At 43.6% G+C, this 43,517-nt stretch carries 46 protein-coding genes and 2 pseudogenes (1 of these 48 running past the window's edge); 13 read left to right on the top strand and 35 right to left on the bottom strand.

What is annotated here, in order from left to right; genetic code table 11:
* Positions 1-1,091 precede the first annotated feature (1,091 nt).
* The 9 genes from FKV70_RS26420 to FKV70_RS03935 form a co-directional block, all read right to left on the bottom strand.
* A complete protein-coding gene (locus tag FKV70_RS26420) occupies positions 1,092-1,238 on the bottom strand; it encodes a hypothetical protein (RefSeq protein ID WP_244310632.1) in 147 nt (48 codons plus the stop codon).
* Positions 1,239-1,376: 138 nt separating this feature from the next.
* Positions 1,377-2,750 (bottom strand): transcriptional regulator, encoded by a 1,374-nt coding sequence (locus FKV70_RS03970; protein ID WP_142611870.1) that lies wholly within the window; start codon positions 2,748-2,750, stop codon positions 1,377-1,379.
* A 434-nt stretch (positions 2,751-3,184) separates the two neighbouring features.
* On the bottom strand, positions 3,185-4,516 hold the full coding sequence (locus tag FKV70_RS03965; protein ID WP_142611896.1) for a helix-turn-helix domain-containing protein: 1,332 nt from the start codon (positions 4,514-4,516) through the stop codon (positions 3,185-3,187).
* A gap of 222 nt (positions 4,517-4,738) precedes the next feature.
* A complete protein-coding gene (locus FKV70_RS03960) occupies positions 4,739-5,194 on the bottom strand; it encodes a GNAT family N-acetyltransferase (RefSeq protein ID WP_064798170.1) in 456 nt (151 codons plus the stop codon).
* A gap of 133 nt (positions 5,195-5,327) precedes the next feature.
* Positions 5,328-5,852, bottom strand: a complete 525-nt coding sequence (locus tag FKV70_RS03955) for a hypothetical protein (RefSeq protein WP_142611869.1) — start codon at positions 5,850-5,852, stop codon at positions 5,328-5,330.
* Positions 5,853-6,086: 234 nt separating this feature from the next.
* Entirely contained in the window at positions 6,087-7,262 is a 1,176-nt protein-coding gene (locus FKV70_RS03950; protein WP_142611868.1) for an MFS transporter, read from the bottom strand.
* A 74-nt stretch (positions 7,263-7,336) separates the two neighbouring features.
* Entirely contained in the window at positions 7,337-7,648 is a 312-nt protein-coding gene (locus tag FKV70_RS03945) for an ArsR/SmtB family transcription factor (RefSeq protein WP_063212961.1), read from the bottom strand.
* Positions 7,649-7,778: 130 nt separating this feature from the next.
* A complete protein-coding gene (locus FKV70_RS03940; RefSeq protein ID WP_142611867.1) occupies positions 7,779-9,827 on the bottom strand; it encodes an iron ABC transporter permease in 2,049 nt (682 codons plus the stop codon).
* On the bottom strand, positions 9,824-10,819 hold the full coding sequence (locus FKV70_RS03935; RefSeq protein ID WP_142611866.1) for an ABC transporter substrate-binding protein: 996 nt from the start codon (positions 10,817-10,819) through the stop codon (positions 9,824-9,826). The genes FKV70_RS03940 and FKV70_RS03935 overlap by 4 nt, the downstream gene beginning before the upstream one ends.
* A 172-nt stretch (positions 10,820-10,991) precedes the next feature.
* Between FKV70_RS03935 and infC the strand changes: the two genes are divergently transcribed.
* On the top strand, positions 10,992-11,507 hold the full coding sequence (gene infC / locus FKV70_RS03930) for a translation initiation factor IF-3 (RefSeq protein ID WP_142611865.1): 516 nt from the start codon (positions 10,992-10,994) through the stop codon (positions 11,505-11,507).
* Between the two features lie 167 nt (positions 11,508-11,674).
* Here the strand turns inward: infC and FKV70_RS03925 are convergent, their stop codons facing one another.
* Entirely contained in the window at positions 11,675-11,977 is a 303-nt protein-coding gene (locus FKV70_RS03925; protein ID WP_142611864.1) for a hypothetical protein, read from the bottom strand.
* 31 nt (positions 11,978-12,008) lie between these two features.
* Here FKV70_RS03925 and FKV70_RS03920 point away from each other — a divergent pair.
* A pseudogene (locus FKV70_RS03920) lies at positions 12,009-12,500 on the top strand (kanamycin nucleotidyltransferase C-terminal domain-containing protein); the annotation flags it as partial.
* 435 nt (positions 12,501-12,935) lie between these two features.
* On the top strand, positions 12,936-13,484 hold the full coding sequence (locus FKV70_RS03915) for a hypothetical protein (protein WP_063212968.1): 549 nt from the start codon (positions 12,936-12,938) through the stop codon (positions 13,482-13,484).
* Positions 13,485-13,589: 105 nt separating this feature from the next.
* Here FKV70_RS03915 and FKV70_RS03910 read toward each other — a convergent pair whose 3' ends face one another.
* A complete protein-coding gene (locus tag FKV70_RS03910) occupies positions 13,590-13,973 on the bottom strand; it encodes a DUF423 domain-containing protein (RefSeq protein WP_142611863.1) in 384 nt (127 codons plus the stop codon).
* A 218-nt stretch (positions 13,974-14,191) separates the two neighbouring features.
* Here FKV70_RS03910 and FKV70_RS03905 point away from each other — a divergent pair, with 218 nt between their 5' ends.
* The 3 genes from FKV70_RS03905 to FKV70_RS03895 all read left to right on the top strand — a co-directional run bounded on the left by FKV70_RS03905 (position 14,192) and on the right by FKV70_RS03895 (position 17,333).
* Complete coding sequence (locus tag FKV70_RS03905; RefSeq protein WP_064795207.1) at positions 14,192-14,665, top strand: hypothetical protein; 474 nt, start codon at positions 14,192-14,194, stop codon at positions 14,663-14,665.
* A 32-nt stretch (positions 14,666-14,697) separates the two neighbouring features.
* On the top strand, positions 14,698-15,549 hold the full coding sequence (locus FKV70_RS03900; protein ID WP_063212971.1) for a DegV family protein: 852 nt from the start codon (positions 14,698-14,700) through the stop codon (positions 15,547-15,549).
* A 155-nt stretch (positions 15,550-15,704) separates the two neighbouring features.
* Complete coding sequence (locus tag FKV70_RS03895; protein ID WP_142611862.1) at positions 15,705-17,333, top strand: S-layer homology domain-containing protein; 1,629 nt, start codon at positions 15,705-15,707, stop codon at positions 17,331-17,333.
* Between the two features lie 69 nt (positions 17,334-17,402).
* Here FKV70_RS03895 and FKV70_RS03890 read toward each other — a convergent pair whose 3' ends face one another.
* Together FKV70_RS03890 and FKV70_RS03885 are read right to left on the bottom strand one after the other, a co-directional pair.
* Positions 17,403-18,992: an amidohydrolase gene (locus tag FKV70_RS03890; protein ID WP_142611861.1), complete on the bottom strand. Its 1,590-nt coding sequence runs from the start codon at positions 18,990-18,992 to the stop codon at positions 17,403-17,405.
* 48 nt (positions 18,993-19,040) lie between these two features.
* A complete protein-coding gene (locus FKV70_RS03885) occupies positions 19,041-19,739 on the bottom strand; it encodes a 4'-phosphopantetheinyl transferase family protein (protein WP_063212974.1) in 699 nt (232 codons plus the stop codon).
* 228 nt (positions 19,740-19,967) lie between these two features.
* Here FKV70_RS03885 and FKV70_RS03880 point away from each other — a divergent pair, with 228 nt between their 5' ends.
* Positions 19,968-21,434, top strand: a complete 1,467-nt coding sequence (locus FKV70_RS03880; protein ID WP_142611860.1) for an RICIN domain-containing protein — start codon at positions 19,968-19,970, stop codon at positions 21,432-21,434.
* 110 nt (positions 21,435-21,544) lie between these two features.
* Here the strand turns inward: FKV70_RS03880 and FKV70_RS03875 are convergent, their stop codons facing one another.
* Positions 21,545-22,060, bottom strand: coding sequence for an acyl-CoA thioesterase (locus FKV70_RS03875; RefSeq protein ID WP_063212976.1), 516 nt, complete (start codon positions 22,058-22,060; stop codon positions 21,545-21,547).
* Positions 22,061-22,159: 99 nt separating this feature from the next.
* On the bottom strand, positions 22,160-22,708 hold the full coding sequence (locus FKV70_RS03870) for a helix-turn-helix domain-containing protein (protein ID WP_063212977.1): 549 nt from the start codon (positions 22,706-22,708) through the stop codon (positions 22,160-22,162).
* 166 nt (positions 22,709-22,874) lie between these two features.
* Between FKV70_RS03870 and FKV70_RS03865 the strand changes: the two genes are divergently transcribed.
* Positions 22,875-23,600 carry an AzlC family ABC transporter permease gene (locus tag FKV70_RS03865; RefSeq protein WP_142611859.1) on the top strand — a complete coding sequence of 242 codons (726 nt, stop codon included), beginning with the start codon at positions 22,875-22,877 and terminating at the stop codon, positions 23,598-23,600.
* Positions 23,597-23,929 carry an AzlD domain-containing protein gene (locus FKV70_RS03860; RefSeq protein WP_142611858.1) on the top strand — a complete coding sequence of 111 codons (333 nt, stop codon included), beginning with the start codon at positions 23,597-23,599 and terminating at the stop codon, positions 23,927-23,929. The genes FKV70_RS03865 and FKV70_RS03860 overlap by 4 nt, the downstream gene beginning before the upstream one ends.
* Here FKV70_RS03860 and FKV70_RS03855 read toward each other — a convergent pair whose 3' ends face one another.
* From FKV70_RS03855 to FKV70_RS03835, 5 genes are all read right to left on the bottom strand, one after another.
* Positions 23,930-24,664 (bottom strand): ABC transporter permease, encoded by a 735-nt coding sequence (locus tag FKV70_RS03855; protein ID WP_142611857.1) that lies wholly within the window; start codon positions 24,662-24,664, stop codon positions 23,930-23,932.
* 13 nt (positions 24,665-24,677) lie between these two features.
* Positions 24,678-25,385, bottom strand: a complete 708-nt coding sequence (locus FKV70_RS03850; protein ID WP_064795217.1) for an ABC transporter permease — start codon at positions 25,383-25,385, stop codon at positions 24,678-24,680.
* Positions 25,382-26,305: an ABC transporter ATP-binding protein gene (locus FKV70_RS03845; protein WP_142611856.1), complete on the bottom strand. Its 924-nt coding sequence runs from the start codon at positions 26,303-26,305 to the stop codon at positions 25,382-25,384. The genes FKV70_RS03850 and FKV70_RS03845 overlap by 4 nt, the downstream gene beginning before the upstream one ends.
* 143 nt (positions 26,306-26,448) lie before the next feature.
* Entirely contained in the window at positions 26,449-27,519 is a 1,071-nt protein-coding gene (locus FKV70_RS03840; RefSeq protein ID WP_142611855.1) for a sensor histidine kinase, read from the bottom strand.
* On the bottom strand, positions 27,516-28,235 hold the full coding sequence (locus FKV70_RS03835) for a response regulator transcription factor (RefSeq protein WP_063209874.1): 720 nt from the start codon (positions 28,233-28,235) through the stop codon (positions 27,516-27,518). The genes FKV70_RS03840 and FKV70_RS03835 overlap by 4 nt, the downstream gene beginning before the upstream one ends.
* A 162-nt stretch (positions 28,236-28,397) precedes the next feature.
* Here FKV70_RS03835 and yhbH point away from each other — a divergent pair, with 162 nt between their 5' ends.
* Both yhbH and FKV70_RS03825 read left to right on the top strand, forming a co-directional pair.
* Positions 28,398-29,564: a sporulation protein YhbH gene (gene yhbH, locus FKV70_RS03830; RefSeq protein ID WP_142611854.1), complete on the top strand. Its 1,167-nt coding sequence runs from the start codon at positions 28,398-28,400 to the stop codon at positions 29,562-29,564.
* The gene (locus FKV70_RS03825) at positions 29,561-31,003 is read left to right on the top strand and encodes a SpoVR family protein (protein WP_063209878.1); all 1,443 of its coding nucleotides are present in this window, start codon (positions 29,561-29,563) and stop codon (positions 31,001-31,003) included. Before yhbH ends, FKV70_RS03825 begins: the two co-directional genes overlap by 4 nt.
* 70 nt (positions 31,004-31,073) lie before the next feature.
* On the opposite strand, the gene FKV70_RS03820 is transcribed toward FKV70_RS03825, so the two are convergent.
* The 4 genes from FKV70_RS03820 to FKV70_RS26995 all read right to left on the bottom strand — a co-directional run bounded on the left by FKV70_RS03820 (position 31,074) and on the right by FKV70_RS26995 (position 34,817).
* Complete coding sequence (locus FKV70_RS03820; RefSeq protein ID WP_142611853.1) at positions 31,074-32,252, bottom strand: TolB-like translocation protein; 1,179 nt, start codon at positions 32,250-32,252, stop codon at positions 31,074-31,076.
* A gap of 128 nt (positions 32,253-32,380) precedes the next feature.
* Entirely contained in the window at positions 32,381-33,964 is a 1,584-nt protein-coding gene (locus FKV70_RS03815; RefSeq protein WP_142611852.1) for a sensor histidine kinase, read from the bottom strand.
* Complete coding sequence (locus FKV70_RS03810; RefSeq protein WP_063209884.1) at positions 33,961-34,647, bottom strand: response regulator transcription factor; 687 nt, start codon at positions 34,645-34,647, stop codon at positions 33,961-33,963. The genes FKV70_RS03815 and FKV70_RS03810 overlap by 4 nt, the downstream gene beginning before the upstream one ends.
* Before the next feature lie 32 nt (positions 34,648-34,679).
* The gene (locus FKV70_RS26995; RefSeq protein WP_142611895.1) at positions 34,680-34,817 is read right to left on the bottom strand and encodes a helix-turn-helix domain-containing protein; all 138 of its coding nucleotides are present in this window, start codon (positions 34,815-34,817) and stop codon (positions 34,680-34,682) included.
* A gap of 127 nt (positions 34,818-34,944) precedes the next feature.
* On the opposite strand from FKV70_RS26995, the gene FKV70_RS03800 reads away from it, so the two are divergent.
* Both FKV70_RS03800 and FKV70_RS03795 read left to right on the top strand, forming a co-directional pair.
* Positions 34,945-35,955, top strand: coding sequence for an aminoglycoside phosphotransferase family protein (locus tag FKV70_RS03800; protein WP_142611851.1), 1,011 nt, complete (start codon positions 34,945-34,947; stop codon positions 35,953-35,955).
* A gap of 18 nt (positions 35,956-35,973) precedes the next feature.
* Positions 35,974-36,870: an aminoglycoside phosphotransferase family protein gene (locus tag FKV70_RS03795; protein WP_063209888.1), complete on the top strand. Its 897-nt coding sequence runs from the start codon at positions 35,974-35,976 to the stop codon at positions 36,868-36,870.
* A 61-nt stretch (positions 36,871-36,931) separates the two neighbouring features.
* Here FKV70_RS03795 and FKV70_RS03790 read toward each other — a convergent pair whose 3' ends face one another.
* From FKV70_RS03790 to FKV70_RS03745, 11 genes and pseudogenes are all read right to left on the bottom strand, one after another.
* A complete protein-coding gene (locus tag FKV70_RS03790; RefSeq protein WP_142611850.1) occupies positions 36,932-37,954 on the bottom strand; it encodes a globin-coupled sensor protein in 1,023 nt (340 codons plus the stop codon).
* Positions 37,955-38,210: 256 nt separating this feature from the next.
* Positions 38,211-39,248 (bottom strand): annotated as a pseudogene (locus tag FKV70_RS03785) (protein prkA); the annotation flags it as partial.
* Between the two features lie 88 nt (positions 39,249-39,336).
* Positions 39,337-39,549 carry a hypothetical protein gene (locus FKV70_RS03780; protein WP_142611849.1) on the bottom strand — a complete coding sequence of 71 codons (213 nt, stop codon included), beginning with the start codon at positions 39,547-39,549 and terminating at the stop codon, positions 39,337-39,339.
* 32 nt (positions 39,550-39,581) lie between these two features.
* The gene (locus FKV70_RS03775) at positions 39,582-40,082 is read right to left on the bottom strand and encodes an ArpU family phage packaging/lysis transcriptional regulator (RefSeq protein ID WP_142611848.1); all 501 of its coding nucleotides are present in this window, start codon (positions 40,080-40,082) and stop codon (positions 39,582-39,584) included.
* Positions 40,083-40,084: 2 nt separating this feature from the next.
* On the bottom strand, positions 40,085-40,501 hold the full coding sequence (locus FKV70_RS03770; RefSeq protein ID WP_142611847.1) for a hypothetical protein: 417 nt from the start codon (positions 40,499-40,501) through the stop codon (positions 40,085-40,087).
* Between the two features lie 3 nt (positions 40,502-40,504).
* Positions 40,505-40,777 (bottom strand): hypothetical protein, encoded by a 273-nt coding sequence (locus tag FKV70_RS03765; protein ID WP_142611846.1) that lies wholly within the window; start codon positions 40,775-40,777, stop codon positions 40,505-40,507.
* Positions 40,774-41,325: a DnaA ATPase domain-containing protein gene (locus FKV70_RS26415; RefSeq protein WP_280115056.1), complete on the bottom strand. Its 552-nt coding sequence runs from the start codon at positions 41,323-41,325 to the stop codon at positions 40,774-40,776. Before FKV70_RS26415 ends, FKV70_RS03765 begins: the two co-directional genes overlap by 4 nt.
* A gap of 241 nt (positions 41,326-41,566) precedes the next feature.
* A complete protein-coding gene (locus tag FKV70_RS26410) occupies positions 41,567-42,484 on the bottom strand; it encodes a hypothetical protein (protein WP_244310631.1) in 918 nt (305 codons plus the stop codon).
* Between the two features lie 53 nt (positions 42,485-42,537).
* Positions 42,538-42,930, bottom strand: a complete 393-nt coding sequence (locus FKV70_RS03755; RefSeq protein ID WP_142611844.1) for a DUF6809 family protein — start codon at positions 42,928-42,930, stop codon at positions 42,538-42,540.
* Between the two features lie 94 nt (positions 42,931-43,024).
* On the bottom strand, positions 43,025-43,273 hold the full coding sequence (locus tag FKV70_RS03750) for a hypothetical protein (protein WP_142611843.1): 249 nt from the start codon (positions 43,271-43,273) through the stop codon (positions 43,025-43,027).
* Positions 43,273-43,517 carry the 3' portion of a helix-turn-helix domain-containing protein gene (locus FKV70_RS03745; RefSeq protein WP_142611842.1) on the bottom strand. It continues 1 nt past the right edge of the window, so the window shows 245 of its 246 coding nt (coding positions 2-246); its start codon straddles the right edge of the window (only 2 of its three bases are visible, at positions 43,516-43,517); its stop codon occupies positions 43,273-43,275. The genes FKV70_RS03750 and FKV70_RS03745 overlap by 1 nt, the downstream gene beginning before the upstream one ends.

Raw genomic sequence — 43,517 nt, 5'->3', positions numbered from 1 at the left:
CTGCACGCCCTTTCAGTTGTTCCAAGCTATCGGCTCCTCTGTTCCCTTCTTATCTCGCGCTAAACTAAAGGTGAAATCCTGCGAATTCAAGAGTTTGAGTGAGAAAAATTAATCATTTCGAGGGAGCTTAATAAAAAGGAGCAGCGCCGCTGCCGACTGGCATGACTGCTCCTTTGGTGTTTTGATCTAACGTTTTTGTAGTAATTTATAGCATTGATTTCGATTGGGTATTAAATCCTTCGGAGTGCTAACTTTTAGACACTTCATAGAGAACAATAGCAGGTTTAGCAATACTGAACCAGCATTGCTTGTTTTAATAAATGTTTGTTGTGCTCATTAACTATTCAAACACAAAAACCCCCGATTGACTGTCTGTCTTATTTTCTTATTAAAACTGTCAAATCCCCTTCAAACACTACCTCCTCTTTCTCATTAAAAGTTGTTAGTAAAACAGTTACTAATCCTGATTCATTTCGTTTCTCCTTCAGTTCAGTGACCTTCACAAGTGTATATACTGGTCTATACAATCATTTTTTATGTATAAAAGGAAATAAGTAAGTAGACTTCCCAGAATAATCCTAAAGCAAAAGGAGCCGCTCAATCGCAATAGCTCCTTTTCTTTATTGACGTTTCAAAGCAAATCCGGCGTCACAGATAGCGCCGCTTTAAGCTTACTCCTACTCAAGTTATATTATCCTATCGAGGCACAGCCATTTTATCATCGATGATATTGTTGTTTGCTGTATTCAGAAACTCGTACCCTCTATTTGATTGACTAACTATTTTAAAAAAGCCTGTCCTCATTTTATGTCAAAGGCGCAAGCTTATAAAATATTAATCATACTCAATGAACACATTACCGTTTATATTGATGGCTTTCTGTAACAATATAATTATATTGTCCTTAGGGCCAGGAAGTACAGGTAATATATTAGTTAAACTTTTCGCTTCTTCCTCGGTCAAATTTTAATATTATATGAATCAAACAAATGTAAAGTCTCTCTAATATTTTTCACTTCCCACGGACTTTCCTCATACCAGCCTTCGTGAGCATCATACTCACTTAGTATATTACTTTGTACAGACTCTATTTAAATCAAGCAGTCCAATAATATTTCAAAGTATCCATTCCATATCTTCAATACATAGCTTTCATCTGAATTTGTATAAATCACTCTTATTTCTGGTTCTCCTTCAAATCCAGCATAGTAGGTATCATTTATTTTATCTGTCTTCATACTCTTACTCCTTCTAATGGCTGGTGATTTTGAACTTGATTTGCAGATTCTGTTGATCCGTTATTGGAGTATTCTCTTAATGTTCAGAAGGAGCTTTCACTACTACTAACATAAAAAGACTGGAATGATGCGATCAACTTACTCTTCATCTTCGTTAACCGCTTTAATCAGTTCGCCATAGACTGCCTTTGTGTGAGCAGATGCATGTTCTTTAAAATGTGTAAACAGCCTCATACATCTGATTGCTTGTATTCTATTATTAGCTTCAGCAGACTTTTCCAAACAACTGAACAAAAATGTGAAACCTTCTGAAAACCTCCCCTTACGTAAAAGATAGATCGCCAATTCCCTTGAGAAATGAGTGTATCGCTCTGTTGTGAATCGTTGAGTATACAATCCCTCAACCTTTTTCTGCTCCAGAAAGGATATGATTTCTTCTTCGAATTGATTTAAAATATCATCTACATCAAAATGGTATCGGTTAGCTGCCTCAATCATAATATCAAGAGCGGGAAGAATTTCATCTTTTCTTGAAGAAATATAAGCTACATAATCAGATAGAACGCTCTTATCGCCAGAAAGAAGCTTATTTAAGTACGTATTTACTACTGCCCAGTCTTCGTACTTTTTTTTCCATTTCAGAGCAGTTTCATCTGTAGCATTTACCCAGCTCAAATCGGAATAAGCATAAGTGTGCTGAAGTGCCTTCTCGTAGTCTTTCCTTCCTTCACAAGCTTCTGCCCGAAGCAAATGAGAAAATGCCCAATAAGCAAACAGAGGGAAGCTTGGTTTCTTCGAATTCTCTCTATTCAGCTGATTCCACTGTTGTTCCAGTTTGTATTGAATTTTCGCTTTATCTCCCATAGCTTTAGCGAATTGTTCTACTTTATCCCATTTTCGTAACGAACGGTATGTATTCGCCAAGTCTTTTAATGCCTCTAACTGATCTATCTCATCTAACCGTTCAACGTAAGGTTCAAATTGAACGGCTGCATCATAGTTTTTCTCTTGATCGTCTCCTATACGAATCGTAAACAATCGATATTGGCATATCGCCAATCGTTCTGAATACTGATACCTTTCCCCTTCTGCCACACTTTCATAAAGGAATGCCGCTGCTTCAGTATAGTCTTTTTTAAAAGAATCTTCGGCTACTTCAAAAAGTGAAGGAAGATACACAGGATTATCTAGCAACATACCTACAACTCTTCGCAAGCAGTCAAGTCGTCCTAGCTCCACACATCGGTACAAAAAAGGGCTGATTCTTCGCCAGTTGAGCGGTTCTTCTTCAATACACTCAACAATATAACGCTCATAAAAATAATCTGGTGGTAAATTCATTCCCATAGTGATGCGATCTAGCTGGTGAACAGAAATAGATCGGTTGCCCGTCACGATGCCACTAACTGTACCTACATTCAAATCAATCATGTGACCAAACTCGGTCATGGTTAAACTTTTCCGTATCAGATAGGTTTGAACTTCTGCTCTAATCGTAGGTGTGATCTCCATAGATATACCACCCTTTCCATTCAACATACTCGGAATATGATATATAGTTAAACGATGTAATAGTGAAATGGTTAGTAAAGATTACTTTATCAACCATAATTGTATCGTCTTTAGAACAAATCCATACAACCTTCAGTTGTTTACAACAACACACATAACATTTTTGCACTTTTTACATATATTTCTCAAAAGAAGATTTCCTCATATTGCTTATATAGCAAAACACACAATAAAAAAAGCTAGACGGATCATTCCATCTAACCACTTAATAATGATGATTTTCTAGGTTCTACTATGCCCTATACTGGAGACCTTTTTATTCTCACATATCTCCGTGTTGTCCAGTAGGCTCATAAATAGACCCTTTGTCTTGATACTGAAGAGGGGGAACTACTACTAGTATAATACTAGTAACTAAAAAAGATAGAATTACTTTACTTTTCATTATTATCCACCTCATTAATTAAATTTCTGTATGCTATCTTCGTCTCAGATGCTGCACACTCCTGATAGGACTCATACATCTTTACACACTTAATTATATACGACTTATTTTTGATTAATGTAGATTTTTCCAAACAATTTAACAAAAAAGTAAATCCATCTGCAAAATTATTTTTGTTAAAGTAGTAAACCGCTAATTCATGTGCAAAATGAATATAACGTTCTATAACTAATTGTTGATTGTACGTACCTACACACTCAGGTTTATCCAGCAAAGCTAAAATTTCTGTTTGAAATTGATTTAGAATATGATCAACATTTAGATGATATCGATTAGCAGCTTCAAGTATGTTATCTAATCCGGAAAGTAACTCTTCATTCCTTGAAGAAAAAAATGTTACATAATCAGCCAAAACAGCAATTTCACCAGCATGAAGTTTATTTACATAAGTATTAGCTTTAGACCATTCTTTATACCTCATTTTCCATTCTGAAGTGACATCATCAGTTTCTTTCACCCAACTTAAGTCACCATATTTGTACGTATGTTGAAGTGCTTTCTCATAATCTTTACGAGCTTCACAAACTTCAGCACGAAGCAAATGAGAAAAAGCCCAATAAGCAAACAGAGGAAAGCTTGGTTTCTTAGTACTTTCTCTCTTGGACGGCTGCCGTTGTTGCTCCATGTTATATTGAATTTTAGCTTTCTCTCCCAGAACTTTAGCGAATAATTCTACTTTGTCCCATTTTCGTAACGAACGGTATGTATTCGCCAGATCTTTTAATGCATCTAACTGTTCTATCTCATCTAGCCGATCAACGTATATTTCAAATTGAACCGCTGCTTCATAGTTTTTCTCTTGATTATCTCCTTGCCTTGTATGGAACAAACGGTACTGACACATAGCCAGACGTTCTGAATATTGCTTTTTCTCACTTAAAGCCACATTCTCATATAGAATAGTTGCCGCTTCGTAAAGCCCTTCTCTAAAAAGTTCTTCGGCAAGCTCAAATAAAGATTCTGAATAACCTAGTTTATCCATCAATAAATTAACAACTTCATGAATACAGTCCAATTTATTGAGTCTTGCACAGTTATGTATGAAAGGACTCATTCGACGCCAATTCGGATTCGCCTCTGTTAAATACTCAGACACATAGCGTTCATAGTAATAACCAACGGGATAGCCCATTGCTTGTGTAATTCGATCTAGCTGATCGACTGAAAGTGTGCGATTTCCATTAATAATACTGCTCATGGTGCCCGGATTCATTTCAGCTTCTCTAGCTAGATCGCTTAGGATTAAATCATGATCTTTCATATGTTTTGTTATCTCTGTGAGTATCGTGGTTGTTGTGTTGTACAAAGTAACCACCCCTTATCAGGAACTTATTAGGATATCAACTCATTAAAAAAGGACTATTGCAATCCAATGATTGTATAGCCTTTCCGCAGTTCATTGTACCATCTTTTGGAACAATATCATATACCTTTCAGAACCTTACTTAAGATGTATTGAAAAGGTTTGCACAACAATCAAATTTTATAAATCCTGAGACATACGAATCATATCTCTACACTGTATGCCATTCTCATAAATTTCTTCTGAATAGTTATGTCTGACAAAGAAATCCAGATCAATCCCCACAATTCTGAAACCACATTTTTGGTAAAGAGCCAACTGTCCAATGCTAGAGTTTCCTGTACCGATTTCTAAGGTTTTATAGCCTTGCGTCCGGGCTGTTTCAATGGCATGGGTTACTAATTGTCTGCCTATCCCTTTACCATGCATGACTTCTGCAACTGCTATATTCACTATCTCCATTGTTTCGGGTCTTGTCGGTAAAAGTACATAGACTCCTACCATCTGATGGTCCATTTCTGCTACATAGCACTGTCCTCTTTTCAAATATTCCTCAACAAGTTGGCGCGACGGATCAGCTAGTAACAAGAGCTCTAACGGATAATTTTCATTTGAATCAAGCAGTCTAATATTCATTCTTTTCTCTCCTCTATGTATTGTTATCCCCGAATTTTCCCACTTATTAATTCAATCCAGAAATCCGGGGTAGTGGCTTACGTTGATCTCAAATCGTCCTCGTCAAATGTAAAAGATGAGACCATGACATTCGTTACGGATTATCTTTTAGTTCGCTCAAAAGTTGGGCATTCACATCCAACGCCTTAAATCGAAGCAATATATCCTGTTTATCCAGAGCTTTACTTTTCGCCATTTCGAGATACAGCTTGGGTTGATCCCGAAATGCTCTTGCACTCCCAATCGAGTAGGCCTTCTGGAGATATTCATGAGCTAATGCAGGCTTGCTCTGAAGAAGAAGCGTTTCCGCCATTTGAATGTAAGGCCCCGCATGTATAATCCGATCCCCCGCACTCTCCAAGTCTAAAATTTCCTCATTTAAAAGCTCTATGGATCGCTGCATATGATTGTTATAATTAAGAATTTGAACATACAGATGCAAGGTTACACTTGTAATACCCCATGTATGCTTAGGCTCGGGGATGAGATCCCAAGCCTTCCGTGCTTTTTCCTCAGCTATGCTGCTATCTAATGGGAGTGCAAGAGCAGCTTCCTCTCCAAGAGCCCAAATCGTTTCTTCCAATTGAGCTTCCAGATCGTGATACATTCGAATGTTCACCAGACTCCTCCCCTTAGATAATATAATTTTCAACAATTAGAGATACCTACTTCTTGATTGTGATTAGCGAAAACGCTTAATTAAGGATATCACTCCCCAGATGAGCAACGCGAAGATTCCACTGACTATTAAAAATGTTATTAAAACCGAAGTCCATTCAATATGCAATTAACCTCACCCCATGCATCATTTTATGGTCATCGTGTAGAGTTTCTTTTCATGTCTCTCCATATTTTAACGCACGTTCGCTTCCGTTGCATTTGATTTGAACATTTTTATTTTTATCGTGATAGATAAAAATGCTAGCAGCGCAAACATCAGTCCGCTCCAGATGAGCTGGTGTATACCCAAGTGAGAGATAAACCACCCGCCGATAGCAGAACCTATCGTAATACCCAGATTAGAAAAGGAGACAAACAAGCTGTTACCGAACTCTGGAGCTTCTGTCGCTTCAGTGGTTAACCATGCTTGGCTAATAATAAGTCCTCCTGAATGCACGACTCCCCAAATGAGTACAACCATGATCATTGGTAGGAAAGATGTACCCAGAGCATAAGTGAATACGTAAATGACCATATATAGCAACGGGAACGTGATGACGGTCTTGGTCAGATTTTTATGTAATAACCCTCCAAATAAAAAGTTTCCAAAAATCATAACGACCCCAAAGACCATCAGCATTATGCTGATCCATGATCCGTTCATTAGAGTTACTTTTCCAAGATATTCGGCAAAATAGCTATACACTGAAAACATAGCTGCAAAAATAAAAATAACAGACACAATATTGAACCATAATTGAGGCTTGCGTAATATACCAAGTTGTTTGCCGTAAGACATCTTTTTCTGAACTGGCAGGGAAGGAAGCCATATGAGTATTCCAATAAATGCAATCATGCTCACGACAGCTCCCAACAAGAAAGCAGCTTCTAACGCTATCTTCTCAGCAAGATAAGAAGTCAAGGGCACACCAAAAGCAAAGCCTACCGTAATTCCGGCAAAAACTTTGGTGACGGCTTTACTGCTCTTTTCAGGGGGGACAAGATGAGATGCGGTCACGAGGGCAACCGAAAAGAAAACAGGGTGAAATATAGCAGGGAGAACACGAAAAATGAGCATGACCTCAAAATGAGTAGTATAGGCGTAGACAATATTTGAAATAACAAAACTGAATACAGCGACTAAAAGAATAACTTTACGATTCATGCTAGAAACGAGTAAGGTCAAAAACGGGCCTGAGATGGCAACCACTAAAGAAAATATACTGACGAGCCAACCAGCCTGGGCAGCTGATACATTGAATTTTTGAGTTACTTGGGGAAGAACGCCTATAATCCCCATTTCCGTTGTAATAATACCGAACACGCCTAAAGCTAAAATGAGAATAAGTAACGGGTTAACCTTTTTCATATTAAGTATAAGCCTCCATTTAGTCATATATATAGATTTATGGATATGTTATGTGAAAAAAAACTCCTTTCTGTTTATAGTTCTTTTTGGATGTACTCGGCAAATTCCTGTATTGTTTTTTCATTCCGACGATAGTACGTCCACTTCCCTATCCGCTCAGACTCTAACAAACCGGATTTTTGCATCGTTAATAAATAACTTGAAATTACAGACTGTGCAAGTCCCGATTTGGCCTGAATATCTCCCACACATACACCAATTTGAAAATTAAGCCCTTGCTTTAAATAAGCCTGCTCATCAAAATAATCTTCCGGTTTTTTTAACCACTGCATAATCAGACGACGAGTTTCGTTAGACAAAGCTTTATAAATCAATGATGGTTCCATATATCACATTATATCTATTTTATTAGATTTGTAAATATAAAGCCCCATGATGGCGTAAAAGAATAATTAATAAAGGCTGCTTCCCCACGGAAAATCCGCTGGGAAACAGCCTGTTCGTGAGCATCCTCCGTTACACTGACTTACTCTTATTGGAGCGATACATCAAGTATAGAAAATACGGTGCACCGATCAGTGCAATCAGCAATCCAGAAGGAATTTCGGTCGGCGCAAGCACTGTCCGTCCAATTGTATCCGCCAGCACCAACATGACCGCTCCCAAGATGCTCGACAGAACAATGGAACGACGTACATGGTGTCCGATTAACGTACGCACGATATGCGGGGCAATCAGCCCGATGAAGCCAATGGTGCCCACACAGGCTACTGCTCCGCCCGCCAGCAGCACACCCACTCCCATCGCCAACAGCCGGGTGCGGCGCACCGGAAGTCCCAGACCCATGGCACTGCTATCGTCAAATACCAAGAGGTCGAAACGACGAGCCAGCCACCACGCTACTGGCAACAACATGAGCAGGAAGACCAGGATGGTCGCCACCTGTCCCCAGTTTCGAGCGTAGGTACTACCGGTCAGCCAGATATAGCCGGTGCTACCCCAGAGCGAACCTTGGATGATTAGTACCTGAATACCGGCTGATCCGATGGCAGATACGGCAATACCAAGCAGGATGACCACAGACGGGTTTAATTGCTTGTTCCACGACAAGAAGAAGATTACCGCTGCCGACACCGTCGCCCCGGCAATCGCCGCGATAGGCAGCATATAAATAGGCAGCCCAGGCCAGACAATAATCACTGCAAGCGCGCCGAAACCGGCCCCTGAAGACACCCCGATGATCGAGGCATCTGCCAAGGGATTGCGAACCGCTAGTTGGATCAAGACGCCGCTGACCGCAAGCGCGATACCAGCTCCGGCCGCTACCAACGTGCGTGGTATTCTAAATTGAAGCAAAGCCGAATTCGCACTCTCCCCGCCAAACAGGCCGGCTAGCAGATCCCCCACCGGAATGCGCATGCCTCCAAACATCAGGCTGAATACCGTTAGCAGCACGGCACAGCACGCAAATAATGTAACCAGCCGGCCAAACGGTAATTTCCGAGAGCGCACACCTATGTTCATGGAAGACTGTCCGCCTACACCCGACGGCAGCTTCATCTTCCACAGAATCAGCCAAATCAACCAAGGTGCCCCGATCAAGGCCATGACCGCTCCGGTTGGCAGATCCATGCTTGATTGGTGAACCATTTTCGCCAGCACATCTGCGCCGATCAACAACAGTGCCCCCCATAGGAAGGAACCGGGCAATACCCACCGATGCATTTTCAGCCCGCTCAAGCGAACCAAATGCGGAGCTACCAAACCTACAAACCCGATCGGGCCAATGACGCTGACTGTAATGGTCGACAGCAGAACCGCCAGCACAATGCCCACCGCCCGGGTCAGGCTAACCTTTTGTCCAAGGGATGTGGATGTGGACTCATCCAGATCCAGCACATCAAACTGCCTTGACAGCATAACAGCAATAACCGAGAGTCCTACAACCCAAGGCCAAGCGTACGTCGTCCCGCTCCAATCATTTTGCACCAGTGAGCCGGAACCCCAGAGAAACAGTCCCTGTGTTTCAAATGAATAAAAAATATGCAGCGCTCCGGTAAACGAACCGAGAACCATGGATACGATCAAGCCTGCCAGCGCCAACCGAATCGGGGTTCCAGCTCTTCCCCCGCCCATAAAGTAAGCCAGCACCGCTGCCAGCAAACCGCCAGCGGCGGCAAATAGAAACGGCGCCTGGTGCAGCAAGCCAGGAAACATCACCGCACCCAGTACAACCACAAAGTAGGCACCCGCGTTTATCCCTAAGGTATCAGAAGCCGCCAGTGGATTTTTGGTAATGGCCTGGAGCAAAGCACCCGCAATGGCCAGCGCACCGCCGGCCAGGATGCCGATGACCGTGCGCGGCATCCGAAGATCCCACACCATGTTATGCTCCAGCGTATCCTGACGCTGGGTCAACGCCTCGATGACTGTATGTAGCGGGATCGGAGCTTCCCCATAACACAAGCTGACAAAAAAAAGCACGATGAGGACGAGCAATCCGCCCCCAAAGATGCCTCCTATACGCCAAGTCTTCGATAAACCCGTTGTGTCCGTTCGAGTCATTTCATCAGAGCCCCAACTACCTGGTCAACCAGTACTTTCGATGAGATTGGGCCACCGAATGTCCAAGTTGTACCGTCTAGCGGATAGGTGCGTTTTTCTTTAACAAAGTTCAATCCGTTCCATACTGAGTTGTTCTTCATTGCAGCACCAAATACATCGTCCGTCTTTTGTGTAATGTAGATAAAATTACTGTTCTGTACAGCTGGAAGAGCTTCGATGCCTACGGTACTAAATCCATACTTCTCAGTCTGGTTCGACTTCCAGTCGTTCACCAGCCCGATTTTCGCGAGCGTTCCCGCTACAACCGAATTATCCTTGAACATTCGCAGACTGGCAGCATTTTGAGCTGTAAAGGCCTGTGTCAGCACATAGTGAAAGTCAGCTTTACCCGCTTTCTTCAATGTAGCCTTTGCCTCCACATAGTGCTGGTCAAGCTCGCTTAAGACTTTATCAGCCTGTTCCGTTTTACCGGTAGCCACGGCAACTTGCTTGAAAATTTCGACCATACGATCGTAATCATAACCGTTCCCCTTGTAAGGATCGAACTCAATCGTTGGTGCAATCCCCTTAAGCTGTGCATAGATCGCTGCATTGTTATCGGCGTTAGAGATAATAAGGTCTGGCTTGAGTGCCGCAATCGCTTCGAGATTGGGTTCGCTCCGTGTACCGATATCTGTAACGGTATCCGCCAGCTTCGCCTCTGGTGTCACCCACAGCTTGTAATTTGCATTATCTGCGTTCCCGACTGGCTGTACGCCAAGTGCAATCAGATCTTCGGTAAATGTCCATTCAAGTACAACGACTCGTTCTGCTGGTTTGTCCAGTTTCACCTCACCATGATCGTCCTTTACCGTTACTGGACCAGCCGCTGTAGATGCCTGTTTAGACCCTGGAGCACCTTCTGTCCTCGAGTTATCCCCAGCCGAACCGCAGCCTGCCAATACAATTGCAAAAACTACAAATAACAATAGGCTATTTAACATCTTTTTCATTTCTCTCAATCACCCCTGTATGTATATGCGTTAGAAAATGATAATCATTATCAGTAAAAGAGTATAGGGGTTAGTGATTTTTGTCAATAAGGATATATCGAAGTTCAATTGAATCGCACACAGGTTCCGTATATGATAGCTGTATCATTGTTTCTAGGGAGGCTACATTGAAGTGGCAGTATTAATCAACGAGCAAATTAAAGCTGATGAGGTGGTGCTTACTGGACTCTCTGGGGAGAATCTAGGTGTTGTCTCCAAGTCAGAAGCCTTGGCTATGGCCCGATCCCAAGGAGCGGATCTAGTCTGCACCTCACTGATGAGTAGTCCACCACCGTGCAGTTTGGTTGCAAAAGGCAAAGGAAAAGCACTTGTGCAAAAAAAAGCTGGAGCAAGCAAAACAAACAACGGACGAGCCGCAGGGAATAGCAGCAAAGAAAAGGTCAAGGAGCTTCGCTTCACGGCTCACATTGAGGAACATGATTACGACACGAAGCTGCGTCAGGCAGACAAACAGCTGCGCTCTGGTAAACCAGTGCAGTTGGTCGTTAAGGCGTCAGGCGCAAAAGAAGCACCCGTCGCCAAAGCATTGCTGGAGCGTCTACTGGGCGATCTGAAGGAAGTTGGTGTGAAGGAAACTGGAATCCAGACAGGCGGCAAGGGCTCGCAGGTGAAATTAAACCCTCGCTGAATGGTGAATTGGTAGATTGGACGAGTCTCTTAGTCCGTATGGAAAAGAGGGCCTATTGGGTCCTTTTTTTTATATGATTATCCTTTTATCATTCGCACAATTCTGCTGAAGCAGAGCGGGCTGGTTTGATGTGGTTACATCGTTTGCTATGATCAAATGCTTCAATATTATTCTTCTAAGCCTAGTTCGGCTATAAGAAAATCAGCATGATCCATTGTCATCTGTTGCTTTTCTTGGCTGTAGTCCCATCCATGTGCTATGGCATATTTAATAATAAGAGCACACATATGAGGTTTATGAAGGTTGATGCACCAGTTCTCCTTCCAAGAAAAGTTCACTTCAAAGAATGAAGTTTTTGAAGAGTATATTCTAAGACTGACAAAATCTCTGCTAGGCATTTCATTAATCACACAATGAAAAAGAAAATTATTGACCGTAATGTTTTTAGTTCTCTTAACAAAGGATTTCATAAGTCACCACGCTACTCATAAAATAGAATATGCCTCTACTGTTGCGGACTGGCCGTTGACACATGGACCCTTCTTTTCCCCACTTCGTCTATATGATCCTAAAGAATATTTTTCTACATTAAAAGAAGCGGCCGAATCCCCAACAACAGAAGATTTCAGGCATGCAATCAACGAAATGCTTGTAGGTGAAATGTATGAGTTTATTGGAAAGCTTAGAAATGTCCAGATAAATGGACCTCATACCTACTTGCCTTACTTGATCATGCAGTTTGTCCACTATGGGGCTATGTTAGTTGGGTTACACAATCAGAAACCTTTCTCAACGGGTTCAATGGTTCTACCAGAGGCACTGGAGCTGCCGAGTCGTCCACAAGGGTTTGAGCATGTAGTTAAGCTGGTCATGTCCGGTGACTTGGAGGAACCTTCGAAGGTCATCTCAGCCTGTGAAAATTTTTGGAGCGGTCTTGTGAGCTGGGCTGTCGAACATGACTATCATCTGAACTCACAACGCATCCCATTTTAATCGACAATAAAGTTTGCATCAAATTCGCTTACGCTAATACCCTGTTTTCGATATGCAAAATCCCTCTTTCATTAAGGGGGATTTTCATTTTTCTTCAAAGCGGATGAGATCCTTTTTGCAGACAAGCTGCGCTATATTTTTTGTAAAATATTTAAAATTTAAATCACTTGATTTAATCCCCCATCTCACTTATTCTCGGTATATGCCTACTTTGGCTCTGTTAATCTTCGCATATAAATCTCTTATTTATATGCACCTGCTAGAAGGTATATTTTCTGTGTATTCAGAGAAAATTTAACGCATAGGTCTTTATATAGGGCTTTTTTTGTTAATATCCAACAACAGGGCCCTAGGCCCTATGACAGATTACATTTTAATGATATATTGATAGATACTACAAAAGACTAATTACCCAGGGCTTGGGCTGGAGGATGTATGAAAAAGGAATCAAATCAAGACGAAACCAGTTATTTATTTAATGTTGATGTATTAGTTAAAGGTCGTTCGAATGTAGAGGCCCTTCAGTTCCTGCTTAATCTCTTAAGCCAAAACGAACAAATTGCGGATAGCCGCATTCAGTCTGGTATCGAACTTGGCAATTTAATTGAAGCTGCATTGTATCTTAAAAAACAGTCGGCCGTTAATAGCCCATCTGATGCAGCCGCTACGCTTGCGGAAAGATTCTCCAAAAAGAAGTCAGCCGCAGTTACAAACAAGACGCCCGTTATTCAAGAGATCAAACAATCCCACGTACAGCCAAAGCCTGCAACACAACAAGACCATAGTACGTATGAATGGATCAAACGCTATATACAAGACAATACACTTGTACGGCTAATCGTGAACCGCTATGGCGGACAGCGCAGCATTCCTTGCCGCATACTCAACTTGGATCATGATAATAGCCTGCTGAGTGTATATCATGTCGATGAGAAGCAAGTGTATTCCTTTAAAATGAACGAGATCGATGAAATCACATCATAAGTGTAACATCTCACTTAAAAACAATTAAGTATGAAAAAAGAGAATCGACAGGAAAGACGCAATGTTTTTCCTCGGTTCTCTTTTTGGTATGATCCAATAGGCTTTCTAGTCCTCTTTCTTTAGAGCAGCAGCAGCCCATGCCAAAAGTATCCATCCTGCAATAAAACATACGCCTCCCAATGGGGTAATTGCCCCCAGCACACGGATTCCGGTTAAACTTAGCACGTACAAGCTGCCAGAAAACAAAATGATACCCGTGAACAACAGACGCGCTGCCCATCTTAAACGGGTCGAAGGCCCCCACTGTCCGGCAGCCAACGCAACGATCAGCAAACCGACAGCGTGAATCATGTGATATTTCACACCGGTTTCATAGATCGCCAATGCATCCGTGTCGATCCGTGCTTTTACAATATGCGCTCCGAACGCTCCAATGGCTACTGCCAACATCATCATTATAGATCCTACCATTATCCATCTTCGTTGCATATTTTTATACTCCTTTTCACTGATCCTTTTACCCGAATGTTCTTCTTATTTTATCGGAATAGCATGAAGTTTACCAGCCAGTGTGTGGGAACAAACCGCATACCAAATTTGATGATTAACCCCTGTCTATTGAAGGGTAATGTGTAAGATGGCTTGCTTTTTTGCTTATTTTGTGGAAAATTAGTACCTGTTCGAACTATGTTCAAGGAGTTGAAAAAATGAGTAACCAAGATCCTAATTGGCAAAAGCCTGCTGCGTCTGAGGAGCACCCTGTTTTTTCAGAAGCTCCTGTTTTCCAGCCTCCGGTCAAGCTCAAACATTCCGGTCCCGGAATCGCCTCTTTTATTATGTCGCTCGTCAGTCTGATCGGATATATTATTTTGGCTATTATGGTCATTAATCTGATGGCTCATTTCAGCCAATACCAAACAATGAACCCGGAAGTCGCTTTGCAGCAAACTGGAACGGTGATGATTCCCTTTATTTTTTTAGGCAGCCTGCTGCTGAATTGTAGTGGACTTGTGGTCGGGATCATCGGCATTGCGTTAAAAAACCGTAAGAAAACCTTTGCTATTACAGGATTAATCATTAATGCACTCATTATTGTAGGCTTTATTGCACTACTTGCCATCGGTCTTTCCATTCCGAATAGCACAGCGGATATTTATCCTTCCTCCGTGCAATCTTTATGATTTTTCTGCATCTCACAGAGAGGATTTAAGGTATGAACAAAATTAAAATTTTTGCAGACAGTACCAGTGATGTCCCTGCCCACTGGCGCCAACAGTACGAGATTAGCATTGTGCCACTCTATACAGTATTTGGTGATGATGCATTGCAAGATGGGGTGAATATCCACCCAGAACAGTTATTTGAGCGTGTCAGCCGCGAGGGACGCTTACCTCGTACCGCTGCACCTTCTCCGGCAGATTTCATTCAAGCCTTTACGCCCTACATAGAACAAGGGGATGACATTTTATATATCAGTCTGTCTTCCGAGCTATCATCCACATACCAGAATGCGCTGCTTGCTGCCTCCGAATTCCCTGAAGGTCGCGTTACGGTTTTTGATTCCCTGAATTTGTCGTGCGGCTTTGGCCTGCTTGTGATGAAAGCTGCTCGCGCGGCAGCAAACGGCAGCACGATAGAGCAGATTGTAGACATGTTGACGGCAACCAGACCGCTAATCGACACAGAATTTGTCATTGATACACTCGAATACTTGTATAAAGGCGGAAGATGCTCAGGTATGCAAAATCTAATCGGCAGCCTGCTCAAAATTCGTCCCGTGATCAAAGTAATTGACGGAAAAATGACGCCTGCCTATAAAGTCCGCGGCAAACGTGAAAAAGCACTGGATCAAATGCTGCAAAATGCCCTGAAGCATCGGGATGTAATGGATAACGATATGATCATTGTCGTACATGCTTTGGCTGAAGAAGATGCGCTAATGCTGCAAGCACGCCTGCAAGAGGAAACGAACGCACAAGAGGTATTGCTAACAACAGCAGGCTGCGTCATATCCAGTCATTGTGGTCCACAAACGATCGGTATTATGTATGCCAAAAAAGCATAGTTTAACCAATCTTTAAACCTGCTACCCATTGGGTAGCGGTTTTTTTGGTTTTTTCCAGCAATTTAGCAATGAATAACTTTCCTCTTTTTGATAGTATTATTCGTCGAGTAACGATATATACACTTCCAATCTATCAAAAAAGAAGGTTATTGGGTATGAGTTCCAAACGATCGCGTTGGGTAACCAAACTTATTTTATCAGCAGCTACAGCCATCATTACATTATTTACCACATTCATTTCATACTTAGCCGCTCCGGCAGCAGCATCCGGCATAGCATTTCAAGATATTTCACACAGCTATGCCTATCAGTCTATTATCTCCCTGTATGCTAAAGGAATTTTAACAGGAACACAGCCTGGTTATTTCTCTCCTAAAAAGGCCGTTACCAGAGCCGAATGGGTTACCGCGTTGGACCGTACACTCGGTCTAGAACCTGTACAAGCAGTTGTTTCCTCCTATCGGGATGTTCCCAAACAGGCGTGGTACTACGGTTGGATTGAAGCGGCTTCGCAGCTTGATATCGTACAGGGAGGATCTTCCGCTACATTTCACCCTAATAGTCCTATAACGCGGCAAGAAGCAGCCTTAATGATTGCCCGTCTTATCCGCTCTTCGGGCGGATCAGGTGACGCTACTTCCTCTTTCACAGATCGTAACGAAATTGCAGATTGGGCTCTTGAAGGGGTAATCACCGTGAGTCGTTATGGCTTTATGAAAGGCGAAAACAATTATTTTCGTCCGGCATCTTCGCTTACTCGTGAAGAAACAGCGGCATTATTGGAACGTCTGCTGACGTATTCAACACAGCATGCTCGCCAAGCTGCTTCCACTGCTTCTTCGATTCGATTGGGCTGGCAATATGACCAAACCGTTCAGCAGTTTGAAAATACGGTGCTCCAATCCAACATCAACACCCTGTCACCACGCTGGTTTTTTCTAAACGAAACAGGCATTATCAGCGATTACACCAGTTCTTCGTTACTTACCTGGTCCAAACAACATCAAAAAAAGATCTGGGCTATGGTAGGCAACCGCTCCAACTTGGCGCTGACGCACCAAATTCTGTCCAGTGAGGTACTACGGGCTAAAACCATAACTCAACTTGCCAATGCTGTATCTGTATATGGTTTGGACGGGCTTGTCATTGATTTTGAAAATGTAGACGGTCAAGACCGTGCCTATCTTACATTGTTCATCCAACAATTAAAGACTGCCTTGAAAAGTCAAAATGCGGTGTTAGCACTGTGTGTATCTCCTGATTATGGAACAGACTGGACTGCCGCTTTTGATTATGAACAGCTTGGCGTTGCGGCAGACTATCTCATCCTGATGGGATATGACGAGCATTGGGGAGGGAGCTCCATACCCGGCTCTGTGTCCTCACTGCCATGGCTGCGTGAAAGCGTGCGGCGCTTTGTACAAACGACCGATCCGGCGAAGGCGATTTTGGCGTTGCCGTTATTTACACGGAATTGGACACTTAACGCTAGCGGACAGTCAGTCGCTTCCTCTGATATTTCATTGGATCTGCAAAATCAGTTGGTATCCCGTAGCTCTTCCAAGCCGATCTGGCACGAGGATATTCAGCAGTATACCGTATCATACAAAGATACTCAGCTCCATAAGCTATGGCTGGAAGAAGGGCGATCCTTTACACGCAAGTACCGTTTGGGTCAGGATGAGGGATTTGCTGGTTTCGCCTACTGGTATACAGGCGGCGCAAGCTCTGATCTGTGGTCCAGTGTGAAAAATGCGGACCGCTTTATACAGCGTGGCTTGTAAGATCAAAAGCCTTCAACCTCACGTGAAAAGTGAAGTTGAAGGCTTTTGCCGTACATACGTAATGCCAGCCTACGACCGATATGCAACTTGCCCGTTCACAACGGTCATTCGTACCTTAACATCCAGTAGAGCTTGGGGACCTTGCGACACATCGCGGTCAATAACGGTAAAGTCAGCGGCTTTGCCTTCAGCGATTGTCCCTCTTTCATCAGCTTCGCCTGCTGCTACTGCGCTCCCCATAGTGAACAGATGAATAGCTTCGTGAACATCCAGCTTTTCAGCGGGAAGATAGCCCTCATGCATTTCTTCCGGCTTGGCGCGAGTCACTGCCGCATGTATACCCAAAAATGGGTTTAGCGGCTCGATCGGCGCATCACTGCCTCCAGCGCACGGAATACCTGCTTGCAGCAGCTTTTTCCAGGCATATAAATATTCGGTCCGTTCCTTCCCAACCCGATTCAGTACCCAAGGAAAGTCACTTGCGACAAAACGAGGCTGAATGTCCGCAATTAGCGGCAGCTTCGCCATTCTTTTGACCAAATCAGCCCTTAGCACCTGCCCATGAATCAGACGATCCGGCAACCCGCTTTCTTCCGTTAGTCCATGGGCCTCCATTGCTGTCAAAATCATGTCCGCTGCCCCATCTCCGATGGCATGTACCGCGACTGGAAAGCCTGCGGCTCTGGTTGCTGCCACCATTTGATTCAGCTCTGGCTGCGGTTGAATCGCCATTCCAGACGTATGTGGAGCATCACTATAAGGTTCGGATAATAAAGCTGTTCTCCCGCCAATAGCGCCGTCAGCGAATATTTTAATCGCACCGATTTTGAACCACTCATTGCCAGTTCCTGCACGCAGCCTTTGCACTTTCACTTCGTCCAAAAACGGATGATAGATGAGCTGGTGTGTGCGAAATGCAAGGCCTTCTTCTCTTAGCTCCCTGTAAATTCGCTGCATTGTCTCCACGCTGCCCAAAAAACGTAAATCCTCCGTGTGCGCAGCAGTTAGACCAAGCCGTAGCGCGTCCAGACAAGCTCGCCGGATCGTATCCTTCTTCACCGTATAATCCGGCTCTGGCTGTACGCTTGTAAAGGCAAAGGATGCTTCCTCATAAATTAATCCATTTAACCGACCATCTGCATCTCGTCCATAGGCACCCGAAGCCGGATCAGGGGTGTTCTCGTGAATACCTGCACGCCGAAATGCCTCTGAATTGGCCAAAAACGTATGAAAGCACGTACGGGTCAGATAGACCGGGTGCTGATCTGTAATGGCATCTAGCTCCGCTATATTCGGAATTTCAACAGGTTTAAACGTATTTTCGTTCCAATTGAGTCCTAAAATCCACTCTCCTGGCGGTGTTACAGCGACTCGCTTGCGCAGCATAGCCAGCATTTCGTCCTTGGAAGTAGCTGAGGTCAGGTCCAGCATAGCCAGCTTCATACCATGCATAGACAAATGCATATGTGCATCGGTTAAGCCCGGCAGTACATGGGCACCTTCCCAATCCACGCTTTCATACTCTTTACCGGACAACTGCAATTCAAGCTCCCGGGCATATCCAATGGCCTGTATGCGGCCATCCTCTACAACTATGGAGTCTCCTTTGGAAGCCCAATCCCCATATAACCTGCCATGCCTAAACAAAACGAATGTCAACGTCACTCATCTCCTTTTTTCCAATGATATGCTTGATCTGGCTGCATATTAAGACAAGGCTGCCACTTCCAAACGTAGTGTATTTATATCTACCTGCTGTACCTCCTGTGCAAAATCATCATGAGCTGCACAGACAGCCATTTTATAATCCGGGTCCAGCTCATACTGCTTAAAATGGCAATACTCCGTAGTAAAGCCCTCTGTCGTGAAACCTATAGACGACTGGGCTTCCAGCTCGAATGAAAAAGACTTTAGCGGCAGCGTTAGTCCCTGTCCTTCGGCCTTTACAAAACTTTCCTTAAGCGTCCAAAGATCATAAAAATAAGATAAGCGACTCTCTGGTTCCTGACGCATTAATGCATCATACTCTGTGTCTGAAAAGCATACCCTGCCTACCTCAAAATCAATAGGACGGAGCTGTTCAATGTCGATACCAAGCGGATGATCGTCAACGGCGCATACTACCCATTTTCCCGAATGGGAAACATTAAAATGAAATGCCGGTGCATTCAACAAGGAGGGCTTGCCAAAAGCATTGTATGTAAACTGAAGGCTGACATTTGGTATTTTTAATTGGCGACAAGCCAACCACCTTAACAACACATCAGCGTATAATCCCCTCAAAGCGTCTTCACGATGTAAAAAACGATCCAACTTGTGCTGTTTTTCCAGTGAGACCTGATGTACCAGTAATTCATAATGTTCCTCAGCCTGCGGCTTGGTCGTATCAATCGCGTATATTTCCATCGTCGCCTCCCGTATATCCTAATGAATTTCAGTATGTTTGTAATACTCCCCATTCGATGGAAGTCTGTCAAATTTGGATGATGCTTTCCATATATATGGTCAATATACTACTCTAGCACTTTCAATTCAATATGGATACAATTGGGATAGGCAGCTCTATCAAAGCTAATTCATAGGACCTACTAATGAAAGCGCTTTAAAATAACACATACAGAGGAGGACGAAACAATGAAATATGATTTTGCCCGCTTGCTGTGTATTATGCTTACTATTTTGCTTTCGTTGAGTATTTTTCAGATGTTCTCACCTAAGATTGCTTCAGCCGCTTCAACCAATGTTGTGAACGGCATTCAGTTCAAAGATACAAATGGAAACGTGGTTCATGCCCATGGGGGCGGGATGATTAAAGTAGATGGTTATTATTATTGGTTTGGTGAAAATCGTAATCCCAATGGTACGTTCAAGGCGGTATCCGCCTATCGTTCCACGGATTTAAAAAACTGGGAGTTTCGCAAAAACGTGCTGACTAGCAGTTCGGCCGCCGAACTGAATGTATCAAATATTGAACGTCCGAAAGTGATTTATAATGAAAAAACACGTAAATACGTATTGTGGATGCACAAGGAAAACGGGATTAATTATAACGAGGCCCGAGTAGCAGTTGCCTCTTCGGATACCGTAGACGGCGATTATACGTATCAGGGCAGCTTCCGTCCGCTGGATTATGATTCGCGCGATATGACCGTATATAACGATAACGGTACTGCTTACCTGATCTCCGCTACCCGTGTCAACGCGAATCTGAACATTTATCGTTTGACACCGGATTTTCTACAAGTTGAATCCTTGGTGGCTACACTTTGGCCAGGACAATATCGTGAAGCTCCGGCGATGTTCAAAAAAGGAGATGTCTACTTCCTGATTACATCCGGAGCAACTGGTTGGAACCCCAATCAGGCCAAGTATGCTACCGCATCCAGTATTGAAGGAACCTGGAGCAATACGATGAACTTCGGGGATAGTACAACCTATGGTTCACAGTCGGCCTACGTCATTCCTGTTGAAGGTACGCAGGCTACCTCGTACCTGTATTTGGGCGACCGCTGGGCGGGGGCTTGGAGTGGTCCTGTGCAGGACTCGACATATGTATGGCTGCCGCTGCGTTTTCCAACTGCGACTTCATTAGCAATGGATTGGTTCGACAGTATTAACATTGATACCGCCAGTGGTGTGGTGGAGGGCGTGACTACACCGATGGTCATCGACCCGAATGCTTATTATCAGCTGGTAAGCCGCAAGAGCAACAAGCCGCTAGGCATCATTGGCAATGCGACGACAGACGGAGCAGACTTGGAGCAGCGTGCAAATTCCGGTACACCAAGCCAGCAATGGCAGCTTAAGGATACAGGCGATGGATATTATAAAATTGTAAACCGGAACAGCGGGAAGCTGATTGGCGTTGAAAACGGTGCGACAGCGGACGGCGTAGTTATCGAACAGTGGAATGATGGAGGCTGGTCCAGTCAGCATTGGCAGCTGGTATCCGTAACCGGAGGTTATTACAAGCTGAAAAATCGGGCAACTGGCAAGCTGATCGACATTTCCGAAGGTGCGACCGCCGATGGAGCTAAAGCCATTCAATGGGGCGATAATGGCGGAACGAACCAGCATTTCCGCATAGTTAAAATGGAATAGCTCAGAACGTTTATCAAAGGGAGCCGTAATCCGAGCAGATCTTAGCGATCTCTAACGGAAAAGCGGCTCCCTTTTTATGCAAAAACAAAAAGACGGTGATGTCTAGTGCACTATACCTCCCACGGGAAATTTGTCGTCAGAAAACTAGCCAGCTGCTTGCTTTCTTCCCTCCGCTGACGCCGTATGGCTGCACGCGATGGAGCCGTTTGGTGTAAGTGCATTTGCTCTTCTGTTTCGGGAATCACCTGTGGGACAGTCACCTTACGGTTATTCTCGTCCAACGCCACAAAGGTCAGGAAGGCGGTGGCTGCAATTTTGCGGTCAGCAGTCATTAATCCTTCGCGAATTACCTTTACGAACACCTCCATCGAGCTGCGGCCTGTCCAAGTTACGAACGCTTCCAGCGTGACAGAATCGCTTGGGTGGATAGGCAGCAAAAAGTCCACCGAATCCGTCGAAGCCGTAACGGTGTTCGTACGGCACAGCTTGGAGGCAGCAATAGATGCGATATCGTCGATATACGACATCAATCGGCCTCCGAAGAGCGTGTTATGATTGTTGATATCATTGGGAAATACTCGGGACGTCTTACAGCAGTAGGTTTCTCGAATGTACTTGCTTTCCATGGGTTCTTTCCTCTCTTTTCCTCGTTGCTCTCTTTTTATATTTCAGGCTTTTGGAGAATCTTATGTGAAAGTCTGTTGTAGACTATATTAATCTTCCCACTAATCCGCATAATAAATCAAGACATAAAAATCAGCATCCTCATCTGAATCATTGCGATAAGCGTGGATATCAGACACTTGAAATTGTACCGCATCCCCTGCACTCAGTTTGAGTTGCTGCCCCTGCATTTCAAAGTACATTTCTCCACGGATCATGAGAATTGTTTCCTCTCCCAGATGCTTCTCTGCCTGATGTGTAAAACCTGGCTTCAGACTTACCGTAAATACCTCGAACTTCTTCTCCGAGTGGTACGGAAATACTGGATAAACAAAATAGTTACCGTCCTCATCAATAACTGGATGTAAATCCGCCCTCCGAATCTTTGTGATTTGCGGCGGGTCTTCTTTAAGAAAGGTGGAAAAAGATACATGCAAGCCGTTCGCAATTTTCCATAGCGTGGTTACTGTAGGATTGGATTTCCCCTTTTCAATTTGAGCCAGCATCCCTTTGCTGACCCCTGTCAGTTCAGCGACCTTATCCAAACTAAGTCCTCTAGTCTTCCTGATTTGAGCTAAATTAGAGCCAATAATATACTGCATTGAATCCACGGACTGTCCCTCCTGGTATCCATAAGTCTATATATGAAGAATACACAAAAGATGACATGTTTGCTATAGAGTTTATCCAATATAACATACAAATGTATAATATATTGATACTCTTAGAATTCCGTTATATACTATTATAAAATTTGTGTTCTGGGGGAAGATTGACATGTCCATAGCTTCAGAGTTGAGTGGAACGAAACACGATACACTCAGCTTTTTACAAGGGGTTAAAGATTGTATCCCTACATTGCTTGGTTATGTATGTATTGGGTTCGCGGCGGGCATTGTGGGCGCTTCATCAGGGGTGAGCACTCTGGAAATTGGCCTGATGTCAGCGCTTGTATATGCTGGCGCCTCCCAATTTATTATGTGCTCCATGCTGGCTACAGCCAGTCCTCTGTCTGTCATTATTTTAACGACATTTATAGTAAATGCCCGCCATCTGCTGTTAAGTGCGTCGTTGGCCCCTTATTTTTCTAAATATTCACTGTGGAGAAATATAGGCATCGGTATTCTTTTGACAGACGAATCCTTTGGGGTAGCGTCGTATAAATTGGCTAAGGGCGGACAGGTCAGTGACCGCTGGATGAACGGGCTTAATATCACAGCATATCTCGCTTGGATCGCTTCCTGTGTGGCTGGAGGAGTGCTCGGAAATTGGATTTCCCATCCAGAAATGTTTGGTCTGGACTTTGCCTTGCCTGCAATGTTCCTTGCCCTGCTTATCTCCCAGCTCCAAAGTGTCCAGACCTCTAAACTCAAGCATCGCCTGCTGCTTGTGCTATGTATGGCCGTTCTAATGTACCTTTTGTCCTGGTGGGTGCCATCACATATCGCCGTCATTGTATCGACTATGATCACCGCAACGATTGGAGTGTTAACCGACAAATGAATATTAATCCCAATGTCCTGCATATCATTGTCGGCGGCATGATTGTCACGGCGATTCCAAGAATCATTCCCTTCATCGTGCTGCAAAAACTGACACTGCCCAAGCCCGTGTTACAGTGGCTGTCCTACATTCCCATTTGCATCTTCACGGCACTAGTCATGGAAAACCTGCTCGAACGAACCGAAACTTCGGTCACTCTTAATGGGCAAGTGCTTATAGCAGTCCTTCCTACACTGATAACCGCCTTGTGGAGCAAAAATTTGCTTGCTACTGTAGTGGTCGGTATTGTGAGTATGGCCGTAGTTCGACTTTTATGGATGGGACACTAACTACGACCAGTCCCTATTCACAAACATCTTTCTTCCACCAAATAGATAGGCTAGGAACGTAACAAGTACAATCAAGCCAAGACTATAAGGCTCAACTCTAGGAGCATAGCTCGCTGTTTGCGGCAACATGATATAATAAGGAATCGTAAAAGGAAACCATGCACCTATGGAAGAATGAAAGCCTGTCATAACAATATTAGGAACTACACAGCAAATGGACATTCCCAGTGAAGCTCCGAAATTACGGATTTTTACTGAGAGTATAAGCTGGAGGGCTGCCAATGGAAGAATCCCGAACCACCCTCCCAATCCAGTAAAAAGGACGAGAGTCCAAGGGATTTCTCCTGGAGCACCCGCTATATACCCACCTGCAAAATATCCTACTATGAATGTAAGCTGATCAAGAAACAGTATGAGAATGAGCAATATATATTTTGCATAATAGATTCGCTGACGGGGATACGGACTGCTTAATAAAATCTTCCATCCCCCGTCTCGATGTTCGTATGCGCACAAAAGAGAAGCGATAATTCCACAATAAAGCGGATAAAAAAACATCGAGTGAAATTGCGCCGCATAGGTGTATAGCATTAACCAGCTAGGCTCATAAAACTGCTTCAAATCGTTCAGTTCCATGACTCCCATTAAAGAATTGATAACCGCATCTAATATAATGAGAATCCATACCATGACCCATTGAACCTTCATCGCCTCCACGCGTAAAATGGATCTCATACTTTTCCTCCTCCTATTTGAATTCATGCTTTCTAAACTGTAGAGTACCGAGTCCTGTGAAGATGAGCCCTGCACATAAAGCAATGATCACCCACATTACGTATCCCTTTATTAGAGGACTTGATAGAGCCGGATACGACCAAGGCAATAATTTAATCCAAAAAATACTTGTTCGTGCCAAAAACAAGCTGGCAATAGAACCAAATATGCCAAATGCTAACGGAAATGCCTGATTAGTAAAAAGCGTAGACAACCAAAGTTGAATTGCAAGTACAGGCAGAGTAGCCAAGCTGGCGTTAATCGGCTGCAGCAGCATAACTCGCCAAGGAATGGGCTCGTTTGTATACAACACCCAGATGAGACTCATCCCTGCTATCGTGATCAAGGCGGTGCCAAACTGCAAAATCACAACCCATAACATTTTGGATAAGTAGATGTAGCTTCTGGGAACTGGCATGGCCATAAGCTGCTTCCATGTTTGGGTATCATGCTCTGTACCCGCCATAATACTTGCTAGAAGTGTACCGCCAAGCAGCATCACAAACGAGATGAACATAAACATAACCGCAAAACCAGCATAGACCCCTCCTGGCCCCTGACGAAAGTAGAGATACCATTCCATGACAGTCATCCCTGTAAGGACACAGCCCTGTATTAGAGGAAGCCACCAGCATATTTTTTTCAGCTTATATCCTTCCGCCTTGATAACTTGGAGTATCATAAGCTTCGCTCCTTACCCGTCAGCTCCAGGAATATTTCCTCCAATGTTTTTTTCTTCTCCCTTACCCGGTAGACGGGGTGATTATGCTCCACTAACACTTTGATCATCTCCGATGACTGCTCACGGTCTACTATAGGAGTTATGACTTCTTTTTGCTCCATAGATTCAGCTCCGGCAATCCATCCATGCTGCATCAGGTCTCCAGCAGCCTGAACAGGATTTTGGGTTTCAATAAATAGTTGAGGCTTGCTTTTATCTGTAAGTTCTTTCATCGTTCCATGGAAAATCATTTCCCCTTGATTGATAATTCCTACACAGGTTGCAATCTGTTCGATTTCACTTAATAGATGGCTCGAAACCAATACCGTCATTCCGTAAGCATCAGGCAGGCTCATAATTAACTCCCGAATTTCCTGAATTCCGGACGGGTCCAAACCATTCGTCGGTTCATCAAGAATCAACAATTTGGGATCGGCAATCAATGCCATGGCAATTCCTAGCCTTTGCCTCATTCCCAGGGAGTATCCTTTTACTGGACGGTACGCATCCTTACTTAATCTCACCAAATCCAGCACTTTATGAATTTTTCGGGTCGGCAACCCACGCATCGTTGTAACGATTTCCAAATTTCGATATGCAGACAAATGAGCATAATAGGCAGGTGATTCAACCAGCGAACCCACATCCTTTAATATTTCCATGCGATGATCCTTGAGCTTTTTCCCAAATATCTCAATTTCTCCGGATGTGGATTTTATCAGCCCGAGCAGCATACGAATCGTGGTTGTTTTCCCCGCCCCGTTTGGTCCCAAAAATCCGTAAATTTGCTTCTCAGGTACCTGTAGATTTATTTGTTTGACAAATTCCCTTTTTCCAAAACGCCTGGTTAGCTGACGTGTACGTATTACATGTTCAGACATTTCCTGATCTCCTCTCGACTTTTGACGCTGAAGTTTAGTTACATACAGTTTACTGAAAGAAAGTTAACATCAAGTAAACAGTTCCTAAACAACAGGCAAAAAAACGAGCGAACTCTAAAATGGAGGGCACAGATGTTAAGGAGTTACCTATTTAGCGGCAATGTAATTTCCATACTGGTACCCTTTTTACTTCCTGGAAGAATATGAAGCGTTCCGTTATGGGCTTCAATAAAGCTTTTGGCAATAGGTATCCCATGCTCTTTGGAAGGAGACATCTGTATACATTCAGTTGGATTCATGCCTATTCCATCATCTTCGATAGAAATATGAAGCTTATCGCTCTCTTTATTTATTTCCATTGAAATATGTGTGCCTGGAGGATTATGAATGATTGCGTTCATTAAAAAATTTTTCAATGCTCTACCTAATAATTTACTATCGAAGGGCATGGTACATACTGACTCCAATGACATAAAAGAAAATTCATACTGCTCGGCCGAAGGATGGTTAGCGATATCTAAGACCGTATTGCGGAGAAACTCCACAATGTCCTCCTTCTTCAACTGAATCGGCAAGGCCCCCTCCTTGAGCTGCATAGAAGCATTCAAATCCTGAATCAACTGCTTCATCTCCGTCACTTTCTCACTGATAATCATACTAAAGCTTCTTCTTTCTTCCTCGGACCAATCATACTCTTGAGCAGTCAGCATGGCTGCATACCCTTCAATATAAGATAACGGTGTTTTGAGATCATGGCTTACGCCTGCTACCCACTGCTGTTTTCGCTTTTCTATTTCCATCCTCTCTTCCTCATTGCTGCGCAATTGAGCAGATAAGATGTTCATTTGTTCGAATACTTCTTTATATAATTGATACGGAGGCTTATAACTATTTCTCTGACTTTTTTTACGCTCTGGCAGTTCTAGCTCACTTAGCGGCGCTTGGAATTCCCCTGTTGCTATATTTCCAATCCATTTGATTACATATACCAAGGGTTTGCCTATATACCATCCATAGGCAACTATGAACACAACACTCTGCACGATCCCAAGTCCGATCCAGAAAAAATCAATATTCATATTGTGAGAGGTATCAAATGTGCTTTTTATAAAAATATATATAATAGTACAGATCAGAAAACAAAGAACATAGACTAGTGCAAAACATAATGTTACTTTTATAAACCGAAAGGACATCTTGACCAAAGAGTTCATTCTTGCTCCCCCCTCTTGGCTGATATCATTTTATAACCTAGCCCTCTAACATTAACTAAAAATTGCGGGTGCTTGGGATCAGGTTCTATTTTTTTTCGCAAACGGGAGATATGAATGACTACTGTCTTTTCATCACCCAAGAAGGTCTCGCTCCATATTGCTTCGTATAGCTGACGAACACTGAATATACGGTTAGGATGCTTGCACAAAAATACCAGCAGCAGCCATTCACGTGCAGGACAATCGACCTCTTGGTCTTGCACATACAATACACCTGAGTCTAGCTCCAGACAAAAATATCCAAAGTCTAAGATTCGTAAGACAGGCTTCATATCCGCTGTCGTCACTTTTCGATATTTCATTCGGGCTTTCATACGCGCAACAACTTCCAACGGGTTAAACGGCTTGGTAATATAATCGTCCCCTCCAATACCAAAGCCCATTAATTTGTCCAGATCTGTATCTCTTGCTGTCAAAAAAAGAATAGGAGCTTCCGTGTATACACGCATCTGACGACACACCTCAAACCCATCGTAATCAGGGAGCATAACATCAAGCACAATCACATCAATACGAGATTTCATCACGATTTGCAACGCTTCTTGCCCCGTGGCTGCATGCTTAACATGAAGAAACCCTTCTTTTTTTAATACCGTTGTCAGCATATCTCGCAGTCCCTGTTCATCGTCTACGATAAGCACTGCAATTTCTTCCATAACCAAGGTTCTCCATTCTTTTTTTACATTTTTTACTTTCATTATAAAGCAAACGGGCATAATTTAAATCGAGTTCCATCACATATCGTACATCCCCGTGAATATACTTAATAACCAACAAGGCCAAACTGTGCCGTGTATCCACTTGGGGGGTGCCTAACAATGCCGGAACCACGCCAGCCATATTCATTCGTCGTATCCCGCGAAGATTGGTCGCTGCATCGCAAAGGGTACCAGGACCAGCAACGCCATCAGCAGAAGGTCAAAGATGTTATTAAGCAAAATCTACCCGATCTGATTACGGAAGAAAATATTATAATGTCGGATGGTCAACAGATTATCAAAGTGCCGATTCGCAGTTTGGATGAATATCGCTTCATTTATAACTACCAAAAACAAAAGCACGTAGGCCAAGGAGATGGCGACAGTCAGGTGGGGGATGTCATCGGACGTGATCCTGCTTCCCAAAAGCCAGGCAAAGGTGAGAAAGCAGGCGACCAGCCGGGATACGATATTATGGAAACTGAAGTCAGCATAGAGGAACTTGAAGATATGCTGTTCGAGGAAATGGAATTACCGCATTTGCAGCAAAAAGATAAGGATCAAATCGAGGTTGAATCTATCGTATTCAATGATATACGCAAAAAAGGCATGCAAGCGAACATTGACAAAAAGCGAACCATTCTCGAAAATCTGCGCCGCAACGCTCGTGAGGGGAATCCGGGCATTCATCATATTAGTCCAGATGATCTTCGTTACAAAACATGGGAAGAGAAAACCATTCCTCAATCCAATGCGGTAATTATCGCTATGATGGACACCTCAGGCAGCATGGGATCTTTTGAAAAATATTGCGCCCGCAGCTTCTTTTTCTGGATGACGCGCTTTTTGCGTCGCCAATATGAAAAGGTGGAAATGATTTTTCTTGCGCATCATACCGAAGCCAAGGAGGTTACGGAGGAAGAATTTTTCACTCGCGGTGAAAGTGGCGGCACCATCTGCTCTTCTGCTTATTTGAAAGCATTGGAGATTATCGACAAGCGCTATCCTCCTTCCGCTTATAATATTTATCCCTTTCATTTCTCCGATGGCGATAACCTAAGCTCAGACAATGAACGATGTGTGAAACTAATTGAGGAGCTTATGAAACGCAGCAATATGTTCGGCTATGGAGAAGTGAACCAATATAATCGCAGCAGTACGCTGATGTCAGCCTACAAGAATATTAAGGCAGATCAGTTTATGTACTATGTGATCAAGGAAAAAGGTGAGGTATACCAGGCCCTACGCACCTTTTTTCGCAAACGGGAAGGGGGAACAGCGGGATGAGTACCGACCAGAAAGAGCTGGAATACGCGATATCAGAAATTATGGAGATTGCTGATGGATTCGGACTCGACTACTATCCGATGCGGTATGAGATTTGTCCGGCGGATATTGTATACACATTTGGGGCGTATGGTATGCCTACGCGCTTTAGCCACTGGAGTTTTGGAAAAACATTTCACAAGATGAAAATGCAGTACGATTTTGGATTGAGTAAAATCTATGAGTTGGTCATTAACTCTAATCCCTGCTACGCTTTCCTGCTAGATGGAAATTCTTTGGTGCAAAATAAACTGATTGTCGCCCATGTACTGGCACACTGCGATTTTTTCAAACATAACGCCCGTTTCTCGGCCTCCAACCGCAATATGGTAGAGAGTATGTCTGCCACCGCAGAACGGATCAGCAGCTATGAAATGGAGTACGGCTCAAAGGCCGTGGAATCCTTCATTGACTCTGTACTGGCGATACAAGAACATGTAGACCCACAGCTCATCAAACCAAGGCATCTGGATAAACAACGATACATGGAACTCAAAATCAAGGAGCAAAAAGAACCCAAAAAACACCAGCGTCCAACCGGACCTTACGATGATCTGTGGTCACTGGACACAGTAAAGCCGCATGATTCGGCTGAGACCGAGGGTATTAAGGTACGCCAGTTCCCACCGGAACCTGAAAAAGATATCGTCTGGTTTATTCAGGAATTCTCCGAAGTACTGGAGGATTGGCAGCGGGACATCATGACGATGCTGCGGGATGAAATGCTGTATTTCTGGCCCCAAATGGAGACCAAAATCATGAATGAAGGCTGGGCCTCTTATTGGCATCAACGGATTGTCAGAGAACTGGATTTGACTGGGGATGAAACCGTTGAATTTGCCATGCTGAACGCTTCCGTTGTACAGCCTTCCAAGCAAAGCTTGAATCCGTATTATTTGGGACTGAAAATATTTGAAGATATTGAAAAGCGATGGGATAACCCCACCCGTGAGGAACAAGAGCGCCAAGGACGTAAACCGGGCGAGGGCCGGGCTAAAATATTCGAGGTGCGAGAGTTTGATTCGGATACCTCTTTTATACGCAATTACATGACCAAGCAACTAACGGAGGATTTGGATCTGTACGTGTTTGAGAAACGGGGACCGGACTGGAAAATTACCGATAAATCCTGGGAAAACATACGGGATCAGCTTGTGTTTTCACGCGTAAATGGAGGCTCACCTTACATCGTCGTTGAGGACGGAGACTATCTGCATACGGGTGAGTTAAAGCTTAAGCACCAGTATGAAGGCATTGAACTGGATTTAAAATATATGGAGCGCACGCTTCCATATGTATACCAACTATGGGGGCGAGCCGTTCATTTGGAAACGATGATTGAGGGGAAGCTCGCCTTATTTTCATATGATGGGAAAAAGCATCATCGCAAGTTTGTATAGTAATACACAATCGAATAGTCAGCGTAATTAAAAAAGGGGCATTCCGAAGAAGGAAATGCGCCTTTTTTTACTATTTTTTCTTAAATTCGACGATATAGCTCTGATTCAGTTGTTTTCCACCTTCCGAAATATTCTGGTACATGGATAAAAAACGGGCGGAAGGGCTCCATACCGTCGGGCTGTCATAGGATTGGATATCAGTCGTAACGGGAGTGGTTTTACCTGTCGACTGGTCAAATACATAGAGCCCTCTCATTCCTTGCTGATCCTCATCATAAATGGAAAAAGCAAGCTTGGTCCCGTCACTGGACCAGCTTCCACGACTCATTAAAGTCCCTTGACCAACGCTTCCTTTCTCTTTGCCTTGTTCGTCCAAAATGATCATACGGGCTGGTTCGGATGTATTCCATTTCCGCTTTTCAATGGCAATAGATTTACCATCAGGTGACACGGCAAAGGACATGATTCTCTCTGCAACAGTCACAACCTGAGGATGATTGAGAGTGAACCGATTCAGCACCGGATACCCTTGTTTATCATGGCCTGTATAAAATATGGCGTTACTTACTTTTTCGACATGAGCGATTAATTCTGAGCGATTCGGATCTTGAAAACTTAATTGTTCTGCTTTGCCGTCCAGACCAATCAGATGTATCTTACCGTCTGGTGTACCTGTAATGAGATGATTCTCATCGCCCCAGCTTACCTCGTTAGTCATGTCCAGTTGGCCAACCGATGTAACCTTACTGCTGCTTAGCTCTAAAATATAGCCCTGAATATCATACTTGCTGCTGGCGCTGCCCTCCGTAAAAAAGACATGCCGCTGATCTGGTGATACCACAGCAAGTAACTGTAGAGCGTTACGACTTGGTGTTAAAACTCGCTCCTGGCTGGTCTTTACATTATGAATCCATAACTGATTTCGACGCTCTACAATCAACTCTTCATCACTCAGCCATGACCTCGCGTAGACATCCCCCAGCCTGTCAATGGACTGTACCACCAGCTCGTCCGATACTTGCTGCCGAGCTGCATCCATGTCAATTACAGTAAGCTTTTGCCCCGGTTTCATACCAGATGATGGATGGGTCTCTCCTGCGCTTTTAATGCTGCAGCCACTGAGCAACCCTACAGCGATCAAGCCAGTCATGAGCAACCCTATGACTTTGTGTCTGAAAAAGCATGCATAGGGATGTTCGAGCTGGGGAAGGCCGTTCTTTTGCCCATAGCTGTCTAGTTTTTTATTCATCCTGTATAACGGCCTCCTTGTTATCGTTACCCCCAGCTTAATACCTGAACATCTCATGAATACATCGAATTGTTTCCAAGTTGTAAATAAGACACCATTCCTAGCCCTAAAGACGTAGAGCGACTTAATTACTCGAAGCCCTCGTAAACCAATAGGGGTAGCCTGAGCGAAAATTCATTGCCAATTGCACCTGAATGACCATTGTCCTTTTCCAACTCACTATCCTCCGAAGCTGTAAGCCGCAGCTCTCCACCCATGCGCTCCGCCAGTCTGCGTGCCAGAGGCAAACCCAGTCCCGTGCCACTGTCCTGACGAGAACGATCATGGCTTAAGGTCGCAAACGGCTCAAAAATCATGTCCCATTTGTCCCGCGGAATCCATGGACCGGAATTGCGTACATACACTGTCACGGTGTCCTTTTCCACTCGATTGGATAACGTAACCCAGCCTTCGTCCCGATTGTATTTCACTGCATTATCCAGTAAATTCAGTACAATATGTATCAGATGCTTAGGGTCTCCACACACCTTAGCAGGAAGGGTATCCATCGAAAAATTCAGTCCACGTGCCGCAGCCTTCCCGCGGATTCGACTACCAGCGTCTTCGAGCAGCAAATGCAGGTCAACTTCCTCCGTATGTAATTCAAAATCGTATTTGTCCAGCACAGCTAGTCTTAGCGAGTCCTCGACAAGCTCATACAACCGTTTGGTTTCCTTAGCGATACTTTCTCTCGCTTCCCGCAGCAATTCGGGATCATCCCCATACATATCCAGCAAATCAGCATAAGCCTGAATAGAGGTCAACGGAGTCTTCAGTTCGTGGCTGATATTGCCGATAAAAGCCTTTTGCTGCTGCTCCAGCTCTCTCAAACGCTGAACCGCTTCTTCCAGGCGAAGCTTTTCATTTTCGAGCGCGGTAATACTTGTCCGGATCACATGACTCATCTGGAGCATCCCTTCATCTAACCTTCCCAGCTCGTCCTGCCGTCGCAGCAATCTGGCTTCTGGATAGTTCCCTGCCGAGATCTGCTCAGAAGCGCGGGTCAGTCGTCCGATGTCCCTCGTCTGGCGGCTGACATAACCTAAGCCCAGAATAAAGCTTAAGACCAGCACCGCCCCTCCTGTCCATAAAAACAAGCGGGCAATCGCCTGGTAAAACTGCTGCTGCGCTTCTGTTGAGCTATGAAGCTGCACCACTCCCAGCAGGCCGTCTGGACCTTGAAGCGGAGCCAGATAAGTAACTGAGCTACCTTCCGTAATATATGCAATTTTCCCTTGGAGCGCATAAGAAAGCGCCTGGCTGACATCTGTTCTATAAGCCAGTGGTAGAGAATTCCCAACCTCATGCCCCTGGCCATCATATAAAATAACGCGCATATTACTGGATACGCCCAGTTCCACGGCAAGCTGAGGTGCTTGCTTTTTCATGAAGTCTTCGGGTAATTGGCGAGCTCCCAACAGGTAAGACTGTTTTACGCGCATCTCTACGATTTCCGCCTGACGCTTTAATCCGCGTTCCATTTGGTCTGTCTGATTAGCACGAATACCAGTAAGCACGAGCCAGCTCAGCACACCGACTGTAAACAGCAGTAAAGCCGCCAGTACCAGCGGAAATTTCCAGCGTAGACTCAAGCCTGTACGCTTACGTTTGCGCTTCTGCGGGTCCGTAGACTGCAAGCTTCCTTCCGGGTGGAGTGAATGATGTTCGTTCACGTCATTTTCTCCGCCTTATAGCCGATTCCATACACGGTCTGCAGCATCGATTGGTGCGGCTCCAGTTTTTTGCGCAAGCGCTGAATATGAATATCCACCGTCCGCGTCCCCCCCACATAATCGATGCCCCATATTTGTTCCAGCAGATCGTCCCGCGTATACACCCTCCCGGCATGGGACACCAGCAGAGCCAGCACATCAAACTCCTTGGGGGTCAGATCCAATGCTTTTGTTCCAAGTTCAGCTGTTCGGCTGGATGGACGCACTCGTAATGGACCTAGTATTACTTCCGTTCCTTCCGGCGCAGGCGCTCCTTCTCGTTCCAGCCTCCTTACTAATGCCTTAATACGTGCGAGCAGTTCTCTCAGGTCAAACGGCTTGCTCATAAAATCGTCTGCTCCCAGCTCCAGGCCGAGCACCTTATCGACGATATCGTTTTTAGCGGTTAGCAGTAAAATACCGATGCCTTTCCGATTTTCCAAACGACGGCACACCTCATATCCGCCCAGTTTGGGCATCATCACATCCAGTATAAGCACATCCGGGTGGAACATATGTACTTTTTCCAATGCGTCCTCTCCATCCACGGCAGTTTCCACCAAAAAACCTTCCCGCTTTAACGCATAGGCTAGCGCATTCCGAATACTCGCCTCATCGTCCGCTATCAGTATTCTTTTATCCATGTCCTTCCCTCCTGCCCCAAAAAAACGTTCAACTACTTATATTCCCACAAATAATAATGAATCAGACATGTATGGTATATAAACTGCTCACTTGAATCGTCAAGATCAAAATTCGTCATATCGTGTATTCGTTCCAGTCTGTATTTTACCGAATGTCTTACTGTCTGTATACGCTAAAATACTTCCGTATCGGCTGAGAATACCTACATAAAACTGCACCTATTATTTCCTCATGAATAGACTGATAACTAACAGAGGATTACCTTTTTCTTCAATTAAAAGTCAAGTGAGGTTCTTATGGCGAAATCCTATACCAAAGCACAAATTCGCAAAATCACCCGTCGTTTCGGCCTGATTCCCTTAAAATCAAGCTTAGTCTCATCTCTATATCGAAAAAATGCAGTCATCCAAGTGAAAACGAAAAAGGGGATTTATGCATTAAAGCCCTTTAGTCGTTCAAAGGTGGTATATTCAAATACGATTCAACAGATGGAACGAGTTGCGAGCTATATAAGGCTTTTGAAAAAGAGAAAGTATACCTACATGCCCACATGGCTCCCCACTCATTCCGGCCAGCTATGGACACTAGATCAAGGAACACCATTTTATGTAAGTCAGTGGATCAAAGGACGAGGACTGGAAACCGCTGACGATTACGAAAAACTGGGGCTGGCCCTCGCCACCCTTCATGCCACATCCACTGGCTTGCATCGGACCGAGAAAGGAACGTCTCCTCCGACCATTCAACAATTGCGGATATGGAAAAACCAAGACCGTCTTTTCCAAAAAAAAATAACAAAAGTCAGCCGCCAGGATAAAGAGTACCGCAACTGGTACAACACTCACGGCAAAGACTGTAACCGTTTATCCAGGCGGGCATGGAAGGATTTGCAGGACGCATCCATTATAAGACTGCTTCGAGCGGAACGTCGGCATCCCTCCTTGATTCACGGTGATATCACCATCCCAAATGTCATTATTTCTGATGACGGTCAGCTCAAAATCATTGATTGGGATCGGGTTAAGATTGGCTCAGTCTATACTGATTTGGCAAAGGCTCTTATGAATACGACCCAATTCAATCCTGAATTTGTGCAATCCTTGTTGAAAGGATACCAAAAACGTAAACCACTAAGCCGTACTGAACGGAAGATTGTTACAGCTTTATATAAATTGCCACGAGAAGCCTGGCATGCTTCCCGGCATCCAAATCGTTCAAGAGACCGCGAAATCCTGGACAACTGGGATCAGTCGTGGCCTCTTCGATTACAAATCATCCATATTTTGCAGGAATGGACCCGTCCATAAAAGAAAGTGAGGGGCAAAATGTCGATTTTATCAAGCGTTGAGCAGATGTATGGAATCAAAATTCAGCGTAGCCGCCAAATGAAGGACATTCACAAGATTGAAACCGCTAATACAACCTATTGCTTAAAACCTTATAAATTTCCGGAAGAAGAAATTCGCTTTATTACACGTGTCTTGTCCTATCTGGATGAGCGCGGGTTTACACGTAGCCAAAAGGTCTATCCAACCGTACAGCAAACTGCCTATATGACCCATGAAGGTATATCGTATACATTAACCAATTGGGTTCATGGACCCAGACCGGAATTTACAAAAAGAATAGACTTCAAAAAGGGCATTGCTACTTTAGCCAAATTCCACACTCATGCCGCAGGCTTTCCTGCCACGGAAGCACCGCCTTCCAGAATCCGTTATGAAGGCTTGAGTGATGAAGTAGCTGGATATAAAAAACGCCTCAGCCTTTACAAAGGCACAGCCCATCTCGTAGCTCTTTGTGAAGAAGTATTAGATCGTCTACAGCAGTCCAAAGTTCGAGAAGCAATCCAGCAGGAACAAAAAGCGACTGCATTTATACACGGTGACTATAACTATCCCAATCTGATCAAAGACAGGCAGTTCAAAATCTATTTGATCGACTTTGAAAATTGTTCCCTACATGTAAGGATGAAAGATCTCTCTCATCTTCTTCATCGGAATTGTCTTTGGAATGCGACAAAGATGCTGCGCGCGATCGACTTCTATCAACGATACCGACCATTGAGCACCCAGGACTTGCGCCTGCTTCACGCATTGCTGATTTCTCCCTATCATGTCGTTCGCAACATCAGAATAGGTGGATTTCGTTCTGCGAAGCGTGTCATTCCGTCGTTTGTGCATTTGAACAAATACCGACGTGAACTTAGAGCGCTGCTATAATCAGTTGGGGGGGAACTAAGTAAAAAACAGACCGGGCGATGAGGTCTGTTTTTTGTGTATCTTATACCTTCATTATTTCTGAGGAATGCTGCAGCATCTCCAATTCCTTCACCATGGTTTCAATCAGCTTGGTGAAGGAAGCCAATTCTTCCGAGCTGGAGGCCTGTTGCCGGGCACTGGCTGTGGTGATAGCGGTTTCGGATTGCACACTGTCAAGCATACGGGCAATATCCAGCACCTTGCGCTGAATTTGCTCCTGTGCTTGCTTTGAATTAGATGCCAGCTTGCGCACTTCCTGTGCCACCACTTGAAAGCCACGTCCTGCTTCTTGCGCATGGGCTGCCTCAATCGCCGCATTCAATCCCAGCAGATGAGTCTGATCGGACAATTCTCGAATTGTACTGCTCATCTGTTCAATATGCTTAATTTCATCACTCAATTGCAGTACCAGTTCCTCTGTATGTTCCTGCGAAGAAGCAGTATTGCAGGCATTATTCGCGATATTATCGGTATTTCCCCTAAGTTCAGCAATCATCCCCGTCAAATTTTGTGCAATTCGGGACACCACAGTCAGCATCTGCGTTTGTTCATCGGCGAGATCGCTGACTTGCTCTTTCTCCTTTTCCTGATAGGCTTCCAGCACAAGCTGGGAATCGAGATTGAACATTTTGGAAAGAGCGTACACAATAGAATACCAATCCTCTATCCCCGAACGCTTGAAAATGTCTACTGCAATATCAAGATAAGCAATGTACGTACCCAAATAATAATCGGAAGACAATCCAATCCGGGAATGTACCTGCCCCACAAAAAGGCGGTGTTCGATAAACGAATCATCTATTTTCCCATCTGCAAGAGAAAGCCAGTATTCACGTTGTGTTTGCTTGAGTCGCTCAATATTCGACCATTTAGAGATAATCGACATGAGATGGGGAACCTTTTTTACATGCTCATAAAAACGATCCACGACTTCATTCACAATCGATTGGAAAAGTCCCTGATAATGATGCAATAAAGCCAAATCATCATCAGTTATACCAATATATTGTATCTGTTTTAATCTACTCTCAGCGACATGAATCATAAGATCCTCCAAATCATAGTTTACATAGATTTTACATCACCATAATTATCGGCAACTTTTTAGAAAATGTTAAAAAACAGCGAATTGTTTGTAACTTTTTTCATAGTAATTTCAGTTAAAAAAGAATCCGACCGCACATGAAACATCCTGTGCTTGCCGGATTCCTTATAGGAAACACGTTGATTAAATATCTCACTTCCTTCGTGTCACCATCCATTGCAATTCATCTTCATCATACTTTACATATTATTTCGCCTTACCGATTCAGGAGACTACCTACATATCTCAATAGGTCATTGGCGCTAGCTGCTGTATAGCCATGCTCCTCTATTAGTCGCTTAATCACCTCATTCATACGTTTGAGCTGATTAGCATCAGGCGTTTTGGTCGAAGTCGTAATCTTCACAATATCCTTCAAATCGGCGAACAGCTTCTTTTCAATGGCTTCTCGCAGCCGATCATGATGGTGATACTCAAACTTCCGACCCTTGCGGGAATACGCAGAAATACGAATTAATATTTCTTCACGGAATGCCTTTTTCGCATTTTCCGACACCCCGATTTGCTCCTCAATAGAGCGCATAAGCCGCTCATCCGGGTCGAGCTCCTCATCGGTAAGCGGATCGCGGATTTTTACCCAATTGCAAAAAGCTTCGATGTTATCCAAATAGTTGTCAAACAGCGTCTTGGCTGATTCTTCGAAGGAGTACACAAAAGCCTTTTGTACTTCTTTTTTCGCCAGCTCATCATATTCCTTACGAGCCACGGAAATGAAATTCAGATAACGCTCCCGCTCTTCCTTGGTGATGGAGGCGTGTTGGTCTAGGCCATCCTTAATGGCGCGTAAAATATCCAGAGCATTGATGGACTCCACATTTTGCTTAATCAGTGCACTAGAAATACGATTAATGACGTATCTTGGATCAACGCCGGACATGCCTTCCTCCAGAAACTCATTTTGCATCTCCTTCAGATCGGCTTCCTTATAGCCTTCGACCTCCTCGCCGTCATACATGCGCATCTTTTTAACCAAATCCATCCCCTGCTTCTTGGTTTCTTTCAGCCGGGTGAGCACAGAAAAAATGGCAGCCGTTCGCAGCGCATGAGGAGCGATGTGAATATGCCGCATGTCACTCTGCCCAATGAGCTTGGCATAAATCTTTTCTTCCTCGGATACTTTTAAATTATAGGGAATTGGCATTACAATCATCCGTGACTGCAACGCCTCATTCTTTTTATTGGCAATAAAGCTTTTATATTCCGACTCATTCGTATGAGCTACGATCAATTCATCTGTTATGTCATGATATATGCAAAAGAAAAACGTTGGTGTAGCAGCCTTTTTTCATAAGCTACTTATCTATAAAGAAAGAAGCCACCCCTTATTCTGGAGTGGCTTCTTTCTTTATGGCTTGTTTAATTGCTATTTCAGCGATTGTACGGTGAAGGTCTTCTAATGCGTTTGTCGGCCCCTCACAGGGCGGGATTATAATTCCAATGAGTCCGTTTTTGCCTTGAATGTACGTTGTGACCTTACTTTCAATTTCCACTTTTTTATGTGCGTGTGAGTCGCCATAATCCCCTGGACTTAACATTGTTCCCTCCCCTCCGATCTTGGTTGTATAGTTTATTCGAAGCTGCTTGTCCGTATGTTCGCGCGTTTTGTGTCTATTAAGCTCTGTATGTTGATAATCCCAAAAGCATGAAAGCTATATGCTAAATTTTGAAATGCTTTTCTTCGCAATTTTGCGTAAGTGTCCTTACTAATGGGATGATCCATTTTGAAATTGTAAACTGCGTAATCAGTTGGCATGTCGTCACCCAAATATTTTAATTCGATTATCTCTCTATACTTTGGATACAGGTAACTGACAGCCAGTTCGACGTTTTCACAAAATTGTCTGCGGTGTTCAGGCTCGAACACATTAAATATTGCAACATTCGCAGTTGAATCGCTTGTTACATTGGTTGGACCACTCGGACGATCTTGATAACTGGCCGTTATGGTTGCCTCTCTCTGTTCAATTATCGTATTCTTAAATATTTGATATTTTTCAAAAACACCTACTATTGCATTTTTTGTCTTCTTATTATCTAGCTTTGGTAAATCGGTTGTTGGTTGGCTCATACTCAACCCCCTGCTATATCATTCCTGCGGTTGGCCTTGTCAAAAGCCTGCTGCATATCCGTTCTAATACGCGGTGTGTACATACGATGCTTCTGTATGCACTCAATCTTTTCAGCTCTCCATTTCGCTTTTTCAAATTCATAGACTAAATGCGGATGTCCTTCTGAGACATCGTACAAGGGCTGTAGGCGCTCTCTTTCGTTTTTGATTACTCTACGTTTCCTCCGGTTATCTTGAAGCTGCTGAGAGATATTTAATCGCATATCGTTATCAATCTCCATGAACTCTAAAGCGTGAAGCAGGTCCGTACATTCCAAATCGTAATATCGAACTTCACGGTCAAGGTGTTCATACTCTGTTTTGATACCTTTCAAAATATCACTAAGCTGTTGGGCTACTTCTGCGGCTTCTATCCTCAATTTTCATCTCCCCTTTTTTATAGGGGCTTTATCATGTTTTCCAACCTTCATTCCTAGCTCAAGTCCGTCCTCAAATTCAGATCCGCTCATATCTGTAATTACAGCGTCCCCAAAAGGAATAGTAAGGAGGTTATTTTGACCCTCATAGTAAGGCCCGTTTTTCACTATGAAATCATTTGGCCCCCATGCTGGATCGTTATACATAACTTCCACTTCTTTACCGACCAATTTTTCATATGGCGCTCCTACTGGAGCTGAACGTACAATTATCTTCATAACTCGTTCCCCGTTTCCAGTTGAAATCTATCTCGTGCTTTCTTCTCCCGCCGATCGGGACCAATCATTTCAATTCGCTGAGCTTGTCCAATAATCCGGCTGGCAATCTTCCTGCCATTCAGAGGCAAGCGCAGATGTATACGTTCCGTTGCGTAATTGCTGGTGATAATTGTAATCTTGTTTTTATCCATGCGTTCATTTAGGATGCTGTACAGCTTACCTTCAGCCCATTCAGAATATGAAGCGGTGAACAAATCATCTATCATTAGCACAGGAACGTTATAGTAGCGGCTCAAAACTTCTGTTTCACTCTCTTCACTGTTCCGACTATAGGTAGACCTGATATCCCCGAAAAGTGTTTCCTCGGTAACATAGAGGCCCGGTATGCGTCTTTCAGCCAACGCGTTAGCTATACAATCCATCAAATACGTTTTGCCAGTGCCGTATGCACTCTGATTTCCTTTAATCCGGGTTTCATCCCCAAAGATATAAAGCCACGTTCCTTTCTCTTGGTGGGCTTCGATGTTATCAACGAATTTCGTAACCATAGCAAAGTGCTGGGCATTCTTCGCGTCAATATCAGCATTTTTGAAAGTATGCTGCTTTTGCTCATAATTAAAGCTGCTATTTGCCGTATATTTTGTTAGCTGCCGATCCAGCAAGCATGAGCAGGGCTCCACTTGCGCCACCTGCACCTTCATAGGCGCCCCATGTTTGTCCGTATACCCCTCTTTCTCTACCCAGCGGAATGTATTAATGGTTCCGGTATAATCACACTTTGGACATCCCTCATGTGCTTCTAATTCGCTGTAATAGCTCTTCGGAAAGAATTCCGTCTTCTCCTTCCTTTGGCTTTCCAAGGATGAGGTCTTCTGTTGGGCTTTCATAGTTTCTACTCTCTTGAGAAGATCCCGCATGACTGGTTTTACGCTGTCCACGTCCTCCACCTCCCTGTTGTTTTTTGAACGTTTCAAATGGATTGTTCTCACTCAAGAACTGATCAATGTTTTTAGCATTCATGAATTTTTCCAAAGTGAATTTGTAGGTGTACCAATATAAATCACTTTTAATGATGGTGTTGTAATTGCTTATGGCTTCTTTCATTTCCTCGAAGCTCATATTTTTTAATCTGGCGTTTATACTGGATTGCATTTTTTGAGTTAGTTCTCGATGCTTGATAATTTCAAGCGAATTCCAATAATCATATATATCTTTTAAAACATTATTAGATTTATTTAAGTTCTTTAACTTATTGTGTATTGCCCCTGCTTTGCCCTCACTTTGCCCTTGCTTTGCCCTTGTAATGCCCGTTTCATTGCCCTCTGCTTTGCCCTTGTAGTTATCGGAATCCTGATAAACCCCGTAATTAACAATGGTTAAGAGCAATCCACGCTTTGCCCGTGCTTTTGCCTCATCCTTTGCCAAAAAATCATGTTTTTCTAATTTTTCAATCGCGTTACGCACAACTTTTACTGTTACTTGCTTGTCTCCAATATCATCCGCTATCATTTGATAAGAGGTTGCAATTTGCCCCCGTTTAAGGGGGATAATCTCACCATTTCTAACAACCTCACAATCTTGATATGCGGCTTGCAAAAGCAGTTCAATCATTACCAATCTATGAGTAGCCTTGAGAGAAAGCCAAAGATTAGACTTCCTAATTTTTCGCGCTAAGATGATATATCCATTAGGGATAAAGTCATTCATTTCACCACCACACTATTCTGTGACTTAAGTGTCATTTGCTTGGACCGATTGTTTCAATCTTTCCCCGTTGACACATGTAATGTTTTTAAAAAGCGATATCCCTCAATGAACCCTTTAACAAAGGCTTCTTCTTCTTCATATCCAGCAACAATATTGAAATCGCCTTCCAGATCGCCTAATGCTTCTTTTTCCTTTTTAGGCAATTTATCGCGTAAGGCAGAAAAATTATCACAAAGAATTTTATTGGCTTCTTCGATGTGTGGGAGCATATCCCGGGAAGTGTTACGGGTTAAAAATTTATGTGTAGCCAGTTCACGAAGAACCTCAATCATTCCGTTTTCGAATACATCCGTTAACACGGGTTCACTATCCATAGGGTCTTTACCTTGAAGTCTTCTGAAATCAGGCTCAATTGCTCTAAAAGAAACCATCTGGCATCTGTTCATGTTCAACTCTCCCCATTTTTGGGGACAGCCCTTGCGCTTTATGATGACATGACTTATAATGTGCGCGTGGGCTTGTCCCTTGATTTATGTCGCCTTAACGCCCGGCCAAGGTATTGTTAAGGCTTTTTGTTTGTTCATCATAGAAACCCTTGATTACACCAAAATGGATTTCTTCTGCATATGTTAGATCTTGAACAGCTTTAAATATCTTTTCTGAAATCATTTCTCTAGTGAACACTTCATCCTGCTGAACAATGCAAAGTAATTCGATTAAATCCTTTTTGATTTGCGTCACATTATCATGACAATTCAAATGATCAATTACCATAGGGTCCATTCCCATTACACGCTCACCGCCTCTCTACGAGCTTTGTATACGTCTTCTGCTTTTCCTGCATGAACATGATTGAAAGATATTTTGTAGTATTGCAACAGACGAAAGAACTCGTACGTTTCCGCTCTTGATGCATCTTTCTCCCAGCGTTTTAACTTAGCAACTGAAATCCCCGTTTCATCACTAACCTGTTCGATTGACTTCTTGCAGTTCTCGCGAACTTGCTTCAGAGTTAAATGATTAGCAAGACTCA

Origin of the sequence: Paenibacillus ottowii (assembly GCF_006874425.1) — a bacterium.
Taxonomy (GTDB): domain Bacteria; phylum Bacillota; class Bacilli; order Paenibacillales; family Paenibacillaceae; genus Paenibacillus; species Paenibacillus ottowii.
This window is presented reverse-complemented; position numbering and strand designations above follow the sequence as displayed.

What these genes read in the sequence shown, in the direction of transcription:
- FKV70_RS26420 (WP_244310632.1), bottom strand. Translation starts at nt 1,238, where the DNA reads ATGAAGACAGATAAAATAAATGATACCTACTATGCTGGATTTGAAGGA.
- FKV70_RS03970 (WP_142611870.1), bottom strand. Translation starts at nt 2,750, where the DNA reads ATGGAGATCACACCTACGATTAGAGCAGAAGTTCAAACCTATCTGATA.
- FKV70_RS03965 (WP_142611896.1), bottom strand. Translation starts at nt 4,516, where the DNA reads ATGAAAGATCATGATTTAATCCTAAGCGATCTAGCTAGAGAAGCTGAA.
- FKV70_RS03960 (WP_064798170.1), bottom strand. Translation starts at nt 5,194, where the DNA reads ATGAATATTAGACTGCTTGATTCAAATGAAAATTATCCGTTAGAGCTC.
- FKV70_RS03950 (WP_142611868.1), bottom strand. Translation starts at nt 7,262, where the DNA reads ATGAAAAAGGTTAACCCGTTACTTATTCTCATTTTAGCTTTAGGCGTG.
- FKV70_RS03945 (WP_063212961.1), bottom strand. Translation starts at nt 7,648, where the DNA reads ATGGAACCATCATTGATTTATAAAGCTTTGTCTAACGAAACTCGTCGT.
- FKV70_RS03940 (WP_142611867.1), bottom strand. Translation starts at nt 9,827, where the DNA reads ATGACTCGAACGGACACAACGGGTTTATCGAAGACTTGGCGTATAGGA.
- FKV70_RS03935 (WP_142611866.1), bottom strand. Translation starts at nt 10,819, where the DNA reads ATGAAAAAGATGTTAAATAGCCTATTGTTATTTGTAGTTTTTGCAATT.
- FKV70_RS03925 (WP_142611864.1), bottom strand. Translation starts at nt 11,977, where the DNA reads ATGAAATCCTTTGTTAAGAGAACTAAAAACATTACGGTCAATAATTTT.
- FKV70_RS03915 (WP_063212968.1), top strand. Translation starts at nt 12,936, where the DNA reads ATGAAAAAGGAATCAAATCAAGACGAAACCAGTTATTTATTTAATGTT.
- FKV70_RS03910 (WP_142611863.1), bottom strand. Translation starts at nt 13,973, where the DNA reads ATGCAACGAAGATGGATAATGGTAGGATCTATAATGATGATGTTGGCA.
- FKV70_RS03905 (WP_064795207.1), top strand. Translation starts at nt 14,192, where the DNA reads ATGAGTAACCAAGATCCTAATTGGCAAAAGCCTGCTGCGTCTGAGGAG.
- FKV70_RS03900 (WP_063212971.1), top strand. Translation starts at nt 14,698, where the DNA reads ATGAACAAAATTAAAATTTTTGCAGACAGTACCAGTGATGTCCCTGCC.
- FKV70_RS03895 (WP_142611862.1), top strand. Translation starts at nt 15,705, where the DNA reads ATGAGTTCCAAACGATCGCGTTGGGTAACCAAACTTATTTTATCAGCA.
- FKV70_RS03885 (WP_063212974.1), bottom strand. Translation starts at nt 19,739, where the DNA reads ATGGAAATATACGCGATTGATACGACCAAGCCGCAGGCTGAGGAACAT.
- FKV70_RS03880 (WP_142611860.1), top strand. Translation starts at nt 19,968, where the DNA reads ATGAAATATGATTTTGCCCGCTTGCTGTGTATTATGCTTACTATTTTG.
- FKV70_RS03875 (WP_063212976.1), bottom strand. Translation starts at nt 22,060, where the DNA reads ATGGAAAGCAAGTACATTCGAGAAACCTACTGCTGTAAGACGTCCCGA.
- FKV70_RS03865 (WP_142611859.1), top strand. Translation starts at nt 22,875, where the DNA reads ATGTCCATAGCTTCAGAGTTGAGTGGAACGAAACACGATACACTCAGC.
- FKV70_RS03860 (WP_142611858.1), top strand. Translation starts at nt 23,597, where the DNA reads ATGAATATTAATCCCAATGTCCTGCATATCATTGTCGGCGGCATGATT.
- FKV70_RS03855 (WP_142611857.1), bottom strand. Translation starts at nt 24,664, where the DNA reads ATGAGATCCATTTTACGCGTGGAGGCGATGAAGGTTCAATGGGTCATG.
- FKV70_RS03850 (WP_064795217.1), bottom strand. Translation starts at nt 25,385, where the DNA reads ATGATACTCCAAGTTATCAAGGCGGAAGGATATAAGCTGAAAAAAATA.
- FKV70_RS03845 (WP_142611856.1), bottom strand. Translation starts at nt 26,305, where the DNA reads ATGTCTGAACATGTAATACGTACACGTCAGCTAACCAGGCGTTTTGGA.
- FKV70_RS03840 (WP_142611855.1), bottom strand. Translation starts at nt 27,519, where the DNA reads ATGAACTCTTTGGTCAAGATGTCCTTTCGGTTTATAAAAGTAACATTA.
- FKV70_RS03835 (WP_063209874.1), bottom strand. Translation starts at nt 28,235, where the DNA reads ATGGAAGAAATTGCAGTGCTTATCGTAGACGATGAACAGGGACTGCGA.
- yhbH (WP_142611854.1), top strand. Translation starts at nt 28,398, where the DNA reads ATGCCGGAACCACGCCAGCCATATTCATTCGTCGTATCCCGCGAAGAT.
- FKV70_RS03825 (WP_063209878.1), top strand. Translation starts at nt 29,561, where the DNA reads ATGAGTACCGACCAGAAAGAGCTGGAATACGCGATATCAGAAATTATG.
- FKV70_RS03820 (WP_142611853.1), bottom strand. Translation starts at nt 32,252, where the DNA reads ATGAATAAAAAACTAGACAGCTATGGGCAAAAGAACGGCCTTCCCCAG.
- FKV70_RS03810 (WP_063209884.1), bottom strand. Translation starts at nt 34,647, where the DNA reads ATGGATAAAAGAATACTGATAGCGGACGATGAGGCGAGTATTCGGAAT.
- FKV70_RS03800 (WP_142611851.1), top strand. Translation starts at nt 34,945, where the DNA reads ATGGCGAAATCCTATACCAAAGCACAAATTCGCAAAATCACCCGTCGT.
- FKV70_RS03795 (WP_063209888.1), top strand. Translation starts at nt 35,974, where the DNA reads ATGTCGATTTTATCAAGCGTTGAGCAGATGTATGGAATCAAAATTCAG.
- FKV70_RS03790 (WP_142611850.1), bottom strand. Translation starts at nt 37,954, where the DNA reads ATGATTCATGTCGCTGAGAGTAGATTAAAACAGATACAATATATTGGT.
- FKV70_RS03780 (WP_142611849.1), bottom strand. Translation starts at nt 39,549, where the DNA reads ATGTTAAGTCCAGGGGATTATGGCGACTCACACGCACATAAAAAAGTG.
- FKV70_RS03775 (WP_142611848.1), bottom strand. Translation starts at nt 40,082, where the DNA reads ATGAGCCAACCAACAACCGATTTACCAAAGCTAGATAATAAGAAGACA.
- FKV70_RS03765 (WP_142611846.1), bottom strand. Translation starts at nt 40,777, where the DNA reads ATGAAGATAATTGTACGTTCAGCTCCAGTAGGAGCGCCATATGAAAAA.
- FKV70_RS26415 (WP_280115056.1), bottom strand. Translation starts at nt 41,325, where the DNA reads ATGGTTACGAAATTCGTTGATAACATCGAAGCCCACCAAGAGAAAGGA.
- FKV70_RS26410 (WP_244310631.1), bottom strand. Translation starts at nt 42,484, where the DNA reads ATGAATGACTTTATCCCTAATGGATATATCATCTTAGCGCGAAAAATT.
- FKV70_RS03755 (WP_142611844.1), bottom strand. Translation starts at nt 42,930, where the DNA reads ATGAACAGATGCCAGATGGTTTCTTTTAGAGCAATTGAGCCTGATTTC.
- FKV70_RS03750 (WP_142611843.1), bottom strand. Translation starts at nt 43,273, where the DNA reads ATGGGAATGGACCCTATGGTAATTGATCATTTGAATTGTCATGATAAT.